The sequence below is a fragment of the Bacteroides sp. D22 genome, assembly GCF_000163675.1.
GTDB lineage: Bacteria > Bacteroidota > Bacteroidia > Bacteroidales > Bacteroidaceae > Bacteroides > Bacteroides xylanisolvens.
This window is the reverse complement of the sequence record NZ_GG774800.1, coordinates 139,919-195,613: the sequence shown is the minus strand read 5'-3', so window position 1 is coordinate 195,613 and position 55,695 is coordinate 139,919. Positions and strand designations below refer to the sequence as shown.

Sequence of the window (55,695 nt, the reverse complement as noted above, 5' to 3'; positions counted from 1 at the left end):
AGTTGTCATTTACAACGGTGGTAGACAGGGATTGCCATTCACCATTAATCTTGATGTCAACCTGGGCACTGATACCTTTATCAGAGGTGTTGTTTCCGAACTTATAGAGTGGAAGGCTGAAACTTTCAGTTGTCGGAGTAAGCAGAGTTTCAGGGGTATAGTTGAGCACCTGCACACAGGTACAGGTAATATCAACAGCTGTTACATTGACATTCTTGGAACCGGTATTGCCGCTTTCGTCAGTGGCTATCAGCTTGAATTTCCGAGTACCGGCAGCCGTAAAGTATGCGGTGAAGTCCAGTTCAAAGGAGAAGTCCTTCATGTCACCGGAAGATGCTTTGTTGACGGTTTCAGTCCAGACGGTAAGCCCGCTTTCACGGTCTACGAGTTCCAGTTTCTCAATCAGGTTGTCAGAGGATTCGACACCGTTCGAGGTCACGGAACGAATGGCGGCAAAGGTTCGTAGCGTGGAGCCGTAAGAGCCATAGACAGGTGTCGACTGGAAAGCAATGGCAACAATGGTACCGCCAGTTTGACCGCCGCCACCCGTGCCGATAGCGAACTGCACTTCATCACCAAGGGTTTCACCAGCAGCGTTCTTCATCTGAAGTTTTACGATGCCTTCTGTTTCCACGTTTACGTCGAGGTTGGCCGGAACATAGGCATAGGCGCCACCAGTTGAAAAGGCATCCTTTCCCCCTTCTGCCGGTTCATCGGAAGTTTCAACAACGGAACCGCCACCACCATTCCCGAAGGGTTTCCAAAGAGAAGGGGTCGCAAAATCGGACACAGCACCCTGGAACTGCCGGGTTTCCATTTCATACTCGCCTGTTTTGTAAGTAATGATGAGACCCGTTCGCTCATATTTGACGCCAGATTCCTGTTGATAGGAGACAATGGCGGCAATAGCGGTTTCAAGGGTATAGTGGCCATCTTTCAGAGGGCGGATCTCATCAACAATGACGATGGGGTGTGTTACATCGTCGGCGGGCGTGCCGCTCTTCATATCCTCAAGGGCTTGCTTATCCTCGGCGGACAAAAGGCCGGCTTGTTCAAGGGTAGCAGAAGGCAGACGGAAGCTGTCGTCCGTTTCTTTACCGGTTGTTTTGGACACTTTCTTAAAATACACATTGAGATAGGAAGCGTCAGACAGGACGGAGAAAGAACCCGGTTTGATTATATCGGAAGGGATATTTTTCATTGTATCTTCCAAAGACTTTCCACGGTTGCCGGGGAAAGCTTCTTCTTCACCTTCCCCAAGAGACAACGGTTCAGGCAGACATTCAGAAGGAACTTTACTTTCTTCGTTCAAAGGAGCGATACCGTTCGCTTTTCCTATCCTTTCCTCAAAGTCATTTATTACAGAGGTCCATTTGCCCCATGTAACACTCTCATTGGAAACAATACCTATTCGTGAGATTGTACAAACTGTACCTAAATATACACCTTCGGCATTGTCTGACATGGTAGCCAGTTGTATACACGAAGTGAATGATTGACAAACCTTATCAAGCTCCAACCGTTCAATTTGTATATTTACAGGAATCTTAGACAAATCAACAGACAAAATACACCGATAATTCCCAATAGAAGAATCCCCGGAATACATCGTTTTTAATTTATCTTTAAAGCTACCAATAGTAGTAAAAGAGCCAATACTTTTAAATGGGTCAGTCAAAGGATTGGATTTATCAGACACTCCTGTTATACGTTTCAATAACTCGGCGTCTCCATCCGATAAATCTTTTGCAATCTTATTGACATTCTCCACTAATGCATCAAAATCCCCATTCACCATTTTAGCAATGGTACTTGAAAGTAAATCAATAGATATTTTCCGACCGCCACTAACTTCAACGTACATATCTTTGGATAGCTCTGTTGTATCAGTCAGTTGCTCTATTGTAAGACTGTTTGTCTTCAACGCTTGTAACACAAGGCTAATAATCTGTTGTTTTTCTGTTTCTGTCATAATTCTCTTTTTTAATCATTTTCATATACCCATACAAGCTCAATGGTCATACCAAGATTATCTATGTCGCAATCATAGACATTATCAAGATAAAGTTGGAACTCCTTCAGAGCACCAATATCTCCACCGTTAATACCTTTCAAGACACATACACCATCCCTACTGATTACACTCCCTTCAATGAGGTTAGTATACGAATCTCCTTTATATAGTACAGCACGCAAATTTATCGAACCGTTGTCCAAATCGTTCTTTAGTCTATCCAGTCCATTAACTGTAAGTTTACCGTAACCTCTTCTACCAATATACTTGTTATCTATGTCAGTCGTCTTGATTGCAATCAAATCCCAATATGAATTTTCATCAACACCTGGGTGATGAATACTGTTGACAGTAACCATAGTATCACTATTAATAGAAACTCCAGTATTAGGAATAGCCTTAGTCATATTGATATATGCTCCGACCTCTGCAACCTCACTTTCTGAACCATACTTGATACTACGTATTCCTTCATCATCTGCTATCCTATAAGCCCCGCTTTGTACACACCTCATAGCAAGCTGGTTATTCCATTCCAAAACTGGATTCATCGTTCTTACCTTCTGTAACATTTGATTGAACACAAAACTCTTCAATCCCTCTATTTGCTGGTTAAGTTCTGGAACATTACTTTCCTTTCTGGTATATCGAACACCATCAAAGTAGACGTAATTACAGCATAAGACACGATTCAATAATTCAGCAAACCACACAGGGCATCCCATCCCATTTCCAAGCGTGAATAATACTGTTGTATATTCGTGGCTGAATAGCTCAACAATATCCTCATCAGAGGTCACGAACTGCTCATTATCCACACCGAACGTCCATCCGTTATCTTTGAAACCACCAGGAACGCGAAAATCAAAAAAGTATTGCATCCCATCTATCCACCAGACAGCATCAAGACGCTGCTTATTATCTTTCATTGAATACTGAATAAGGCTGGTTTCTGATAACTCACATTCATCGTCCGTAACTTTAAAAATCTCACTCGTATTCCCATTAACTGTTACAGTATAGTATCCACATGGAAGCAATGAAATGTTATAGAAATAAAGAATCTTATCATCATTCATCTTCCATGAGCTTAATGATACAGGTGTAGATATATTACTTAAAAGATTATTAATGTAAACTATAGGCTCCTGCTCTTTGGCTGTCAAAATCAATTCAACAAAAATCCTGTCTGTACGTGCGAATAATTGCACATATTTACTCTTCGCTCCAAATTTATCGGTAGACGGAGAAAAAAACAGTGGGGTAAACGGGCTTATAATCATATTTCTAGGCTTTTGTTATTGAACGGACAAATAAATCATACTTCACTCCCTCGTTTCTCTCAACTGTACTACTCACCTCTTTGATGTAGCCCTCGTAAACTAGATCATCTTTTAAGATTTTAATCGTTTCATCATCTGTTGGTGGAATATCTTCATTATAAGTTGTGAATGAAACATCTCCACAAGTTATAATACCACTTTCAACGTTAAAATCATCTTTCATTCCTATACCATTGACAACAACATCACTATTACCGTCAGAAGAAGAATAAGATAGTTTTTTAGTGAACATACCAATATAGCCGGCATTTGCTTGCAATATGCCTCCTTGCCAATACATGGTATTAAACATCGTTTCAGGATCAAGTACACCACTTATTTCCCAACCGCTCCTTATAAGCCTATACTCTTTATATGTTTGTACTCCGCCATTATCATGTAATGTAGTACTGGCACAAACAAAAAACACATCATTGTCACTTTCACTATCCGTTGTATCTTGGCCTCTCTTTTGCGATAAGAATTCAATTCCATAAACATCAGCACGGTAAGGGCTAATCAACTCTAATACATTATCAGTTATATCAATGCCAGTAGTATATTCAGTAGTAAATCGGAATTCGTCACGACCATTCATACTTTCATAGTCCTGTTTATCATATCCTACCCTAACCAAAGAATATATTCTTGATGAATCAACCTTATACTCAAAACTAGAAAAGCTGCTATTTAAATCCTTTACATTGTTATCACTAAACAATTTGTCCCGGTGTTTAAAAAAAACAGTGACACCATTGATCACAGGCACAAAGCCAAAAACTGTTTCCATCCAGTTTTTAAACTTTGTATAAGAAGTATATAGCTTAGCTTGGGGGATTCCACGGATACTTTCAGCAGCTAATATCACGCAATTATCTAACCTTTCATCAACACCTGAAGCTATTTCACCATAGATACCTTCATTTCCACCATTCATGCTTTTAAGCAATCGGTTTAACACATCAATAGGTCTTATTGCATCCACATAGATAGGGTTAGCTCGAGAAGTAAAGCGTGTCTCAAATTTGAAATTACGAAAATAAATATTGCCAGTAGAAGCATTAACTCTGTTAAATGTTACCTTCAAATCAAAAAATAAAGCCTGCCCTTTAGTCAGATGAATCTTGATGGATTCATTCAGATTACTTGGAGTAACATCCCCCTTATTATACCCCCATCTTTTCAACTCGACTAAACGACCATCTTCGTAACGCCCACCTAGAACAATTTCAGCTTTAGTTGTATACGCATCACTATAACTGATATAGTATTCAAAACTAAAATTCAATACTATATCAATGTCGGACAAGGCTTTAACAAATACATTTGGATCATCTTTCGATTCTTGTGGTGCATCATAAAACTCAAGAGGTGAATCCCGTGACGGAAGTTCACCACCAGAAATATATAAGGGAAGCGAATATGTTATAGCTTCTACATATATTCCTTTGTCAATTACAATATATTGCAAAGAAGCATCATTTTCTACAGTATTACCACCTAATGTATGCGGTTGACTATAATTCATACTTACAGAATCATAATAAAGCTGATATACATCTTTTATCTCATCTACCGAATATTCGTACTGCGTTCCTTTGTTAGCCTTTATGATATTAGCGACACTATCATCTATCGAATTAATAGAAACAGCATTTCCATCATAGGTCAATGAACCGAAATCCAGTCGGCAACTGAAGAATTCTTCATAAGTATGAGAATTAGTTATAGTATAAACAGTGATACTAGCATTAGAAGCCAGGTATTTGCTCAAATACTCCTCCAATATGAGATCATAGGCTTCTCCCACAAACTGGAATTTTGAAGTAAAGGTTCTAGTTATTCCTTCAAGTCCGGAGCGTTTACGGGAAAACTTTATTTCATCCCAATTCTGAATACAAGATTTGGGAATATCATAGGAAATACTATCAACTGTAAGTACATATTTACAAAGCATTTTAACTCGTTTTGAACGTTCACGAGCAAATATATAGAAAAAGCCAACCGGTTTCCCGATTGGCTAAATTCTTGAAAATTGCATTTTGCAAAAGCAAGACATAACTATTTATTTTTCAACGCAATAGATAAAACATAAAATAATTATGACTTTCTGCATTCTCAATTTACAAATTAATACTTTCATAAAAAAGCTCCGAACCCATATATAAAGGAACGGAGCCTGCCTTTGTCTTAAAACGGTCTCGCTTCACAGCGGTACACTATCTTTAGAAAGTGGCTGCGGAAAGTTCTTTAGATATACGTTCCACCGCTACCCGTATCTTATCATATTGTTTTTGTCCGGCTACTGTCACACCGGAAGTATATTGTCTCATCAATGAAGCATTGATACCTGCCAACTCTGCAACCTTAGTAACATTCAGGAATGAGAAATAGTTGAAGAAAGACTGCATATCATATTTGTAGATAAACTCCAATTCCGGCATTTCCTTGCCTTCTTCTGCCTGCATCTCCTTTATTTCCTCATATGCTTTCATCATATCCTCTTTCGCGGCTTCCGCCGTATCTCCATACCCTGCCAAACCAAAGCCGGGTAAATCTTCCTCGACAAAGCATGAGTAATACCCATCGCTCGCCTTTTCCATGATTACAGTTACTTTCATATCCATTGCTTTAAAAATAGGAGTACGGCAATATACCGTACCCCATTGTCTCAACATTTACAGTCCTTTAGATAATAAAGCGCAAAAGGTAGGGGGATTACTCCCCCAAAAGAACCTTTCTTGCTTTACGTTCCATTCCGGTAGGCACTTCCTGTTTGCCATGCCTTGACAGGGCAAATTTGTTTCCTGTCTTGGGGCTGTACCAAATATCATGATTAGCCCCATGCCTAAGAACGTAACAACCTGCTGCGGTAAGTTCCGCAAAAAACTGATTGTACTTCATAATGTAAAAGACCGTTTATTTAAGACGATACAAATATAGCGTTTTTGCTATAAACCACCAAATAAAAATATAACTATTTTGCTATATTTATGAAAAAAGTTATTTCCATACACTTTTAATCGATCATCAATATCCAATTTCATGAAGCAGAAACTTCCGACCGGAAGAAATACGACTTCTTACAGTTCCAACAGGAATGTTCAGGATTTCACTTATCTCATCATAAGAATACCCACTAGCATAATACATCACACTATCAATACAACGGGATTTTTTAGCACACCGTTGTATTATGGAAACCAAATCATCAAACAGTATTGAATGAGCTGTACAGTTAGAAATGGCACTTCCGTCTACCATATCAAGCCCTGTAAAATGTATAAGGGAATTTCTATTGTATCTTATTATATAAGTATTCCTCATTATAATAAGGCACCACGGTTGAAGCGGTTTAGAACAATCAAATTTATCACGATTCACAAGTAGCTTATAAACTGTATCACCGGCTAAGTCTTCAGCATCTTGCATGGAACAGCAGAATTTTCTTGCCACCTTTAATATCCAAGGATATATTTCTGATAATTCCTTTTCAAAGTCCATTGTCAGCCCTCCTTATTAGGTGTATCTTCGGTTCGCCATTAATGCACCTTTCCACATATTTCCGGTGCATGATACTTTGTTCGTGCATTTCCTTAGCAGAACGCTCGATTGAACTAATAAGAGTGCCTATATCGGGGGGCAATAAGGCAATCATTTTTTTTACCTCGGACACTTCTGCTGTTATCCGATTACACTTCGTCTCTAATGTACGTAATTCTGACAATAAAACATTGTATAAATGCCTATTTATACAATGGATGCTGTTTTTTTTATTCATAAAAAAGTCGTTTGTGATTCTAAAGGAGATGTACAAACGACTGTATGAAATAATTCGCTTTAATTAAAAATTAATCGAATTACAGCATATATGTAATACCAATATTATCATGTGCTTCTTTTTCTGATCGATATTTCAACATCAGCTTGATGAACGATATTCGCATAGACAGCAGCATTAATTACACGGGAATCAATACTCATTTTAAAGAATGTCATTAGAAAAGCAATCTCTGCATCAAAAGAAGAACGAATTTGTTCAGGAGTAGCCTTACTTCCTTTATGTTCCTCACTGCGTCTCTCCTCATTCCGTTTTTGCTCAAAAATTGCAGAATGAAGTAAATAATCAAGCTTCGATATAACTTGCTCATCACTCATATTTCGGGTATCTACATTTAGTTGACCCAATACCTGACGAACATCATCATAAAAGCCAAGAGAAACAAGAGCCTGACAAATACGAAGACTCAATAGTTTGGCACGTTCTTTCAGCATATCCTCTTTGTCCATTACCATAGCCTTCATATTTGAAGGATTAACAATACTTCTGTATTCAATGAGCAATTTAGATGCTATCTCTTTAAGCGTGCTCTCTGACACAAATTCGCGACCCGAAAGCAAACAAGCATAGTTTCCGCATGAAAGCTCAATGAAATCATTCAATGTTATCTGATTTAATCTTTCAATCATGACTATTTCAGTTTAGATAACTTATACAGTTCAAATTCACGGTTAGAAGCATCCTGACGCTGCATTTTAAGACTCTTCATCAAAAGAAAATTTGTTCTATCAACCCTTTTTTCTAATCGGGAATAATCATTGAAAACAATGGTGTCACCGGAAGAAGATGCAAAATATGTCGGTGAAAATGTAGGAAAGTCCCAATCCGGCATATCAAAATTAGAGATATCTACCTTATCAACATCAGGAAAGACTTGTGCACCTTTAGGAATATCAACTAAAGTTGGAGCATCAGGAGTAATCCATGCTTTTCCGGAATACATGATAACTTCATGTTTACCGGCATCACCAACTAAAGCGGTACCGCCGGGATGCCTATCATTACCTTTAGTACCGTCTGCATAGGAAGGAATAGGAGTTGCAAGAATTGTTGCTACTTGCATAGCCCCCATTGCCCCGATAACAGCAGCCATAACAGCACCGGCAATCGGACCTAACTGGAAAGCCTCCATAATACCACGAGCCGTCGCAATTCCCGTTTCTGCTACTTGTACCCCTTTGTTCCAAACAGCTTGCTTATGCGCAATCTCTTGCTTTTGCCTTTCCAGCTCTTTATTCTTGGCTTCAGTCTGATCCTTTGCTGCACGTTTACGTGCTTCTGCTTCCTCTTCAGATATGGCCCCCGATTCTGCTAAGTTCTCTATTCGTTCAATATCCTCATCATACTTTTCCTCATTGGCTTCCCGTTCTTCCTCTATTTTCTGAATCTGTCCATCATAAATAGAAGAGACTAAGTTTCCAATGGTCCCCACAGCTTGAGATGCAGTTTGAAGCCACTTTTTCAAGTTTTTCTGACGCTCTTTCTGAGCTTTCTCATCCGCTTTAGTAACCTTATTGATAGCCTCAATCTCCGCTTCTGCTTCTTTTTGGGCAAGGTCTGCTTTCAATTTAGCAAGTTTCTCCTCTAGTTTCTCCCTTTTATCCGTACTCAAATTGGCAGTAGCAAGTTCGGACTCCAAAGCATCAATAGCTGCTTCAGCAGTTTTACGTGCATAGTTTAATTTTAGCTGATATTCAAGTTCTGCATACTCCTGCTGGGTTATTTCCTTAGAAGCTAACTGTTTTTTAAGAGCAAGCGTATCCATAACATATGCAGCATCCCGGATTTCCTGCTCATGCGCTGCATTCTCTGCAATTAACTGCACCTGATCGGATGCATGTCTTTCGTTAAGTTCTTGTTTCTTTTTTGCATATTTTTCGTCAATGAGAAAAACATCTTCACCTGTTTTCTCCGCTGCATCAATTTCTGCTTCACGTTGCAACTCCAACTGGTGCAATTTCAAATCAAGTTCTTCTTGGGACCCCTTTTTTACAACAGCAAGAGCGTTCTCAACATCTTTCTTTTCACGGTCAGAATTATACTTAATAGAGAATTCATCTAATTTATCCTGCATTTCTTTCGCCAAATTCTGACGAATAGCAATTTCTTCTTTACTATAACCCTTAACAGCAGCAATCTTCTTTGAGTACGCTAAACCAATTTTAGCAAGTTCCTTTTCTAAGCCTTCATCCATGAGGGCGAGTTCAGATTCTTGATAAGTTTCTTTAATCTTTTGTTTTTCCTTAGCAGCTTTCTCCAGTTCACGTTTTTCTTTATCTGTGAGAGGTTTGTTAAATGTACTTCCCATATTTTCCTCTTGATAATCATTGGTAATACCTTTGATTTGCTCCATTTTTTCTTTCAACCCAGCAACATATGCAGTTTGCTCTTCAACAAGCTTGAAAGACTCATCTATGTCTTTTTTCATCTGATTAGTAGTTTTTTGAAGCCCTAGGCCTTGTTTCAATAAACTACGATTATTATACTCACTCCACTGCTTTTGGTTTCGTTTAGTATAAAGTTGCAATCTAGCTTCTTCTTGTGATAAAGTTCTTTCCAATATTTTAAGTTGTTCTCCTCTAGCTTTCTCAAAAGCTTCTGCACCGTCAACTCCCTCTTTTCTATATTTCAAAGCGACCCTATCAATACTTTCCTCCTTAGATTTAACCCATTCCTTATCCAATTTAGCAGCTTCTTGACCGTTACGAGCTGCATTGGCTAATCTTTCTTCACCAAGCTCTTCAGCAGTAGCAATAACAGCACGCATAGAACGAACAAGTTCAGTAAATTCATTTATAATTCCAGATAAAACGCCAGTATTCTTTCCCAAAGAAATCATGAGAGCTTCCCAAGCAGAACTTAAACTGGCAATTGCTCCCTTTGCATTATCTTCCATAGTATGAGCCATGTTCCCTAATTCACTCTCAACACCTGTAATCTGGTCACGCAAAGGAACTATTTTATCGGCAGCAGTTAAAAAAGCGTTGAAAGCAGCGACACTTCGTTTATCTGTCATTTCAAGAGTACTATTCAAATCTACTCCCTGCTCTTTCAATTTTTGCAATCCAGCGACCAATTCAGGTAATGTTCTCACCGGACCACCTAACGACTTGGCAAGTACCCCGTTTGTATCGGCTAAATTTAGAAGAATATTACGAGTAGCAGTAGCAGACATTGAAGCATCAAATCCTGCATCTGCCAACTTACCAACCAATGCTAAAGTATCTTCAATAGAGAAATTAAACGCTTTAGCTACTGGCCCCACGATTGGAAGTGCAGTAGCAAGATATGAAAAAGACAATGCACTCTTTGTTGTCGCAACAGCCATTGCAGATACATAGCGTTCAGTCTCACGGGTATCAGCATTAAACATTCTTAATGCAGCTCCTGTCAACGAAGCAGCCTCTCCCAACTCTGCACCGGTAGCTTGAGCAAAACGTAAAACAGATTCTGTTGCATCTAATATTTCTTTTCTTGTAAAACCTAATTTCGCTAATTCAATCTGCAATTCGGTAGCTTCAGAAGCTGTATATTTAGTTGTAGCTCCCAACCTTTTAGCATCAAGAGTTAATTCTTTTATTTGGTCTGATGTGGTACCGAGTATTGCAGCAAGCCGGCTATTAGCAAATTCAAATTCAACAACACTACCTACACCCTCACGAAGTTTAGTGAAAAGAGCAACGACACCACTTACAACAGCTTGCGCACCTATATATCCAGCAGCCCATCCTTTCAATCCGGCACTAACTTTACTTAATCCAGGAGCCATCTCCGTTTTAAGCATCCTTCCTGCATTCTGGGCAATAATACCCATATTCTGCATGGACTTATTACCGTTCTGTATTTCAATCCATGCCGCCTTTACTTCTTCCCGATATGCACCGATGGTCATTTTCTGTTGACTATATCGATCGGAATTTCGCTTTATGTAATCGGTATTGATTCCGATTGTAGAATTAAGACGGGCAAGCGTACGAATATAATTCTCATCAGTATCTTTCAGTAAATCAACAGCCTTTTGAAGCTGCTTATTCATTTCCTTTGCCTGGGAACGACTGTGTACTTCCTGATTAGTTAGTATTATTGCCGACCGGATAATCTTTAAACGTTCTTCTTCAGATAGAACAGCTTTCTTACGAGTAGTATTACCGACATTCTGCGCTTTTGTCAAGTTAGCTTCCGCTTTAGCTGCTTTTTCCAAGGACACAGCATTATCTTGATTAGCCTTAGTGAGTTTCTTTAATTCAGCAGAAGACAGTTTTTCTACATTTAACTTTTCCTCTATCCTCTTGCTTACGGCTTGGGTTATTTCAGACTGTTTTCTAAGAGCCTCTGTTAATTCGTTAGATGCAGAACCTGCAACTTTAACTTGAGTTTTATAAATGTTACCTAACTTCTCCAAGTCAGCGATGCCGTCCACATTTATCTTTAGACCTTTTGCAAGCTCAATAGCTGCATTTTTATAAGTTTCCCTTACTTTACCAATAGTATTATCAAGTTCAATCAACTTTTGAATCTCACTATCTTCAACGAAATCTTTTAATTTTAAATCTGCCATAATTACAGGTAATGTCTATATTCAACAATCTTTCCTTTTATCTCAACTCCTAGTTTATCAAAAGCATAGGTACCATCTTCTTTCTGATAAACGACATACATGCAACCATCCAAGACAGCTGCTTTCTTTGCAAGATCACTGATACGTTCCAGTTCACTCTGCATCTTTTTTATTTCGCAACTACAAGCCATTTTCTACCGATATCCACATTCTGAAAAGAAACGTTCCATCCAGGGACGGAGATACATAATATTAAAGTACTCTTTAGCTGTATCACCAATGCCTAAAATCTGCTCACCGTATTTCTTCTCAATAGAACTACCGTCCGTAAATCCTTTCGTTGAGAATCGAAGCCCGGAATCAATTCTATCGGCAGTTATGCTATCATAGAAAGTACCAGTAATAAAGAGGTTAGGTACCTCAACCGGACGCGGTGGCAAATAAAGCATCTCACTTCTAAGAGGTGGAGTTATCCTCTCCTTCCATCGTTTATATTGTTCCGCACGGTTCTGCCAAGGACCGGGCTCGTTAAAATAGGTGTCAGTATCATAATCAGGATTCAATAGATGTTCAGTACCGTCCAGACCGGAATATAATTGTTCCTGAATGCAATCAACGAGTACATTCTTATGTTCTTCCATACACCTAATACATTCCTCTTCAAACCCGGATGCAATGGAATGAATAACTCTATGTAATTCATCAAAATCTGCCATACAGTAAAAATATAACGGGCCGGGCTGTAATCACACCCCAGCCCGTCGGTTACTTAGTTATCGCATCGTACACTTCCGAGAGCTTCTTCTTGCGGTCAGCTTCCTTCAGTTCCTGCCACACGACTTTAATGTGCGCATTAATAAACTCTTCCTTCGTCATGCCCTTCACAGCAACCTCGACGAACGTAACATTATCTACCTTCATGACACCTGCTCGATACCTCTGATTCCTTTTTCATACAATACAGAAGGAGCTTTCAACGAAGGAACCGCCCCGGCTTTAGGAACAATGGTAATGATACCATCCGAATATGTAGCAGAAGTTACGTTATTCATAACTTCAGCAGCACCATCAGCAATAAGACTGCCAAATTCTTCTGTACGGTCATAACCACCAACAACTTCAACTATTTTGTAAGTATTTTCGGCCTCCAACTTTTGAAACACAACATCAACCAAGCCTTTAACGAAATTCTTGGGATTGAAGTCTAACTGCACGTAGTCAAAGTGCAATTGGCTGTCTTCCACATCTTCATGTGAAAAACTAACAGTCATCGCAGACTTAGCACTACTGGTCGGGTACTGTGTCACGGTCGGGTAAACAGTAGACATCGGAATACCGGCAAGGATATCAGTGTCATCATTATAACCGATCAACATATTATCCTGATTCCAAAAGTAAACGTCCCATCCTTTATTGGCACATTTCAGAAGCTGGGCATTCAAAACCTCATCAAATTTCTTCAAAGTGAAGGTGTCTGTTTGAGCGCTAAGCCCGTTGTATTCACTTGCACCGTACCCTACAGGATTAACTTGGGGCTCTCCACCATTCTTGGCATACTCCAGAAATGGCAAAATAGGGTAAATACGCCCGGGACGGTCTGCATGGCACAATTCGAGCAACTTCTCACCTGTTATATCAGCAGGGAGTTTGACACCATGTTCTGTCAAGATAGCACCTTTGACTTTTTTCCAGTCAATGCTACAAGCAGAACTACCAGTGTTCATCCGGGAACCCTTACACGTTCTAATCTTTCTCATTTTCTTCTACAATTAAGATTATTAATTTTTATTTCCATCGAGCGTATATTTATGGCATCAATCGGCTCGCTCACAGCCTCACCGGAATCTGTATAGGCTCCGTATCTGCCATATGAATAGTTTTCTGAATAACTATGTTTCACTTTTTCGTCATAGTCGCAGTCGAACCGAGAATCTTCATATAATACTTCCAATAAACGTTTATAGATTGGCCGAAGGATATTTTTAAAAGATGTGGTTCTGCGCATCTCATTGCTCCACTCTTTACAAGAAGAACATGCTATAATTAACGAAACCTTTGCTTTTGAAAAATAATCCGCGTCACCTCTATCCTCACTAATTGGAGTGAATAGTGCAACCAATGGAAACTTCCTTTCAGACTGGGCAGAAGACTTACTGTATTCATCTAAAATATCTTTGATATATTGACTGCTACCGAAGATGTAATTCAACCTTGGGGATTTCACAACTTTAGTTCCCCCTTTCCCATTTGGATAGAGGATTTCAAGCCCTTCTGGAAGTTCCTTTACAATCTCCTCAAACAGTTCTGTTATATCTAAATCTATCATAAATTGAAAGCATTAATTGGGGTCAAAAGATTCTTGGTTATTTTCACATCGAAAGGACAATCATTCGACATAGCCCATTCAACAAACTGTTTATTCTTCTCTACCATGCTATTCCATGTGCTTACTTGTCTCTTCAAAGGAGCTACATATTCATTAGCACATTTCAAACGAACAAGCCCGGTTATTGTAGCCTGGGTGTTTGCGTCACGAAGAATATGATAAAAGACATAGTCAGCGAACGGTTCACACAGCTTCTCGCATAATACTGCATATCCGGACTGGGGGGCTTCCTTCTCTTCTGAAATATCAACTTCATCTGAAGAATCTTCCTTTTCTCGTTCAATAAGCTCCAAATAATCTGTGATAGCTTGGGAAAGAGTCACACCAACAACATTCCGGAGAAATTCGGGCTGAAATGCCTTAATATACCCATTTATCACCTCATTCACAGCAAGAGATTGGGGCGAAGGCATTTCAGCGACCGAAACATTCTCAATATGCCTGGGACCTGACATAAAATATGAAACATCAATCAACATAGCGATAGTTATTTAGAAGTCTTGCCTTTCCCGGTTTTCTTTTCATCTTCCACGGAAACGGCTTTATCATCTGTAACAATTACCTCCTTGGCATCTTCCTCTTGCAAATCTTTTGAATCGGCAACCGGAAGATTCTTTTCATCAGAAGGCACCTGTACTTCAAGTTCTGCAATGCGAGCTTTCATTGTTTCACGCTCTTCTGTCAGTTCAACAATTGTCTTATCTTTCTCTGCAATGGATGCAGTAAGCCTGCCAATCTCTTCATTTTTCTCTGCAAGCATACATTCCAATGTCTTTCGGGCATCTTCTTCTGTAACAAGACCACATTCGGAAATAGGGATGAGTTGAATCATCCCTCTATTAATCCGAATGCGTTGCTCTTTAAGCACATTGGTTACATCCTTATCGTTACCTCTAAGTATGTAATCCATAATCCTACGCTTTAGTTATTGCAGTCTTCAATGCGGCCAAATCCCCATAAGCGAAAGCCCACGGCATATAAATCGGGAAGATAACTTCTTCTTGTGCCATCAGCACAACCTCATTGCAAAGCTTGGTCTCCACATCTTCAGCCCATTCAAGTGTCAAAGTGGTATAATCAACCAAATTTGCGGCTTGGTTAAAGTCACCCAAAAGATACTTACCTGGAAGAATACCACCATACTCGATAATCGGACGACCGGCAATATATTTCACCCCATCAACCATTTTAACGATACCAAGATTACGTCCTGTCGTATCTTTCTCTGATTCCATACCGTTAACAGTCATTGGATTAAGAATAATAGCATTCGGAAAATACTGGGCATATGTCATTGCGGCGAAAGCTGTTTTCACTACATCTTCAGAGTTGGGTTCCTCAATGTTCTTAAAGCCGGCTTCATGAACACTGAATGTCATTTTATCCGTAGCCGTTTCAGCACCGGAGAACGCGACACCAGGAATAAGGATACGACCATCTTCCATTTTCACAAGAGCGTGTGTTTTGTTCAGTTCTGTAAGAACAGCGGCGCCAGCGAACGTGATACTCATTCCATCAAGAATCAAATCCTGTGGTTCTGCAAACTCTACAATCACATCCTTATCACCGTTATATCCGGTAATAGCTTTTACAGCACCGGCGGCACCTGTAACAATGGCTGTACTAATAATCTTCTCTACAGAAGTCACCCCAGTATTATTAATAATACCAAGCAAATTCTCACCATTACCGTCACCAAACAAAATGTTCCAGTCTTCTGCCATCCAAACAGCTTCAGGAAGCATGTTCAAGATGTAGGAACGAATGTACACTCTTGATTTCAACATACGTTTTGAGATACGGATATGAGTACCAAGGCGCTTAGTTCCTGTCTGTATCTCTTTTACCTTGATACTTGATTCCGGTAAACGACCGTTCTCTGTTACAAAACGGGCATTGCGGTTGAAAGCATATACTTGCGCATAGGCGAGTTGAGGATATGCAGGATCAGCTGTCAGCGTCGTTAATACATCACGCATATGCAACTTTTTGTTGGCAACCTGAGTCACAACACGTTTCTGTTGTTGAGTAATCAACAAATCACCGGTGTAATTGTCAGTCATGGAAACGACATCTTTCAAGGAGAAGCCGTCAAATTCTCCTGATTTGCGTGTTTTTCCTTCTGCGAAATCTCTGAATTTTTCAGAATCAAGCATCTCGTTCAATTTCTCGTCAAACTTGTTGATAGTATCCATAGAAAGACCTTTCTGCTTCATTTTCTCGATACTTTCACCAAGAGTTTTAACTTGTTCTACAAGTTGCTCGTTGTCCTTTACCAATTGCTGGAACTTTTCTCCATCATAGGCTTTCAATAGATTATTGATGTCACCAAACTGTTTCGTTACCTCCTCCGGTGAGGCAAATCCTTCAAGTGACTTGTTAACTACTTCACACATCATGCCGACGATGTTTTCCATGAAAGTTTTCTGTTCTGCCGGCAGACCGTCTGTTTTCAGATTAAAATCTGATACTGTAAATTTTTTAGGCATAAAATTTAAATTTTAAGTTATTTATTCTCGAAACAGCTATTCAAACTCTTGAAATCGAGTAAAGTGCCATTATCAGCGGCTTTAATCGTTACTTCATCGTTCCCATTTTCCCCGTCATTCTTTTCTTGAGTGTCAACAGACGGCTCATTTTTTCCGGTGGTATCTTCAGAAGTGTTTTGCAGAATAGCATTCGAACGATATACTTTTCCCCAACAGTGGGGACATCTTACATAATTCATAAGGTCTTGTAGACCCTTTTGAGTAAATTCTTTCTTTTCTGATTTGACAGAATCAATAAGAGAAATTACTTGGGTTCTAATCTCCGGAGTGAGCTTCTCCATTTCTTCCCTTACAATGTCCTGTGTTATCCATCTCTGATAATCAGCAGCATAGTCCAATACCTGCTGGGCAAAGGTATGCTCCGTTTCTGCATCATAATCAAATTGATGACCACAATGAGGACATGAGACAACGGCACCACCGTTGAGGCTCTTCAGTAATAAACTTAATTCCATATCGTAACCTTTTAAACGCTCATCACTATATCCATGCTGCAAGAACGCTTTACGAACGAAATCAACAGCCTCCTTTACCTGGTCAGCAGTAGCAGACTTAATATTCACAAGGAACGTCTGGGGATTACTCCCCCAACTTGTCAATGTTGAATATTCCATCATACGCCATTCAAGCACTTTACAGGGATCAACAGAATCTCTTTTAATGGCCTTGACCCCAATAGAATGTTCAAGTGTTCTGCCATTCTCTGCAAACAGTTTATAATCAGCTAACGTATCACGGCCAATCTGTTTTTCAAGATTTAACTGACCGACCATAACCAAATTACCTTCTGTTTCCTTACCACTCAACGGAACACCTAACAACTGGTCTGTACGATGATTCAGGAACCAACGCATCCGACCAATATTTTCTTTCAATGTCTTATTGAATGAGCCGGGCATAGATATGTCATTTTGTGAGTCCTTCACACCGATACCGTTCACCGCAACGGTAACGATACCCTTCTCATCAACATCATTTGCCTTTGTCTTGTACTGAAGGCTTTTGATTTTCTCTTCCATCTTTTTCATCTCCACTTTTAGTGTTAAAAACTCGATTTACTTTATCCAGTTCCTCATCTGACATATCAAATTTCAATTTGTCAAACAAGGGATTTTCTATCATACTTTCGCCTATTTGGGCACGCCAGTCATTGAGTGTTATAAGCCCACATGAGAATTGTTCACGACAACGTTTATTTATATTTGTCTTTACGTCCTCGGATTCTTTCAATCCTTCCTGCAAACAATCAACATCAGAGAAATCACAATCCAAATAATATCCCCCTCCTTCAAGACCAAGGAAAGCTGTAAAATCCTTGCAGAATTGTTTGGCCATAGGAATAACAGTTGAACAATATACGCTCTTTTCAGCAGTAGCCTGATTGCTAAATGTGGACTGGTCTTTTCGCGGAACAAGAACGGCAGGGATGCCGTATGCCCCTGCAATATTTATTGCATCAGCCAAAGTCTCTTCAAACGGCTGTAACTCTGCAATAGAAAGATTAGTACGAACAAAGTCAATGTCTGCATCTGAAATACCATAAGGTACCTGGCCCTTCCTTACACCATACTTCTCAAAATTTTGCTTCAAAAGCTGTTCCTTTTCATCGTCAGTCAACGCTATTGAACCGGTAGCATCAGTTTTCTTACTTACAATAAAACCCAATCCACCCCGCTTTACATAAATCACATTTCTAGCTTCATATACAGCTATTAGATTTGACATTGGCTTATTTTGAGAAGCAAGACGACTTTTGGACTTCAAGAACATAGCCCCTGAATAGAACTCTGCATTTCCGTCTCTATCATGCCATATTTGGTATGGAGGAATTTCCAAACTACCATTCCAACCATACTCCAAACGATAGCTACGAATAATATCTTCTGTTTGGGCAATGCCAAACAATGGCATATTCCCGTAAACAGGTTCTACAATAGTCTTATCAGAAGGTAGCACCCAATAATTATCGCAATATCTCCATTTTTCAGCTGTAGAAAAGACATCAGGCATAGCAGCACGAATAAAGCTATTCCCTGTACACAATTTATAAATATGGTGCTGATAAATCAATTCTTTCCAACGCATCAAACAATTAGGACGGCTAAGTATGCCATTCATTCGTCTGTTTGCCCATACTACACTATCATCCTTAGTTTTCTTCAATTGAAAATTAGCACCTGCAATTCGCGATGCAATATAATCGATCGGAAAAAAGACTTCAGGTATCGTACTGAATAGCGTTAGATAGTTACTGCCCGCTACAATAGGACTAGTAAGGTCCTCAATGTATGCAACTGACCATTTTTCAGCCTTGCCACTTTGAGTATCTATATCCTTATTTTCAGATGAAGTAACTATTTCAACTTCACCTTTAGTCTTAGATTTCTTTCCAAATAGATTATCAAAAAAAATATTCATTGGGTTCCTTTTTGAGCAAAACTAAGTAAAAAGGAAAACCGTTTTCCAAAACACTAAAATCTTGAAATTACGAAAGCATAACATCAACAATATAACATTCTTATTTTCAATCACATATAATACAATTCAATTCAAACCTAATTTTACAACGAACTGTACTAGCCCACTCAAAACAGCACTGGCCTCTTTTGTTTCACTATCTTTATTATAGTCCATCAGGTTATTCATGAAGGCAACATATTCCGTATCAGATTCTACTTTTGATGCAGAAAAAAGAATACTATTTTTCACATAATCAGATGTTGCAGCAATACGCTTGTCTACATCCGGAAACTCTTTCATTACACGAATCTCCTTGTTTGTACTAGAACGGAGTTCCCGGATAAAAGGGAAATAAGCATCTGTACATTCAATTACACATGAATCAGATTCATGGGACAAAATAGAAGAACGTATATCTTCTGTTGAAGTAGTATCCATAAATACGACATCAACAACATGCCATTTATTCCCACATCTAAACGCTTGTATAAGAACAAATTTCCCATTAACATTCGGCATCACATATAGAATCTTCTTAGTGTATTTACATTCGGTATCTGGATTGAAGAAATTAACAGTGCCATTACAAGCATACAAGTTTCTTTTTCGCCGGTTACTAAACTCTATATACTGCTCACTACACAAATCCACAACGACATATCGGAACGTATCAGACAGGTGCCCGTGCTCCTCATAAGTCTGCAAGGTAGTTTTATTCTTGACCTTAGTTTTAAGAATGGCACCGTTAGCATCTTTCTGTACGCTCATGTAGTCCTCAATAGATACCGAACATGATTCGTCAATGTATATCTCTATACCGGGAACAGTACAATCAAAGATAGCATTGATAAACTCACCGGTCATTGCGACACTCGGATTCTTGTTGCCTACCTTATCTTCAATCTCGAACCCTTCTTTCTGCAATGTGTCTATGAATAAGTCCATCCAGGAACGCTTCTCATCGTCAATGCTGTTTGCTGCTTTCGTTGATGCATCACCATGTACATATAACCTATCAGAATATTGGATAGATTTCAGATACTTTGCAACAAGTTTGGAAGCTTTCTTTACTGTATTGTTGGGGCTTTCAGCACACGTTTCATGGAATTGCCAAACCTTGGTACCAGTTGTGAAATCGACCTGCCAATATGATACACTGATATACGGAAGCACGTTGTTATCGACAGAGATATGAATAGGTAAGTCCGGAACATACTTATGTTCACCGGAATGTTTGCCACGATTGAAGGAACCGAAGAACTCACTACCGGTACGAATGACACCCCATTCTCCCAATGCGTACACATTATAATAATCCGGGTCGTGAACTCTATCATATTCAAAGTCGGCAACACATTGCTCATCATAAAAACCGTATGTGCCATCAGGACTACCAACTACCCAAAAATTATTCAGATAGGTAGATTGGATAATAACTGTATTAGGTGCCTGTTCCTCGATTTGCTTAGTACGAAGATTAAGTATTTGCCTGGGTGCGTTCTTTTTTACGGATTTGACTTTGGTAAGTTCTTCCGGCAACTCTTTGCCGGCAATGGTAACAGTCATCGGTACATCATGCCATTTATCTTTATCAATAAACTCTTTCTTTATCCAATGGCTTTCACTGATCGGGTTAAAGGTACAAATAATCTGCTGCCCTTTCTTACCACGCAAACGTTTACGTAGCTGCTTGAAATCCGGATGCTCGAACTCTGACCATTCCTCTAACTGAACTCGCTTATAGTTAGAGATACCTTTTATCTTCTCCGGATCGTCAAGACCGGAGAAATCTATCTTCGCACCATTTACCAGACATTTAATAGTATTCTGTTGGAACTTGAACAAATGGGAGATGCCAAGACCGGCCGCAGCGACTTTATAATCTTCATAAATGGTTTTGAGAATAGAAGCTCCTACCTTACGCATGACAAGATTGTTTTCACCATCCTGTAATGTCTGTATCAGTATGGTTTGTGCCACACTATACGATTTACCGGAAGATGAACCTCCATAGAGAATGATAAAACGGATAGTCTCATCATTCAAGTACTTCAATAGATAGAATCCGTTAGGATTTAGCTTCTTATAATTTATAACCATATTGTTCTAAAAGTAAGGTTTCTCCATAGGGTGAATACCGGATTTTGCAGTTCAAATTGTTCTATTCTTCCGGATTCTCATTATCTTCAAAGCCGATACGAAGTTCACCGACTTTATTTCCGTCTCCACCTTTGATATTGACATTCTTATCGGCTTCCCATCCATTCCAGGCACCAAGCAAACGAGCGGCTTCTGTTTTACCGTTGAACTCATAGACAACTTCCCCTCTCTTATTCTGAATCTTCTTCAATGCATTACGGGCGCGCTTTGGAAGTTGGGACGGACTTCTCATCTTTGTTTTCCCGGTAACAGGGTCTACATAATGTAAATCATCGGGATCAGCGAGTACAATATCCATTAATACCTTCTCGACCGTTTTCCTCTCTACTTCAGTCTCTTTCGCCCTCTGTTGCTTAATCTCACTTATCCTTGCACTAACCTTGCTATTGGCTAACAATCTGCTAGCAGCACTCCAAATCGTTTCAGGTTTCATCTTTGACGCATCATAAGACATCCTATATGCTTCACTAGCATTACCTTCTGTATCAACGTAGTATTTACAGAATTTCTCTTGCTTGAATGTTAATGGTTTCTCTTGCTTTCCCATATCATTTGTTATTTATTCCTACGAGAAAAAGAAGCTGCTCTCTATCCTTTAAAAGCTCATAGGTGGCAAGCAGTGTGCTGCCAGTTGTTAATATGTCATCATACACTATTATTTTCTTTTCCTTTATCGGACGAAGAAGAAAGAATTCTGGATTCAATCTATCTTTAGTTAGGCACTGGATTGCATTCTCATAGAATGGTATTTTCACCGCCCCCGCAATTTTCGTACAGATAGAGGTTGAAAAATGAAAGCCCTCGTTGTGTCTCCGTCGCGGTGTGGTGACTATACACCATCCTTCATATCCCCCTACTATGAAGCGGTGGAGAAACTCACACGCTCTCTCTGCAAAGAATGATGCAAGTTCCTCCGACTGTTTAATTTCTGAAAAGCTGGTACCAGTCTTGGAACGGGTGAACTGGGAGATGTAATAGATATCACCCTTTTTATGAAGTGATACCTTTTCTTTCAGATCACATAACCGTTCCTGATGAGACCAGCTCTTATATTTCACCGCTTCCGGCTTATCCCAGTCATCAATACGACATATCTTTCCCTTTCCTTTCATCAAAGATCTTCTTTACTCCGTCCTCGACAGATGTGTAAGACAAAGGTACTAAATAGATATCCCGGTTCACCGACTGCTCTAAATTGTCAAAATCCCGTTTTTCATTAATTAGCTCAATTTCAAACGGTTTGTAGTATTTTACTAAAGAAGCAAAATACATAGTAGTCACAGGTTGGACGTTACAAATATTGATAAGTTGCCGGTTACAACCCACCGAATAGATAAGCCCCTCAATGACATCATCTATGTAAGTGAAGCACCGGATATTCTGACCACAGTTGTATAATGACACGTTTTCCTTTTCCATCAGGAACCAGAGAAGAGTTCTTTTTCGCGGATTAGGTCCATATACATTATGCAGCCGGCACCCGGTCGCAGCCTTACAATAGATAGATGCATACTGTTCATCGAAATACTTGCTTATTCCATACATAGAAGTGGTATTCTCCGGATTCGCTGTTGACGAACTAGCATATACTAACTTCACATGATTTTGATTGCAAGCATTAGCTACTCGCATGAAAGTATCAATGTTATCCTTCCTGATTTGTTCCAGGTTTCCATTAAAAACGCTTGTTTGTGCCGCTAAATGGAACACACAATCAATATCCTCATTCTTTAGATACTCGCATACTTTCGTAGCTTCAGTACCGCACTTTCGGTCAAGTCCTATGACTTCAATACCTCTTTTTACTAATTCTCGGCAAAGGGCTTTTCCTATAAACCCCTCACTGCCGGTTACAATCATTCTTCTCATCATCACAAAAAAATAAAGGATATATCAAACTCTCGTATATCCAAATTCAACATATTGTTAGTAAAAAACTCAAAAAAACATTAACTTCAAAATAGAATACACTACATTTGTAGCTGTATAAAATATAAAATCAAATAAAATGAAAAGACCGCAAATAGATATAATCAAATACGCATTAATTGCAACAGCCATATTTACTCTAATATTAATATTAGTATATGTATATAGATTTCATCACGGACTGTCCTATAATCATAATGATTTTGCTGATTTCGGCAGTTATTTAGGTTCAATTACAGGATTACTTGCTTTCATTGGAGTACTTTATACAATAAAAGACTCACAAATAAATAGACAAATTGATAATGAAAGGTCAACATTTTATAATTTGTTGGGATTATATCAGCATCAAGTCGACACCAACAAATATACTGAACACCAAATTGAGAAAACAGGAATTGAAGCATTCAAAGCATACGCACATGAAGCGCGTTCATTATTCTATGCTTATGTAATATATCATTTTATAAAAGATGGAGAAAAATTTCCATCAGAATTAACACAAGTCAGTAAGTTAGACGAGCAAGCATTTCTGGAGATTTATACTAAGTTTGGAGTTCATTCAACTACAGAATTAAATGTATTATTAAAAAGTAGGGATCCCAAATATTATTACGATACTATATACGAAATAAAAGGCATAATAATGTCAAGCAAAATTCATGAAATGTATCGTATAATTGTTGCATCAATCTGTAATAGGATTTGTATAGAAAAAAGATACCAACAGCTCTATAAGTTCATAAGAAATGTCGGAGATTATTTATATGGGCAATATGGACAATATTTAGGGCAATACCATAGAAACATATATTATCTGTTGGATTCAATCCAAAATTTTAAATACCCCAATGACTATTCTAAAATATTTAGAGCACAATTATCCTCAGATGAGTTAACAGTCATACTATTCAATTCAATGAGCTCGCAATCAACTCTCAAAACAATTTCTTTATTAAAGAAATTTGATATATTCAATAACATTATTGCCCTCGAACTTCCTATATCTGGATATGATACAGAAAAAGAAATCGTAATTCAGACTATTAACTCTCTTTTTCATGAATTTATAGCTGATTCTACAAACAAATGATTATATACCCAATTATTATATTTATTGTAACTGTACAAGAATATAGGGAAAAGAGTGGTTGTATTATTCAACAGTTTTCTCTATACTTCCGCATTCAGAACGTTCAATTTCTACTTATTTGATACCAAGATAATCCCAAAAAGAAAGTCTACCTTTTACATTCTCAATAGGACTTTCAAAAAGTATTGGATTAGCTAATACCCAGTTATAAACTTCTTTTTCAGCCCAGATGGAAGAATGATTCTGTACACAATCCACTATCTCAATGCTACCGATAATGGAGCCTGTACAAAAACTAAAATCTTTCCACTCTTTGTTTTCCGGTAATGCCAATAACTGCTCATTGGTAAGTATTGAATCATAGAAATTATCGTAATTCAAAGGTTTACCGCTTGAATGAATCAGTACCCTCTGTCCTAAGTATTTCTTAGGACACGACCAAGTACGGTTCTCAATGTTTTTAATACCGTGGACTATCAAAGAAGCCCACGGTTGTTTTATTGTTATTGCTTTCATTTCTATTCTTTATTCCTCCAATAGTTTTAGCAGTGATTTTTTATACTCGTCTATTTCCTTAATAGCATCTTCTTGACCTGATTTTGCATCATTTATCATTAAATCTGCTACTCCCTCCATTATTTCATCCTTATGCCTATTCAGATATTTGATAAAGTATTCCTGCATCAAATCAGTATCCATATTTGCTATATCCGAATATGTGTCTCCACTTCCATAACTGCCAGAAAAAGAAGAATAACAAAGATTACTTATATTCATACTCTGAATACTCTCCCTTCTGCCAAATCCATCTGTATGCTTATCTATTCCACTATTGCTATGGCTTTGAAACTCTTCTCTGATTTTAGGGAGAGTTTCTTTAATAAACTTTTTCAGTTTTCTGCCAGTAGTGATTAACTTACTTAATTCTTTTGCTGTCATCATCAGTCTCCTTTCTTTTTAATCCGTTCTAGTACATCTCTGTTGGCTTCCAATATTTCATCGAAAGACAGAATAGGCATCCAACATATAACCTTAATATCATCCTTTTCGACACTTTTTCCTAAATATGATATATCACTATCAGTAGTCCATATACCATTTTCATACGTGAATACATCTATATGCTTACGTGATTCAGCTTCTCTATCATCGTATTTATAGTAATATAAAAATCCGACTAAAACACGCTGCTCTTCATCTGGTAATCGTTCTTCTACTCTTATCCATGGAGATTGCTTTTTCTGCCACTCAACACCAGATGCAAAAACTTTACGCATATATATTTCAATCACATGCGGCTGATTGATGCGATTTGCTAATTGAGCTACCAATGATTTAAAATTCATATCTGTTCTTGTTTTGAATTACTTTTTTATTACAACTGCCATAGTACTAACAGTTGTTCCACTTTCCTTGAATTCACCGGCTCCGATTTCAAAAACTTCTCCATGAACTTCTTCCAACCATTCCCGGAAGTCAACACATTTCTTTTCAGACGCGAATTTCCAATGCTGACTGGTAATAGCTGCAAGAATTCCACCTTCTTCCAAGCGTTCATACATAAGTCTTACATGGTCAATATCCTGATTACCGGAAAATGGAGGATTAGCAATAATCTTAGTGTAATGCCCTACACTGTCTCTCGTAAAATCTTCATCAAGCAATATTACGTTATCAAGTGTATGAAGGAACTCCCTGTTTTCCGGCATCAATTCATAGCATTCAACTGTTACTGACGGGCACGACCGATGAATCGCTTTTATCAGAGCACCGCGTCCGGCACTTGGTTCAAGTACGGTATCTGTTTCGTGAATTCCACCGGCAAGCATTATCAGCCAGTCTGCAATATCAGCAGGTGTTTCAAAGAACTGAAAATCTTTTTGCAAATCGCATCGCTTACCTTCTTTCAAGATGGAGAACACACGTTCCGGATTAAAAGGAAATGTGAATCCCTGTATCTTACCTCCCTGCCATGAGCCGCCAGCTTCTTCTATCCATTTCTTTGCTTCAGCATAGGATTTCTTATTGAATTGTACTTTCGGAAGTTTAAGAACACTATCCTCAAGAGTACAATGCTTCAGTATTTCTTCCACATTCCATTTTTTACCTTCGTCAGCCTGTTTCTTCCTTTCATCAACCGGAGCGTCCGGCGCTAACAGTGAGGATATTTTCGTAATAACCATATTACTCGCATCCATAAAAGTATTAACACAGGAAAGCGCTTCCATAAGAAATTCAGTATCAACATATCCGGCAGCGTCATAAACATCTATGCCTTCAGTCATATCCGACAATTCATTGAGCTGGGCTACACTACCACGTAACGTTTTTATTAAAGTCTCTTTGTTGTTCATCATAACTTTTTTGTAAATAAATTCTTGTTGTATCTACACTACCATGACCAAGAAGGTCTGCTAATTGAATTACATCTTTGGTTTTCTTCAGGAACATTTTAGCAAAGAAGTGCCGGAAGGCATGCGGGTGCATTTTTTTAGAATCAATGCCACAATGGCTCCCCCACACCTTCATAGACTGTGCTAGCCCACGTTGAGTAATTGGACCATATCTACCTACCGCAAACAACCCAGTCTTATTATTCTCCGCCACATAAATCTTCACCTCTCGTTGTAACTGTTTTTGAAAGAAAAAACGCCTGTACTTATTTCCTTTACCTTTCAAAGTCACTTCACCGGCGACTATATCCTCCCAGGTAAATTGCAAAAATTCAGAAAGGCGTGCACCAGTAGTACCTAAAACCTTAATAAAAAAGTAATAGTCTTTATTTGATTTGGTTTTAAGATATTCCAGTAATCTGTTATACTCATCTTCTGTAGGGACATTAGAGACATCTAATTTCCGTTTCATTTTAGGTCTCTTTAATTCGATAGGTTTCTTTATCCATTTTGAGAACTTCTCTAATGCAGTAATTCGTAGACGAATTGTTTGAGGTGAAAAAGAGTTCTCTTCAAGCATTTTTACGAACCTCTTACAATTATCCATGTTTACTTCATTTGCGTACTCAAAATACTTCTTTAGAGAAGTATAATAGATGTCAACTGTATGAGGAGAATAATCATTACTATCTGTCAGATGAACTATAAACTCACTGATTAAGGCCTTATTTTTTTCAGAAATGGCACTTAACTTTTCTAACGGTTTTACAACTTTCTCTTTACGTTTATAGCCAATACCTAAAAATGATAACAAATCAAGTATAGCATTACACATAAGTGGATGGCGAACCATTATTTCCACATTTTTCTGCTTGTATGCAAGATATCCGCGACGGTTTATACAGATAGCATCTTCAAGGAAATCATTAACATACTTGATATATTTCCCTATAAAATCGTAGCTTTTACCTGTTGTATACAAGTATGATATATAATCTACTAATATCTGTTTTCGTTTATCATCCATTTTTTCTGATTTGAGAGTTAATACTTTTTCCCATGCATTTTTTCACGGAGTTCATTATATTTCATTTTCTGTTCGATGTGCCAAAGCAGGTTTATTTCTAAGTGCTTGGCAAGCCCGAAGATTGATAGTATCATATCATTCACGGCTGTAGGAAAATCAAATATTCCGTCATACCTAACAGGAAGTGTAGAGATGGAATAGATTGATTCGGTGAAAGTTTCGTCTTTACAGGCTTCTGCCATATCTTCAATACAGTCCTCAATATCTCCGTTGGCAAGTTCAAGGCTTATTCCTCGAAGCCCTGCCAGGTCAAGCAAGCGGATTACAGCATCGGCTAACTCTTCTTCGATTGAACCTTTAATGGTTTCGTTATATGCGACTTCGTAACCGCGCTCTTTGGGAATGTCAGGGTCTAACCCTTGACAAATACGACTGGTTGAGATTTTCTTCTCGAACCAATCAACATTAGCACGCTTTCCCCTTCTATCTGCTTCCACAGCTTCCATAAGTTCAGATATTACAAGACAAAGAAAATGTTCATTACTCAATTCCTGATCGTGAAACCCGTGCCCGCAGGCAGTTCTATATGCTTTGTCTCTTAATTCATTTAATTTCATTTTACTCATCCTTGTAATGCTTAAATATATCTATCCAATTCCTTTTCTAATAATTCTCCATCTATTTCAGGAAACAGCCTCAGAACTAAATCCAAAGATTTGCAATAATTGTTACTGTATTCTTCAGTATCCATTAATCGAAGTACCATAGAACAAAAGATACTTTTTGTGTCTTTTAATTCGCCTCTCATCAGCAATTTTGATAGTTCGATAATTTGACCAGTAGGATTATGAAAACTTCCGTTTATATATTGAAAAATTAGTCTTCCTTCAAATTGGCATATTTCACAATCTAGTTCACAATCAATGTACTCTATTTTACCATTTATGAATTCACAATAAACACATTCACTATTAGAAGCAAATAAAATTGCAAAATCATAGATATCATCACTATTACCTACAATTATTGAAGTAGATTCAAGAGTTTCCGAAACACCATTATTCCACTTTGCATCTTCAATAAGTTCCCTCACATATTCTTGAACTCTTGTGATGTTCTGCTCTATTAAATCTTTTTTACTCATAATTTCAATTCAATTAAGTTCGATTATTTTTTTGCAATATTCTCCCAAAAAACAGCACCTTCAGGAGTATTATAAAAAGGGAATGAAATAGCTAGAAACCGATGAAAACAGCAATCAACATCTAACAAATTGTTCATCCGTTCTTCATTTGTCATTGAGAAGTCAGGACACTCAATATTAAATGTCTCATTTGCTCTTTCTGTATTATATTTCCATTGATTGAAAATACCCAGTCTTTCTAATTTTTCTATTTTTTCATTCCTCTTCATATTGATTGACTTTTAATGCTTTACGTCTATAAAGGTAATCGTTATTGACAAGTTTAGCAAACAGAAACTTCGCCATTTTAACGCCATTTTAATCAGTTTTTTTCTTCAACAATTCACGTCTAAATCTTTCCTCTAAATCAAAAATGGTTTCTCCACTATTACGACGATAGGGCCTATCGGTATTTAACTGAAGTTCTTTCAGCTTTTTCCAATACCATGGAAGGTACAAATACATATTCTTCAACTCCTTCAAATTCTTATTTCCACAACACCAGCAACTCACACGATCAAGTAGTTCATATAGCCTTACTCCATCCTCACACCAAACAAAGCCTTTTGTATAACAGTACTGGAGTGCATCTGCTTCTGTAACCCCCCAGTCACGAAGTGGTAAAACCCGATTAGCCCGATTTTCTTTTTCAAAGCGATGCATCTCATCGGCAGCAATACCGACATAATCAATTCCATCTTTTGTGTGAGCTTTCAACGCACGAAGTTTTTCACTCGTTCCCCATCGGCATGTTCCCCCACACCAACTATATCCTTTTTTATGGATAATATTGGTCCCTCTTTTCTTAACCGGCCTTTCAAACATTGTCCAAAGAAAAGGTTGCTCCGGATGCAGTTCTGTATATTTAATGCCAAGTTTTTTAAGAATTGGAAGAACAGCATCACGAGTGTTATAGATTGCCTGAAATTCCATACCTGTATCATAGAAAACGACTTCATCCAACTGATATCCTTTATCTATTAGCATGAAAAGCATTGCCAAGGAATCCTTTCCAAAGCTGACTGAAGCATAATATTTCATACAAAAAATTTAATAGACAAGTCACTTTTTCTTCTTTGCCCTCTGATTATTAATCTGTGACATACACATACGGCACCAGGAAGTCAACAAATGATATTCCTTACCTTTTCTCACCACTATACGATTGTAGAACCGGTTCAAGTAGAAGTAATTTCCGCAATGGGTACATCTTTTCATTTCACGTCCTGAATCATCTATAATCCGATTACGCGGCTTACGATGAATTAGAGTACAACTTTTACACTTCTCATCAGTTTCGCGGTGCCGCCGGCAATGTGATAAGGATTTTGCTCCACATTTAGCAAACACTTTACAATCTCTACGAGGTATTGATTGACACACATTCATGGCTTCCTCGCATTCAAGAATTTATTTACTACACGAGAAAGTACATCCTCATTCTCCGGCATCAGCCATTCTTTTGCAACGTTCCAAGCAATACTCATAGCAGGATTGAAGTTATCCTTCCTGACTGTGTGATGAGACAAACGTCCTTCAGTGGGCTTCAAACCCTTATCATGTAAGATACACAGTCCATTCTCGAAAAAAGCACAATACTCCTTACCAGCAACGGGCTGAATCATCGGAATAGCAATATTAATAACCCCTAAGAATATACCAGCAGCCCAGTTCGTCAGCGCTAACCTGTCGGCATAACCTGCATCAATAATTCGTTCAATATCATCAGGAGTACCTAAACATGGCGTATGACATTGTTGTTTACAAACACTGCATGAGCATTGTACAGGTACACGACCTGAAGCCCTCATTACCCTTTGTAATGAGGTTTCTTTTGATAATTCTCTCATAGTAAATTATTTGAGATACTACAAATTATTAAACATCGCCCCACAGCTTTACTGCAAGGTCATAATTTTTTTTAGCCTCTTTTACTGCTTTATTGGCATAAGCCATAGCGTATGTATGCTCGCGTCGGTACTTACCGGACTTCAATCCTTCGTGATATTCTTTTGCTTGTTCCAACTTATGTTCGTAGAAATCTATACTTTCCGGCATGGACAAGTTTATCGTATTAGCCCTTTTTTCCCAATACTTCGCAACTCTTTCATGTTCGGCAGCCTTATCGCTAAACTCAACGCTTTTCCCCATATTGTTCCACGCATCATCTATCGCTTTTCTGTGTCGCTTCTCGCTATGATGTCCCACTTTGATAGGCTCACCTAGAGAAAGAAAATCCTTATCTTTATTGGACTTGTTGTAATATTCACAGCTTTTCTGTACAGCAGATGTAGCCCATTCATGACGACGTTCAGCTCTTTGTTTGGCCCACTCTTGCACATTAAAGCCATCAGCCCGTACGATTGAGTAGTAATAGAATCCATCACGTTCGTAAATGAGGTTGAAAACAATACATTCATTTTCTTTTCCATACTTGGTGGTAACTTCAATAGTTTCACCTTTTTCGTGCTTCTCATCACACTTTGCCAAAAATACATTTGGCGCAAATTTGTAATACGTGTTCATTTTTTTAATTAAATTGGTTTGACTTATATGAAAAATGATGAAACCACAGCTACTTAGCCGTGGTTTCATCATTAAATAACTTTGGTTGACTGGGTTGAACCAAATCATCGAATAAACCAGGAGCACGAGGTTGTAACGCCTTGTATTCTTCCTGAAAGAATTCTTCTTTGGTTCTCCCATGTTTTTTACCCTTTCGTGTATGTACATCGAAAGTGTAATCTGGAATAGGAATAGGGTAACGCCTGACATCATTTATCCACTTTTCTATATCAATATCCTTTCTATCATAGATGAAGTTTTGCAAATGATCCGCATCACGATTCTTTCTACATTCACAAAGGAGAATAACAGCTTTACTGACAAATATCCTCCCTTTGGGTTCAGTAGCAGTCTTGTTTACCAGCTCATGCCCCTGCCACAATGCTTCTATCTCTTTAGTAATGATTCCATAGCAATCTTCAGCACTAATGGTAAACAGACGCTTCCACACATAATCGCGGTACCCACTCGCCCAAAGTTCCAATGCAAAAAAGCCGGCTACCCCGGTGTCGGCTCGCCTAATGGCTTTCTGCATTGCAGAACTCACCTCAAAGAAATCATATCCGCAAACTGTTCTTATAATCATAATTCTAATTTAATGGTTTGACTTTTAGTTTATTACATCTGTAAAATTAGCTAAAAAAGGCGAATATGACAAACAGAATGGACGCCATTTAAACGCCTTTTTTACAGACTATTAGAATTTGAATTTGCATGATATATTATATTGAACGAGCTGCTTTGTTTTGTCTTTCCCATTAGTGGTTGCACTCTTTAGCAAAATACTATCACCAAAATTCTTTTTGATAAAGAGGATAGATTTACGTTCCTCTTCCTGATTCCTTATAGAAGCAAGCCCACCAGCGTTTACAAAAGTGTTCTTTTGCTCAAAATTATACCGCAAATCGGTTAAAACCTTACGTTCTTTGTACTTCATGTAACAAGAAATCCAAAAATCTTCCTTCAAACGTATTTCCTCATTCCACCAAGTGTTTTTGTTATAGATTACTCCATAACTGCAACCGGTTATCATTTTCGAAAGAGAAAGAAAAGCGGATTCATCATACATTACCGGCGATATCCGAGCGGTGAAGCCAAACAGATGTACATCCATCATACTGGCCATCTCAAATAATGACTGAATGATATTGGTTATCTTATCTTTATCCTTTATCCGGCTAGGTTCTCCTTTTTCCACATAAATAGGTTTGCAGGCATGGACATCATCATCAAGCATGAAAAGTTCTCCAAAATGCTTTGCCATCCAGTTACGTTTCGGGATGAGGCCCATAACGTCGTCAGGATGAGTAACAATTTCACATTCCGGGTTAAATTGTTGATATAAGTCAGCTTGACTTTCAGCAACGCAAATGATAGGATCGTTCACCAACTTTTTAGCGAACACCCGGTCATGGCGTTTATGACTTGGTATTACTATCTTGCAGGGCATGGCGAACGTCTTTTATATCAATTACATTGGATTTACTTATTTTCCCGGTTTTGTACGACTTCATGTGCTGCATGTCCAGCCTTTCACGAAGCCAGTTGCTATCTACCTCATTACTTGAGGTGATGATAAACAACTCATGTTTTTCGTCATACTTTGGAATGAGAGGATAAATGGCTGTATCATCCGTGATGGCATCGAAGCGCTCTTTAAATTCATCCTCTTTCTTCTCCGGGGCAAATTCGATGCCCCAATCTTGGAGTTCCGCCTTATTCCACTCGTTTTCCATAACGTCCAAATCATTCTCACCAAAATTGACATTATCTTTAGTGGCATATTCCCTCAACTTCTTAACGGGGGTATCAGGTGCCAGAATTTTACAAGGCAGTTCTTTATAACCTAACTCCTTGCAAGCTCGCAAACGTAAATTACCACAAACAACAATATATCTGCCATCATTGTAGGGAAAAACTATAAGTTCTCGAAGCTCAAGCATCTCTGGCGAATCCTGAATGCTTTTCTTCATCGCTTCAAAGCGGTAATCACGAAAAAAACGTGGATTTTTCGGCAATCCCGTGAGCTGCCCCTTATTAAAATCAAGTAGGCAGACTTGAATAATCTCTGTCATAACTAACTATATTAAAATCAACAACACAAAATCAACAACACAAACAGTCAGTAACAACACCTAATCATTTTTTCTATCATCGAACTCTATCTTATCTTTGATAAGCTGTTCAATGTCCTCACAACCAAATCTTTTTAAATAGGCAACAAGGTAAATTATCATCTCGGCTGCCAATTCTTCATCTTCCGAATATTTAGGAAGATTATCACTCCTATATTTAGAAGCAATATCGAATTTTCTCCAAACGGCTTCAATTCTTATGCTAAACGCTTTTCTTGAGCTATGCTCATTCATCTTAAAGCGCTTCCTCATGATATTCAAGCATCTCTGGGCAAACCTATTCAATGTTATCATATCGATCGGGTTAAATTGTTAGACTATGAATAATCTCACACGATTCTATTAGGTTGGTCTCTGATGCGAAACCAATGAACATATTCTTTATCTATCAGCATACTAATTATTTATTTTGAGGGGTCTGTTGTATCTAAATATTTCCTGTACTCTAATTCTGTCTTAGCAAGATTGATTACGGTATTAACCCCTTGGAAAACTTGTTTTGCTTGGCTCACTTTACTAGGATCTTCTTTCACATCCTTTATTTGTTGAAGAACCAAATTTCTCAAATCTTGTAAAATGGTAGGGTTCACTGTAGACACCTTATTCAACCGTTCATTAGCCAACACGACAACTGTGTTTGTTATTGGCCGAAAACGATTCAATTTGGAAGCCAAATCAAACATACTAAATACCAATACTTTGCCATTATTCAAGTATATCTCAACTTCGGTACCATCATCACCGGTACCGTCACAGTAATTGAGAATTACAACTTCTTCATTCTGATAAAGGAATGGTTTATTAACCATTTCTTTCAATCTATCTATTGCTCCATCAGTCATGATTCATTCTTTTTTGTTGCTTTATTAATTTGTCTATTCAAAGCTCCTTTTAGTTTGATTAGGTACTGAACATCTTCCGGATATCGGGCATACAAAGAATTCTCTTTTTTTAATTGTTCAGAACGACTAATCATGTAAAGGTTCTCAATGGAAACGTTTTGCCTGTTGCCATCTTTAAACTGAATATTATAACCAGGGGGGATTTCTCCATTATGCTCAATCCATACAAGCCGATGTTTAAGTTCAAAGACATTCGGTTCGGCAGTTTTCACTTCAATGTAACCGTCACGAGTTATGCGTTCATAACCGACTGGTTTATGATTTTTGGGGACATGTCCTTTCTTAAATCGGGTAGCTTTCGTTTTTGCTAATTGTTCCTCTGACATATATTCCGTTTGCTTACGTCCCTTGTTCATCGGTTGGTGGCCTTTGGGAAAGAAGCTTTTAGAAGCGCATTGAAATTTAAATTCTTTAGATTTAAAGAGCCGTAATTTAAATGCAACTCCATTTACAGCAGAATAAGTGGTACCTAATATCTGTGCTATTTCCTCATTAGTATGATTGGGATACAACTTTTTCAATTTATCAAGTCTCTCACTATTCCAAAACGAGATTCTCGGAGAGCGCCTAAGTTTTCGAATCAAGGCCTTTGTTTTAACAGCACTAAGTGTTTTATCAAGACGCCTAGCAAGTTCTTTTAAATCAGCAGTCGGGTACTCACTGTCAAGTATAGCAAGTTGTTCGCCAGTCCACGTTTTCATAAGTGCGTCAATAAAGAGAGGAAACCACTAGGCTTCCTCTGTGTTATCGTTATTTAGCTCTTTCAGTCTTTCTTTGAGCTTCTTTTCTTTCTTATCATATGAATCCGCAAGTTTCTTAGAGAGCGCTTTGAAATCATCCGGATATTGTTCTGCAAAAAGGATTTTCTGACACTTTTGCAAATAGGAGTAGAAATTCACATTATTCGATGATAAGCATTCAGCAATAAAGGCTCTATACCATTGGTGTCGGTCAGCTTGGTTGTTTTTGACATAATTTACAAAATCACTCTCACCATTCCATTTTTTCAAATTCAGTTTTTCAAGATAAGTACTGCTACAACCGCTAAGAACCAGCACATCAAAAACAAGTTGTTCATTTTCAGAGAATTCTTTTGTTCTCTGATAATATGTTTTCTCTTGCGCCCACTTACGCATTTCTTCAGCAGACTTCTCCTTGACTATATCCTTCGCTCTTTTTAATTGGGCGTTTATTTTTTCCCTTTCTATCTCTTTTAGATCGGCAACAGCGGCAGTACTAGAAACCAGTTCTTTCTTTGTGTAATAGAATTTTACATTAAATTCTGGATTATAATTACCAAAGAATGAGATACAGCGATAAATTTCACCTTCATCAAGCATTTTTAGTGTCCGTTCATCATCAGCACTATAATAACATAAACTCCTAAACACCTCATCTGGATTAACTACTTCAAATCCAAGTTGCTTTACGGCTTCTAAAGCACTTTCATATTGTGCTTTTCTTTCATCACTCCAATAATATTCTGCTTTTGCTACAATAACAGTTTTTCCGAATGAAAAAGGTTCACCTACTTTAACAAGATTCTCACTCTCAAGCAGAATCTTTCGGATTACATATGCAATCCGCTTTCTATAAAAACAGGCAGCATTGATACAGCGAGCATTCTTATTATTCATCTCATAGAACAAACAACCATGATTACAGGTATTAGATTCACATTGAGAGCACTGCTTAAATTCGCCATTTTCCCAATTGTCTGCGTCTTCTTTAATCCAATCCGCTTTATCCAGTTCTAAAAAGGAATTACTAACATAGTCACGTATCATAGATGTCGTGCATTGTTCATCTTCTTCCTCATTGAACTCCTTTTGAGTTTCTTCGTCAAGTTTTGAAAGAATCATAGCACCGGATAATGGTATGTCTCCATTTCTTACACGTTCTTTCAGTTCCGGGATAAGACCGTTTAGCTTTATACGGTCAAAGACAAAACGAGTAGACTTTCCAAATTTAAGAGCAATATCTTCCAAAGTCCGTCCTTTCTCAGCCAACTGCGCAAAGGCAAAAGCTTCTTCGATGGGATCAACATCTTTTCTTTGAAGATTCTCGGTAATCATCGCTTCAAAAGCCTCATCGTCTGTCATTTCTCTGACAATGCAGGATATTGTCTGAAATTTCTCCGACTTTTTTCGATGGGCTTTGATTTTTGCAACATTCGCTTCATCTTCCTTTGCTTTCAAAAGTGACACAGCCCGAAAACGACGCTCACCGCAAACAATTTCATACGAACAGGGAATTGTCGTAACACCGCCAGTCTCTAAGTCAGTAAAATCTTCGGATTTGGCTACCCTGACGGTGATAGGCTGCAATAAGCCTTGCTTTTCAATGTTGCTTGCGAGCTCTTCAAGAGCTGCTTCATCAAAAGTCTTTCTCGGATTCAAAGGAGAAGGACTAATAAGGTCAATTCTAATGTTTTGTACTTCCATAATTTAATTATATTGGTTTGACTTTTAATTCATTACATCAGTAAAGTTATCGTAAAATGACAAGTTATGCAAACAGAAACTTCGCCATTTTAACGCCATTTTCATGTGGGCTTATTACGTATTTGAATAAATCCTCTTCTTTCAGTTTCCCGAAGAAGTTCCATATCTTCTTCTCGTATTTCAGCAGGCGTTTCACCGTTCACACTTCGATACGTTCCAATACCGAAACGCTCTCTGATACGAGCAATTTTATCCGAATCTTTAGTAACCCAGTAAATTGTAACTTTCATAGTAGCTATATTCTACGACTCTCGCCACACAGGGGGAGAACATTAAACGTTTTAAAACGATCCACTAATCTTGGGCCAAAACGTTTCTTAAATTCGGCTATGCCAAGATTCGATGTTATATGATACTTCTTGCCATATTGCTGAAAAATCTCATACCGGGCATAAAGAAATTCATCAATAACTGAATCGAGACTGGTACCATACGATTTTTGATTTTCCGTTTCCAGACCGATATCATTCAAGCAGATATTAAAGGGATTTGGTTTAAATCCTTTGGATTGATTCTCATTGTAAGTGTACAAGTCAATATGCCCGTGAATTTTATAATAATTCATCATTTGAGTAACAGACAAGTTTTCAAAAGCATTGGGGTTACAAGTGAGTTTCAAATAATCTGCAAAAATCTGCATCAACATTGTTTTTCCGGTACCAGGTTCACCAACAAGCAAAAGATTCTTATGAACCTTGTAATTCTCTTCCGGAAACACATTTTGAGCATACCGACATCCGTTGAAGTAGTACAGAAGAAACTGAATTAGTTTAGAGTTGTTATCATCAACATCAAATTTTCTAAACTCCCGTTCCGTATAATCCGTACCAAGGTTAGAAATTAAATTCCAATGACTGTAATACTCTTGCGTATCAGTTAAGTCATATTCAGAAACGTTCTGAATACTTTCTTTGTGCCTTTGTATCAGATTCTCTATCTGTTGGAGCGTCAGCTTGCGCTTGCCGGCTTCCTTCTCCATCAAATTTTGAAGTTTGCTTGATAAATTCTTTTCCTCTTCCGTCATGGTCTAATTCATTTTTTCGATTTTCACGAATACGATCCAGTATCCAAAGGTTTGCTTTGGAATCCCACCGCTCTATTTTCACTCCATTGGCATTCTTCCACCCTATCGAGTCAAAGTGATTGAAGAATATTTCTGCTTGCTCTTGCCAGTCATCTAACCGTTCCGGAGCATTTTGCTTGATGAAGTGTTGAATAACCTCATCAAGCGTAGGAGCTATAAATTCTTTTGCGACTCTTTTAGGTTTCTCCGGTTTAGAGAGTGGGAAAAGCTCGCCAGAGCTACTTTCTTTCTTACCCCCTTTAGGGGGTTCTTTCTTTGTCTCTGTCTTATATTCTTCTTTAGGGGGTATGGGGGAGCTTTCTTGAAAAGGTGTCCCTAAAGGGTACCCTAAAGGTGTCCCTAAAGGATGCCGTAAAGGTGGTATATTTTGCATACCTTTTTGTACACCTTTTATAGAATACGTTGATTTATTGCCTCTTCCATTGCCTTGTTTACATTCAATAAGACCTGCTTGAACTAATCTATTTCGGGCGGACTTGAATACTTTTACAGACACTCCCACGTCAGATGACACCTTTGTATCACTACGTGTCCAGTTATCCTCCCAGCCTAAACGATTCGCAATTTTTAGCAAGTAAAAATAAAGCCTCGTTTCACAGCAGGAAAATTGCCAGCTTTCGTCAAGTTCCCAAAACCTATTGATAAGTTCAATATAAGTCATATCAATTTATAATAATTCCGTAAGACATTGTTTATATAAGGTTGAGGGTCAGCTTTCAGATAATAGCAAACGCTATTAATGAACTCAATCAACCCATGACAAACGACATATACACTGCCATATTTCTCAACTAATGCCTGCCATTCTTTTTGCTCATCAGACTGCGTTCCGGCACGTTTACCTTTTACATGTGGAGTTTTCATCTCTATGCAAAGACTGCTCTTACCACCGCGAGGAAAAAGCAGAATCAAGTCAGCAACACCAGCGATGGCACCTTCATATTTACGCATAGCACCGCTTTTCTTTGTCCTGACGCCGCCGTTTGGTATAGCAAAGAGTAGAGGGCCGACATTGGGAAACGTTTCTCTGAACCAAGTTACACAAATGTGTTGTATCTTGGTTTCAGAATATTTCACCTCCAATTTACGAATATCTTCTTCAGTCATTTTTCTGCTTGTTTTTTGAAATCGTAGCACATTCATTTAGAAGGTCAACGATTTGTTTACACCTGTTCCTGCAACCGACAAAGGATATTATGGTTTCCCATTCAGGACCGAACAACATTTCTTTCTTGTATTCCTGAATATGAGTTCTCTGCCCAATTATAACTAATCTAAATGGCTTCATAATTTATCCCTAAACAAGTCCATTGCAAGATTCACCATATTCTCTTCTACTTGGTCATCCGTTCCGGTTACACCGTTAGCAATGTTCTTCTTTGTTTGAATCACATCATACATATACTTGTCAATAGTATCCTTACCTAAGAAGTAATAGCAGTTAACGTTGTTCTTTTGACCGTTACGGTGTGCTCTATCTTCTGCCTGTTCGCAATCACTGAAAGTCCAAGGGAACTCTATAAAAGCAACACGACTGGCAGCAGTCAAAGTAAGCCCGGTACCGCCCGATTTGAAATTCAGAATAATCAGTTTACAATCCGGATTATTTTGGAAAGAGTCAACGGCATATTGCTTTTGGTTGACACTATCGGAACCCGTTACAGTAACAGCTTTAGGAAATTCCTTTTTCAGTTCTGCTACAACTTCTTTCAAGTAACCGAAAAGTATCAGCTTCTCACCACCGTCGATAACATCATGGACAAATTCACAAACAGCCTTGATTTTACCTCTGGCAGATATCTGCTTTAAAAGCTGCATCTGCACCATAACGGCACCATTCATTGATTTCTGCACTTGTTCATCCGAAGCGTTCTTGTACTTCTTCAAGTATTTTACCATATCAGCCTCGGCAGCCTTATACTCTTTGGTGGTAGTGATATCAACTGTCAAGTATTGACGAGTCTTGTCCGGAAGTTGTGTAAGCACCTTTGACTTCTCACGACGAAAGAAGCAAGTATTCCATAGTCGCCAATTCAGCTCTTTAACGTTGGATGCCTGTTTGGGACCATCACAATATCTTTCAACATACCGGCTATAACCTCCAAAGTCCTCTAATCGACCTAATATTTTTAGCTGTTGTAGCAAGTCTGTATTATTGTTAACAACAGGAGTACCGGTCAATGCGAATATATAACGTTTACCTTTGCAGATACCTTCAACATATTTGCTCTGTTGAGTTTTACTTGATTTGCATTTATGAGATTCGTCAATGATAACAGACCTAAACAGAGAGACACGCTGATCGAAAGCAATACTTTTCATTGTAAGCTTGGATTCCTTATTTACAGCTTTTACAAAAAATTTATTAAGCGATTCATAATTAGTAATGAACACCTCACAAAGTGGGTTGCCATCAGACTTTTTACACTCATAAAATGATTGCCAGGACTGTCGGTTTCTGTCATCAAGGATAATCGAATTCATACCTGCGAACTTCTTAAACTCACGCTGCCAGTTTACTTTCAACGCAGCAGGGCAAATTACAAGTACTGGAAAAGACTCACCATAAATGGGCGCTTCCTTATGTGCTTTAACAACTGCACATATGGCTTGCAATGTTTTACCTAATCCGGGCTGGTCACCGAAAAAACAGCGTTTGTGCTCTATTGCATACTGTACTCCTTCAAGTTGATACTCGTAAGGTTGAAGTAACATATAGTGTTCACCGACAAAAGGTTTCATCGGAGGAATATCATAATTAATATCTTCAGTTACCTCACGTTCCTTGACAGTAGAACAATAACGCATCTGAACAGCCCATTGCGCAAAAGCTCTCACATACCAATTCGCATCACGTCCAATAGGATAACGCGTATCATTGATACTAACAAGCCACGCCCGGTCTGTTCCGTCATAGCGTGGCTTACTTGGTATCATCTTTATGACCTCGACCAACTTTGGGTGATACTCGAACTGAATCCGGTACAGATTGGGCGTCTTAGTCACATAAATTGGTTTCATGAAGCAGGTTCTAATACTAATTCATGATGTTCAACTGTTGAACATATCCCGTTATCTTCACCATCTTCATTCATTGCATCAGCAGCTTCATCAACCTTGTCAAACGGATCCTCACCATCTTTAAATTCAAATTCCCTTTGAATCTCCGAACATTTATTCTCTGTAACATAAAGCTCTGCTTCATACAAGAAATTATAAACCGCATCACGAAACTCCTCACAATGCACATACGATTCATTGTCCGGATCGAAACCGATACCAGGAGAACAAAGATTAAGGACTTTGCTCGTCATAAGGGTTCGCTTACCTGTCAACACACAAACCTCAAAAGAAGAATCACCACCAATGCTAACGCCGGTTACATTGAACTTTTTGAAGAACTCATCTTCAAGACATGACTCTGGACGTTCCCAATTAATGTACTGGGATTCTTTCTGTTCTGTAATATCGACAATGTAGGGTATGAGCTTGTTTAGCGAATCCTTCAAATCCGGATGAACAGGATTAATCCCCTTGAAAACAATATCGTTTCCTTCCTTGTCTGCATAGACCACTTCAAGACATCCCTTTTTGGTCAATTTTGCTTTTGAAATATTCAAATCCATTTTAATTAAACTTTGAGTTAATACTTACCTATGCAGGTATTCATTAATAAAATCTTTATAGTACTGGTCAACAGGCAATGGCAAATTGATTCCTAATTCGGTGGCAGCATCAGCCTGAACCTTATCCATGAAAGTTTTCATTTGGATCGTATTCAATTTAGAAGTACTTCCAACAACCGAAACAATATTTCCATTCATACATATTTGCCGTGGAAGAAACTTCCGGCAATAGTAATCATGTACATCCAACTTATCCGTGCCTGTCTCCCTCTCAATACAGGCAAACCACAGCCACATGAGCGCGTTCTGCGACAGGGTACGTGGTTCTACCTTTCTCTTGATGCTTACAGTGTAAGTTCCATTCTTGAGCGTGGAACAGAGGTAGTCAAACGACTTATCCATTGTGACTACCCCATTTTGTTTTGTTAGAATAGCTTCTGCCATATTTAGAATGGTAAATCATCAGGCGGTGATACCTGTTGATATGGCTGTTGCTGATATGCAGGCTGCTGTACTTGTTGTTGCTGTCTCTGTGTAGGCTGTTGCGTTGGTAACGGTGGTGGTACAGGAGCAGCCTGTTGTTGAACTTTCGGTGTAAGCATCTCGATACTATCAACAAAGACTTCAGTTATGTAACGTTTAACTCCTTTGCTATCGTCATAGTTACGAGTGCGTAACTTACCTTCTATATACAACTTATCTCCTTTATGGACGTACTTCTCAACTATTTCAGCAGTCTTATTCCAAAAAATAAGATTATGCCATTCTGTACGTTCCGGCACCTGGGTTCCATTTTGTAAGGTGTACGCCTTATCTGTTGTAGCAAAAGATAAAGAAGCTACTTTCGCTCCACCGTCCAATGTTCTCACATCCGGGTCTTTACCGGCACGCCCTATAAGAATTACTTTATTAACACTCATTTTCCTTCCTCCCTTATAGTTACACGAATACTATCCGCTTTAGTTGATGTTTTTAAATATTGAGAATATAGTTCCGGGTGATCTTCCTGAAACTTCTTTGCATCAAAACTCTTACCCGTTGAAGAGGGAGTATAGCTAACACGCAACCGACCGGCGTCCCATGATTTAACACCGTTCTCACGCATGGCACTTTTAAGCTGTTCCTTATAACCTTTCTGCACTTCAGCGATATAACTCGCCTGTTCCTCTATATCAATAATAGTATTTACTAATTGCATAGGAATAAGCTGCTTCTCATCGGCTGGAACAGGAGCATTAGGTAAGAACTGTTCACCTTTAATCTCACACTCCAGTAATCTCTTAACCTCTGCATCCGGCTTACGCTCAATCTCGACTAATTCCGACTTATTTCCACGTAACCAAATGCCAAACAGTTTATCAACTTTAATTAGTGGATTTTGAAGTTCAAACAAATAGGCATAGATTGATAGCTGCCAACTCAAATACTCACGGTCAAGGCTTGCAGTAGTCTTGATGTCGCCAAGACTGATTTTTTCGTCCTTTTCCCAAACACAATCAATATTCGATGCAAAATATTCATTGTCTGAAACAGTGTACTCATTGGCAAAAGCCTTATATCCGGCATTTACTCTTTCCCTGATATAATTAATAGCTTCAATACTCTCGGGTGGTAATCCTGTAACATCAGCAAACTGGCATTGTCCATGAATACGACTGCCTTTTTCAGCAGCTTTTTTCAATATGTATTCTGGAATATCCCTATACTTATTGGGAAATAGTTGCCGGCTTATCATTCCGGTAATACCTTTCAGTTGCTTTTCACCAAGAAAATATGTGTGGTTCTCTTCTGAGAAAACCACACTCGATTTAACCAACTCTATCATGATGCAGGATAAATTTTGCCCATTTCCATACAAGCATTTACAAACTCTTTATCATTTTGCATAGCCGGATTAGCATACCATACTTTTTCAAGTTCAGCTCTGCTTTTGACAGCAAGCATGTCAGCAATAGCCTTTTTCAGTTGGGCACCAGTATAAACTGGATTCTTCATACTAGCCGGTGTTTTTGCAGGCTGTTGTGCGTCTTCTTTATCGTGAGTGTTAGTTGCATCACTGTCTTTTGTATCATCAATGCAAAATAGACCGTTAAGAGCATACTTTCTTGCATAAGAAGATGAGGCTCCGGTAATTTGGCTGCCATCCATTCCCTTCTTTGTTTCCTCTTCTCTCGCAAAAGCAGTCACTATTTCTTTTTCCCCTTTTTCGTTGGTTAAAGTGGCAGTTGCTTTTACATAAATTCTATTGCCTACTGGCACCATCTCATCACTGAGAGTTAACGAACACTTTGTTTCAGTCAGAATAGGTTTCACTGACTCAAGAATATCCTCACAACTACGGTATTTGTAACTACCGAACTTATTAAATTGCCCTTTCGGGGCTTTCAGCTTTTGCTGAATGGTTACTAATTCTTTCATAATTCTGAATTAATGGTTTGACTTTTAGTTTATTACATCAGTAAAGGTAATCGTTATTGACAAGTTTAGCAAACAGAAACTTCGCCATTTTAACGCCATTTTCAGGTAGTTAAAAACTGCCTGTACGGTATTGTACAGGCAGAAAAATAAGAAAATGAATAATCCAATGTACCTTATGGAACGGCTACGCTTGAAGGGTGTACGGCTCCCTGATTTATACATAATGTAAATGCTAGTGGACGGAACCGGAGTCGAACCGGTCTCACGGAATATTGGTGCACATCACCGCAGTTTCAACCAACGATATACATATCCGCCCGATTAATTAAAAAGGTGCACTATCTTCACAGACCATACACCCCAATCACAAACACAAAACAAAACTCATGAACTACTATAATTTAATTAGGATCAGAAGGGTGAATGGCGTGGGGATCGAACCCACATCACGCATATCTGCGTATGCTGCCAATTACACCAGCCATCCGTTTTAAGTGAACTATTCTCACGAACCATTCACCTAGAACACAAACACAAAATAAAACACGACATTAACTATTAAATAGCACTCTCACGAGCTTCTTGCTTCCGGATAGCCGTTCAAAGCACACCGGAATAGTATAGAACAATTAAAACTCAAATAACAGGGGCTTTAACCCTACAGCGTCCTTTTCGCTGGCAACATTAGTTAAACATAAAAAGAAAAATTCTCTGTGAAGGAACCCGGACTCGAACCGGGATGACAGATTACCTATGTATGACTTTCTTCAATCTATCTGCATACTTGCGTCTACCAATTCCGCCATTCCTTCAGGTCGTAGCCAGACGCTTCCGGCTACATTGATTGAATTGTTATTGATACAAACATAATTTTCCCCCTCACGGGTTACTTAACTCTGATTGAGTTGAGCCGGGAAACGGATTCGAACCGCTGACCTCATGTAGAAACATGCGCTCTAACCAACTGAGCTATCCCGGCAGATGCCCGGCGAACCGGGCTAAATAAACATGACAAATACTAAAATTAAGCAATGCAGACCTTCACAGGCTATCTTTATTTTGTTTCCTATCTTCGTAGTATCGAAAACAGATATAATTCACTGATACGACAGTCACCAATACAAAAGCAGCAATAAATTCTTTCTTGCTAACTTCAATGCTATCTACAAGATACAGTGTTGTCCATAAGGCAATGAACATCATGGCATACTGTATCACTTTAATCTTTTTCATTTCTTCCGTTTTTTAGATTTAACTTTCCTTCCCGCACATCGGCAATGAAGTAATACTTGAGCAGCATTACAATGCCACTTGCCGTTTTGGACATTAGTGGGCTTATCACTTTCAATCTTACCCGTTTCTATAAGATTCATCAATTTCTTTTCCCCACCCACATAATACGCAGACTTATCTTTTCCAAACGTTTCTGTAGAAAACAGACGGAGAATATTATCTAGCAATATTTCAGCCATTTCACCTCTAATAGTTTCCATAAGCTTTAATTACTTACTCAACTCGCGTGACCGTGACAATACCGCTGTTCCTATCAGACTTAATACCCCATTTTTTATCAGGCTCCTTCTCCTTTAACCTGTAAGAAGTCAGATTCAAAAGATACGCCCTTTTGGAAATGGGAAAGTCTTTTTTGTCATCAATCTCCATTTCACGGAGAATGCACATAATACTCTTTTCTTTTTCCATACTGATTAATTTTAAAATAAAAGCTCCCCCGAACCAATTCGATCGGCAGCATCACGCTTTATTCGGAGGATTTACTTAACTTTGGGGTGTATAATCAAAAATTAAGTAATATGAGAGCTGAATTTTACAAAAAACATGCAGAAGATATACTTTCTAACCTTGAAAGCATACGAGCAACATTTAAAGAATTGGTTGATTCTAACAAGATAGCGCCCAAAAGCTATAAAGATAGTACTCCAGGAACAAATGATGTATATTCATGCAAATTCAAAGAAGTACAAGATGATTTCATCAATCTTGTACATGCTTTTGACCAAGAAATGCCATTTTACAAAAAAATGATGTCAGAACCTCGACCTCGATTTGATTCAGGTTTTTTAGATCATTATTACAATGATGATTGCAACAAGCTCAAATCACTCATAGAAAAATTCATTCATTATCTCTCTTTTTATCTCGATTAAACCCGACTTTACAATCTGAATAATCCCGAAAAGCTTTCTGTATCATAGCAGGAAGCTTTTCGGCTACTACTTTAGCTGATTTTATCGGCATATTCTCTACACTTAATGAGAATGTGGCATCTTCCAAATTCTCATTCCTATCGTTTTTAATTGTTACTTGAATCATAAATATGTTGATTAATTAATGTGGCTACTCAATGAGTAAGATAGTCCAATAACCGTTCCCAATCAGACTCATCGCCTGACCCACATTCATCTTTGAAATGGGTGACACACCACAATCGGATGCGCCACTCTTTCAAAGGTGCGTTAATTACAAAAGAGACTGCTTTTTGGTAATCTCCATCGGGTTGTATTTTCTTAACAACTCGCATCTTAATCATTCGGATTAAGTATTTACGGATAAACTTGGGTAATTTCATTATTGAGTTATTTTCAGAAAATCAGGAGCAATACCATAGAGCGGTGTTTTTCCATCCCATTTATCAATAAACTGCTTATACAGGATTTCTTTAGTCAACCCTTTCGATGTAATAAGAGCCTGTTCCGTTTTCAATCGTTCCAATTCATTTTGTTTCTTCTGCTCTTCAATTTTCTGATCGAGAACAGATATATTGGTATTTACTTCATTGCGACTATCAATCTTATCACGAACAGCTCTTGAAAACTCCAACTGTGCAGAAAAAGTAAGTAATTGTAATCCTCGTTTATCAAACTCTTTATCTACTATTTGCTCCAGTCTCTTTTCAAAAACTAACGAACCACCATCCGCCATCAGGCTATCAGTCTTATGTTTTCGGCTTTCCTCCTTAATAAGGTCATAAATACGAGGTTCCAAGATATTATCTTCCAACGATTGCATAAAGCCATCCTTTCCTGATGGAGTATCGGCTTTATCAATATGCTTGTTGTCAAATACAATATCAATAGCCCTATTCTTCATCACCTTATAGGAATAAGTCGGACGTGCTGTAAACTCCGTATTGTCAGCAGCCTTTAATGTTACTGGCTCTGCGAATTCTCCACGTTGGTCAAACAAAGGAACTTGAAATAGCTCCGTACCCCATTCCCATGTAGATACTTTGCCCGAAACTACCTTAAAATCATCTTTCCCCTGTTTACCGTAATTCTCCATGAGCACACCGGCATAATTAGGAGCAACTCTTTCACACGATGCAAATAAAATAATGGCAATCAATGCCAAAAACAGACAATCAATCTTTCTTCTCATTTTTCAGTGCTTTTATTAATTTATATGTGACAAAAAATATCGTGAACAAGATTACACCCACACCTATCCACGCATTTACATGATTAAATATTCTATTTCCAACAAATAGACCGATGATGAACATCACAATTAGAGTTATGTAATTCTTCATAATAATACGCTTAATATTAATTGATTAATAAATTTCCCCCGTTCCAAGATTATTCGCTAATAAAAAAGGAACGGGGGATTTTCTTATTTTTGTAGAACCAACTTAAAAAATAAGAAAATGAACAAATTTATTGAGATTACCGAAAACGGTAAACGCATCCTTATCAATCTAGGATGTGTTATTAAAATTGAGGACCATAGAAAACAGTGTATCCTACATTTCAATTATTGCTTTCATATCTCTTCTTTATTGCATCCAACTTATCTGAAAATACTTGTAAGGCATTCATTAATATCCGGAGCATTCCGTATGTAAATAGAGCACTTACCGCACCGAGAACAAATGAAGCTGTTCTTTCTTCAAAATCACTCAACGTAAATGTTGTAATAAAAAAGTAACACGAAGAAACAATAGAAGCGAGTAACATAAGCACCGCTCCTAATATTATCCCAACTATTACAAACTGGAAAAACCTTGTCATAACTCTATATTCTTTAATTAAACATTGAAGCGATGGGCGGATTCGAACCGCCGACCTCTGCTTGTGGTGCTCTTCCGTTAAGCTAAGAGTATTTCTTGAGAGACTCGAACTCTCAACCATCCACCACACACAGCGCTCTAACCTGCCTGAGCTACATCACCTTTATATACATAAAGCAAATACCTCGATTTGCCGACAAACGTCTAACTGATTTAGTTTTACAACGATACGGCTTGACCATTAACCACAGCATTATATCGTTGAGAAGCCCGCCTACGTCAGTAATCCCTTTCGGCACGTGTCGGCTTCCAAAACACCATTTTACCAATATGTCAAAGAACTCTTCTCTGTTGTTCCCAGTCTCCCTTCAAGGGCAGGCTCAAAGACCGGACTGGGTACCGGATAACCGGCGGTTTGGTTTGACTTTAGTGAGGGTTAGAGAATACTTTGGTTGTTCTTCAAAACTATATCCATTAAGTTTCTTTGCGATTCAATAAATTTCTTCAAATCATCACATTGGGAAACTTTCTCTCTATAAAATCCACGTTCTGATTCTAAATCTCGTTTGAGTTTTTCATTTTCACCTCTCAAAGAGTTGATCAACGCGTCTCGTTCTTCAATCACAGCTTCATATTTGTCTCGCTGTATTTCTAGTTCGGTTCTTTTATCCATTGTTGTATAATTTGATTAATCTCCGACGTAATGTGCACCGTAATGAGTACTATTTGGGTTGTAGTAAGCGGAAGCGGGTATATTAAGATTATTGTACCCCTCATGCCTTGTAGCTTTAGCCGCTTTACTCATTACCTCGTTTCTTTCTGATAAGAATTTATCCGTTCTTGCTTTCATGGCTTCCTGTGAGAAATTTTCTTGAAGTTTAGCAAGTCTCCAAGTAGCTTTCAGAACCTCTCCAAAAGTTTTTCCCTGCTTCTTGCCTGAATATTTATAGGTTCTATGAGCATTTCTCATTATTTCGGATAAATCAAATCTTTTCATGTCTGTCACATTTATTGAGTTTCACATTTGTTTTATCAATCATTTTTTATACTTTTGGAGTATTGATTGATTGATGATGCAAATATATTCTCGTTTGAGAGAATATGCAAATTTAAAACTTAAATTATTCTCTCATTTGAGAGAATTTAACTTTTACAAACTGCATATGATTACAAGAATTAAAGACATTATTGCATACTACGGACTTAGTACAAGAGCATTTGCAATGAAATGTGGATTAAAAGACAACACATTCTCCAACCAATTAAATGGAATGAGAGAACTTAGTTTGACTACAGTCAATGCTATATTATTCTCAAATGAAGAAATATCCGCAGAATGGCTGTTAAGAGGAAAAGGCTCCATGCTTCTTCAAAAAGAAGAAACAGAACCAGGAATGGACAAATTGAAAAGTATTGTATATACCATAGCCAATTTGCAGGATGAAATCAATGAGAAGACAGTGCTTACCCAACGGCTTTTGGAAGAAAACCAAAAATTAAAGGGTGAACTGGCTATGTTGAAGAATGAAAGAAATATCGGATAAGCTATGAAAAGGACATATTATACTATAGTACTCAAAATAGCATTTGTAATCACTTACTTTATAGTACTGTTTAACTATCCAATAACAACAGTTATTATAAGCTTGATTCTTATTGCACTATACTATAACATAATGTCTGATTCAAGCCAAACTGACAGACCGGATAAGTGGGTAGATGGATATACAAAAAAGGATGGAACCTATGTAAACGGTCACTGGAAAAGAAAAAGAAATAAATACTAAATGAAGAAAATCACATTAGTTTCATTTGCATTGTAAATTAATAAAATAAACCTCATCATTATCAAAAACAGCAGTTCTTAGCATACCTTTAGAACTCTAAAAACACTGAATAATCACATATAAATAATCAATATTATGGAGCAGACAAAAGAAAGTAAAAGAATCATTGGCGGAAAAATGTATGTTATAAACATCAAGTCTAGATACGAACAAACGCCACAAAAATATGTTAAATTATTTGAGCAACTATATGCTAAAGATCCCCTCATATTATTACATAGTAATAGATATATCAGTATAAAACAGCTTCTTAAAAGCGAATATTTAGAGGATGACGGTACCCCAAGAATGCTATTAATCAAATTAATTTCATATGATATTCTTAATCCAGATGCTTTTTATGATAAAAAAACGAAAACACAGGTAAAGATTGACATTAATCCTGATATTGTTGCTAACCTAAAAGAGGTAGAGCTATATTTTATCCCTAAAGTGCACCGATTAATAGTCAGCATAAGCTCTAAAATCGGTATAAATCAAGTGATGAAATATCTTACCCATAGTTTTGCAGAAACAGCTAGTAATGGAGCTGTTGATATTAATATAGAGAAAAGTAGAGATATCATCACAAGAGTTTTAAACGCACATAAAATATTTTTAATTGATGCAGATATAACTTTTTCAAATAAAGATTTTACAGAAGGATTTATTGCAAAGTTTGACAAAAAAATAAAAGATGCAAGACCAAGAAATGTTAAATTCAAAATGGAAGGAACAGACGAAGAACCTCTTAAAAAAGAAGAAGATGGAATAATCGAAGCAATAGTCAACATGTCACGTAGTAACGGTACAATGATAGCTAGAGTACAAGAAAAAGAAAATGGAAAACCGATCAAGATTGATACAAAAGATTATCCTATGAGAATAGAAATTAAAGATACAGAAAAAAATTATTTTAATAAGATATACACAGAATTATGTAGTATATTTGGGCATAATCAATAACTAGAATCATGAATGCTAAAGATGAATTTGGATGGAGAAGTATTTTTAAAGTATATACTAGTAAAGATATTTTAAAAGATTCTTTAGTACCAATACTTCTCTCTATTTCGATGATTATTATAGGAAACTTTAGTGATATCCCATCATATCAGTCATTAAGTACAATCATAGACTTATGTATTGGAATTATCCCTACCATTGTCTCACTCGTATTAGCTGCATATGCCATTTTATTATCTATATATTGCTCTAATCTACTAAATGATTTAAAAGATGATGAAGGAATAAAACTACTCTCTGGACTAAATTCCTCATTTGTAGTATGTATGATTATTATGTTTATTGGTATTTTTTTTAGTATTATATTTAAATATATACATAGTCTAAACATCCAATTTTTATATAGCGATTATGTTAATAATACAGCATCATTCTTGTTACTTTACCTTCTATTATATTCTATATGGTCCATGAAGGATATAGTTATAAACATATATAATTTAAGCAAGGCTGCATTACTTTCTTAAAATACAGTTCTGTTCAAAGAAAATGTGGAAAAAAGTAATCATATTCTCTTCTTCCATTCCCATGGTTTGGGAGAAGAAATATAGTCGACAGGAATTCCTTTTTCGGATAAGATCCTTTGCAAATGCCAAACAAGTGCTTCATCAGTAACATTTTTTTTCGCCTGTAAGGTATCTTATTTGATAAACGATTCCTTCCAAGGAGGCTTTTGAAATAGGCTTTATTCTCTTGAACATACGATAATCAATTTTAGTGATGCGCAAATATAATATTTAAAGTAATATAAAATATGAAACTCAAAAATCTTGATAGTACATAAAACATCAAATGGTCGAATTATGGTCGAACCATAAAAAAAAGCAGGACTATATAATTGATATACAGAATATACAACTAGATTTCCAAAAATGTGTCTAGTTTAGTTTTTGTGTTGATAGCTCCCTCGTCGGCGGACGAACTAGGGAGCTATTTTTATATATTACAGGAATATTATTGCACAAAATATACATATTTTCCATAACTTTGCAGCGATAAAGTCTCACACAAATGGAATATAGCGTAGAAGAACTAAAAAATGCATTAATTGAGAGATGCGAAAAAGAGGGTATTCTATATGCAACGGTGGCAATGGATAGACGTACCAAAGAGATGATTCTTCCTGATACTTTAGAAGGAGCCCTGAAACATCCGGAATACTTTGTATGTACCTGCAGGAGAGTGAAAGATCAATATATAGTGGAGGAGATTACCAAAGTGTAATCCTCCTCCAATCTTTTATTCTTATTTTTCTTTTTTTATTCGCCCAATTCTCCCAGCAAATCGTAGGAAGGAGCAAAGAAAAGCGTTCCTGTTACAGCTGTGCTGAAGTCAAGCAAACGATCGGTATTCCCTACCGGATTGCCGATGAACATACTTTCCAACATCTGCCGGGTCGTACTGAACGTACTTGCATAACCGATGAAGTATGTGCCATATTCTCCCTTAGACGTATTGGCAAACGGCATGTTGGCACGTACAATTTTCAGGTCATCACCAATATTAGTGACGGCATTATGCGCATTTTGAGGTTTCTCCTCGTCAGACAGCTCGACATCGTTAAACTTACGACGACCGATCACTTTCTCCTGTTCTTCCACAGGCAGAGCGTTCCATGCAACCATATCGTGAATGTACTTCTGTACAAAAACATAACTTCCTCCTGCAAAATCAGCATCCTCCTCTCCTACCACCGCAAAATGATAAGGATTCTCATCAACTGCCGGATTCTCTGTTCCGTCTACAAAGCCGATAATAGCCTTGCCGTCCATATATCTGAAACCGTGAGTTTCATCGACAGGTTCAACTACGCCCTGGAGCTTCTCGTCAATGATGGAAGCAAACTCAAAACACAACCCCATCTGTTTTGCACGGATATGAAACAAGATGTCGCCCGGAGTAGAGACTGCCGTGTGCTTTCCGCCTTTGATCTCTTCAAAAGTGTTCAGTTCTTTCGGCTTTCCCTTTTCCGGGAAAAGACGGCTCCAGGCATCGGCGCCAAAGCCCATCGTACAACTGAACATCAGTTCGGGGAAACGATTACGCATGCTGCGAATCATGCCCGAGAAATTAGCGCATACATCTTTTACTTTATCAAGAGTTTCGGGAGTATCTTTTAGAGTATAAACAATAAAAATGACATTTTCACCTTGTTTCCCGGCTACGTCCTGCGGGATATTACCTCCAAATGAATTTTGATAAGGATTCATATTTTTCTTTTTTTCTGTTAGTTTCGTCAACGAAACAGTTCTAATTCATTTTTTTATTACTATCGTCAATATATGCGGCAGCCGCTTTATCCACAAATAGCTCTACATTCTGCGCGTGATGAGCTATATAGGCTGCGGGACCAGTGTCTCCCGAATTACAGATTTCTTCTACTACGTCAACTTTATTTTTTCCGGTAATCAGGAAAATGACATAGCGGGCATTCTGAATGGGGTATCCCGTCATTGCGATGCGCTTCTGCCCGTTACGGGGATGGGCGCTGACTACATAAATAGAGTTTGAAGTCAGCAAATCTTCTTGTCCGGGAAAGATGGAAGACGTGTGTCCGTCGTCTCCGGCCCCCAACAGTACAATATCAAATTCGGGCCAGCCACGCTTCAACGGTACTTGCTGCCGGACTAACTCCGAATAACGGACCGCTTCTTTCGCAGGCTTCGCCTCTCCACGAATACGGAATACATTTTCATACAAAATAGGAGTCAAACCCAAAAGAAGGTTGCGCATCATTCCGTAATTACTGTCCGAATCATCGGGAGGCACACAACGTTCATCCACCCAATAAATCCGCATACGATCCCACGGGGTAATTTCCATGTATTCATTCGCCCATAAATCGAACATCAGAGCAGGTGTGTTGCCACCGCTGACTGCGATATTGAACACTCTGTCCGGCTCTTCATTCATGATTTCCACCAAGCGGAGTATCAATGCTCGTGAAGTTTCAATAGATGAGGGAAAAACTGATAGTTTCATAATTCACAATATTGATCTGTATTCGTCAAATTCTTACAAGGATTCGTCCAGTCGGCCCCATGTTCGTGCATCATCGCTTCGCTTTCCAGAGGTCCCCACGTACCTGCGGGATAACCGTAGAGAGGTGCGTCGGGGTTGTCTTTCCAATAACGGAGTACCGGATCGAAAAATTTCCATGAGGCTTCTACTGCATCACTTCGAGTAAATAAAGTCGGATCACCCTGGATGCAGTCGTCTATCAGACGGGCATAAGCGTCTCCACTGGGTACGCCGCCCAACTGCGCGTAACTGAAATCCATCGTCACCTGGCGCACTTCAAAACCTGCACCGGGGACTTTCATTCCGATTTTGAGCACTATTCCTTCATTCGGTTGCAAACGAAGAATCAATTTATTAGCCCGCGGACAGTTGCCACCGGCACAATGAAACATCTGATGAGGTGTCTCACGGAAATGAACGACGATTTCCGTTACTTTCGTCGGCATTTGTTTACCTGTACGAATGTAGAACGGAACGCCACTCCAGCGCCAGTTGCTAATGCCCAGTTTCATGGCAATATAAGTATCCGTGCGCGAATCGGGAGCCACTCCTTTTTCTTCACGGTAGCCTTTCTTATTGCCGGAGGCTGTATATTGTCCACGAACGATATGTTCGTTCAAATCCACTTCATTCAACGGGGTGAGAGATTCGTAGACCTTCACCACTTCGTTGCGGAAATTGTCCGCGTTGAAAACAGCGGGCGGTTCCATAGCCGTAAGGGCTACGAGCTGTATCAGGTGATTCTGCACCATATCGCGCAGCGCACCTGCCGTTTCATAGAATCCGCCGCGTTGTTCGATACCCAGATTTTCTACGGCTGTGATTTCTACGTAGTCGATATAGTTACGGTTCCAGAGAGGTTCGAAGATGCCGTTGGCAAAACGGAAAGCCAGTACATTCTGGGCTGTTTCCTTACCGAGAAAATGGTCGATACGGTAAATCTGATGCTCATTGAATACAGAGGCATACGTTTTATTCAGTTCACGTGCCGATTCGAGATCATAACCGAAAGGTTTCTCGACGATGATACGTGAATGGGGGGTGTTGAGTCCGGCAGCTTTCAGGTACAAGGGCACTACTCCGTACAATGACGGCGGAGTGGCTAGGTAGAACAGCAGGTTGTCCGGGTCTACCTCACCGGTCAAGTCGACCAGACGTTGACGGAGTTGCGGGTAACCTTCTTCTTTTGCCGGGTCCATCGGTAAATAGTAGAGATGGGAGACAAACGAAGCCATCAGAGCTGTGTCCTGTTCTTCGGACTTTACGAACTGTTGCAGTTCTTCTAAGATATAGGAACGGTAGTTATCGTCAGAGTAGACCGTACGCCCGATACCCAATATAGAATACTCTCCGGTCAACCGCTTTTCACGGTAGAGGGAGTAAAGGGCGGGCATCAGCTTACGCTTGGTCAGATCACCCGACGCACCGAAAATTATCATTGCAAATTTATCCATTTTTCAAGAGTTGTTTTAATTTCTGTTTTGAGATGGTAAATGATAATTTTGCGGAGTGCCCTGAAAGGGCTTAATTATATAGCGTAGGGCAACGCCCTACGTAAAAACGACAATCTGAATTTGCGCCCTGAAAGGGCATAATTGTATACAGTTCCGCCCTTTCAGGGCTTGTGGCTGGTGTGTTTTTTTCGT

69 protein-coding genes and 5 tRNA genes (1 of these 74 running past the window's edge) are annotated in these 55,695 nt (G+C 38.3%); 6 read left to right on the top strand and 68 right to left on the bottom strand.

Annotated features, from left to right (window positions below; all coding sequences use genetic code 11):
* From HMPREF0106_RS17405 to HMPREF0106_RS17505, 22 genes are all read right to left on the bottom strand, one after another.
* Positions 1-1,972 carry part of the coding region annotated (locus HMPREF0106_RS17405; protein WP_009039433.1) for a hypothetical protein on the bottom strand (this coding region is incomplete at its 3' end). 3,871 nt of the annotated region lie to the left of the window's left edge, so 1,972 of the 5,843 annotated nt are shown.
* A gap of 11 nt (positions 1,973-1,983) precedes the next feature.
* Entirely contained in the window at positions 1,984-3,297 is a 1,314-nt protein-coding gene (locus tag HMPREF0106_RS17410) for a hypothetical protein (RefSeq protein ID WP_009039432.1), read from the bottom strand.
* A 4-nt stretch (positions 3,298-3,301) separates the two neighbouring features.
* Positions 3,302-5,293, bottom strand: a complete 1,992-nt coding sequence (locus HMPREF0106_RS17415) for a hypothetical protein (protein WP_009039431.1) — start codon at positions 5,291-5,293, stop codon at positions 3,302-3,304.
* A 268-nt stretch (positions 5,294-5,561) separates the two neighbouring features.
* Positions 5,562-6,014 (bottom strand): type II toxin-antitoxin system HicB family antitoxin, encoded by a 453-nt coding sequence (locus HMPREF0106_RS17420; protein WP_009039430.1) that lies wholly within the window; start codon positions 6,012-6,014, stop codon positions 5,562-5,564.
* A gap of 40 nt (positions 6,015-6,054) precedes the next feature.
* On the bottom strand, positions 6,055-6,240 hold the full coding sequence (locus HMPREF0106_RS17425) for a type II toxin-antitoxin system HicA family toxin (RefSeq protein WP_005652458.1): 186 nt from the start codon (positions 6,238-6,240) through the stop codon (positions 6,055-6,057).
* A gap of 126 nt (positions 6,241-6,366) precedes the next feature.
* On the bottom strand, positions 6,367-6,840 hold the full coding sequence (locus tag HMPREF0106_RS17430) for an RNA polymerase sigma factor (protein ID WP_032851143.1): 474 nt from the start codon (positions 6,838-6,840) through the stop codon (positions 6,367-6,369).
* Between the two features lie 384 nt (positions 6,841-7,224).
* Positions 7,225-7,806, bottom strand: a complete 582-nt coding sequence (locus tag HMPREF0106_RS17440; RefSeq protein WP_009039427.1) for a hypothetical protein — start codon at positions 7,804-7,806, stop codon at positions 7,225-7,227.
* A 2-nt stretch (positions 7,807-7,808) separates the two neighbouring features.
* Positions 7,809-11,735, bottom strand: coding sequence for a phage tail tape measure protein (locus HMPREF0106_RS17445; protein WP_009039426.1), 3,927 nt, complete (start codon positions 11,733-11,735; stop codon positions 7,809-7,811).
* Positions 11,736-11,737: 2 nt separating this feature from the next.
* On the bottom strand, positions 11,738-11,899 hold the full coding sequence (locus HMPREF0106_RS27410; RefSeq protein WP_004311558.1) for a hypothetical protein: 162 nt from the start codon (positions 11,897-11,899) through the stop codon (positions 11,738-11,740).
* Positions 11,900-11,929: 30 nt separating this feature from the next.
* Entirely contained in the window at positions 11,930-12,451 is a 522-nt protein-coding gene (locus tag HMPREF0106_RS17450) for a hypothetical protein (protein WP_004300282.1), read from the bottom strand.
* Between the two features lie 49 nt (positions 12,452-12,500).
* Positions 12,501-12,656, bottom strand: a complete 156-nt coding sequence (locus tag HMPREF0106_RS27405) for a hypothetical protein (RefSeq protein WP_004300280.1) — start codon at positions 12,654-12,656, stop codon at positions 12,501-12,503.
* The gene (locus tag HMPREF0106_RS17455) at positions 12,653-13,492 is read right to left on the bottom strand and encodes a hypothetical protein (protein WP_004300278.1); all 840 of its coding nucleotides are present in this window, start codon (positions 13,490-13,492) and stop codon (positions 12,653-12,655) included. The genes HMPREF0106_RS27405 and HMPREF0106_RS17455 overlap by 4 nt, the downstream gene beginning before the upstream one ends.
* Complete coding sequence (locus tag HMPREF0106_RS17460; protein ID WP_004315583.1) at positions 13,489-14,061, bottom strand: hypothetical protein; 573 nt, start codon at positions 14,059-14,061, stop codon at positions 13,489-13,491. The genes HMPREF0106_RS17455 and HMPREF0106_RS17460 overlap by 4 nt, the downstream gene beginning before the upstream one ends.
* Positions 14,058-14,600 carry a hypothetical protein gene (locus tag HMPREF0106_RS17465; RefSeq protein WP_009039425.1) on the bottom strand — a complete coding sequence of 181 codons (543 nt, stop codon included), beginning with the start codon at positions 14,598-14,600 and terminating at the stop codon, positions 14,058-14,060. The genes HMPREF0106_RS17460 and HMPREF0106_RS17465 overlap by 4 nt, the downstream gene beginning before the upstream one ends.
* Positions 14,601-14,608: 8 nt before the next feature.
* On the bottom strand, positions 14,609-15,031 hold the full coding sequence (locus HMPREF0106_RS17470) for a hypothetical protein (protein WP_009039424.1): 423 nt from the start codon (positions 15,029-15,031) through the stop codon (positions 14,609-14,611).
* A 4-nt stretch (positions 15,032-15,035) separates the two neighbouring features.
* Entirely contained in the window at positions 15,036-16,610 is a 1,575-nt protein-coding gene (locus HMPREF0106_RS17475; protein WP_004311554.1) for a phage major capsid protein, read from the bottom strand.
* A 17-nt stretch (positions 16,611-16,627) separates the two neighbouring features.
* On the bottom strand, positions 16,628-17,689 hold the full coding sequence (locus HMPREF0106_RS17480; RefSeq protein ID WP_009039423.1) for an HK97 family phage prohead protease: 1,062 nt from the start codon (positions 17,687-17,689) through the stop codon (positions 16,628-16,630).
* Positions 17,643-19,088 (bottom strand): phage portal protein, encoded by a 1,446-nt coding sequence (locus HMPREF0106_RS17485; protein WP_009039422.1) that lies wholly within the window; start codon positions 19,086-19,088, stop codon positions 17,643-17,645. Before HMPREF0106_RS17485 ends, HMPREF0106_RS17480 begins: the two co-directional genes overlap by 47 nt.
* Before the next feature lie 126 nt (positions 19,089-19,214).
* On the bottom strand, positions 19,215-21,230 hold the full coding sequence (locus tag HMPREF0106_RS17490) for a PBSX family phage terminase large subunit (RefSeq protein WP_009039421.1): 2,016 nt from the start codon (positions 21,228-21,230) through the stop codon (positions 19,215-19,217).
* Positions 21,231-21,291: 61 nt separating this feature from the next.
* Positions 21,292-21,837, bottom strand: coding sequence for a terminase small subunit (locus HMPREF0106_RS17495; protein WP_009039420.1), 546 nt, complete (start codon positions 21,835-21,837; stop codon positions 21,292-21,294).
* Between the two features lies 1 nt (position 21,838).
* Complete coding sequence (locus tag HMPREF0106_RS17500) at positions 21,839-22,402, bottom strand: phosphoribosyltransferase (protein WP_004318800.1); 564 nt, start codon at positions 22,400-22,402, stop codon at positions 21,839-21,841.
* Positions 22,371-23,162, bottom strand: coding sequence for an NAD-dependent epimerase/dehydratase family protein (locus HMPREF0106_RS17505; RefSeq protein WP_032851140.1), 792 nt, complete (start codon positions 23,160-23,162; stop codon positions 22,371-22,373). The genes HMPREF0106_RS17500 and HMPREF0106_RS17505 overlap by 32 nt, the downstream gene beginning before the upstream one ends.
* A gap of 136 nt (positions 23,163-23,298) precedes the next feature.
* On the opposite strand from HMPREF0106_RS17505, the gene HMPREF0106_RS17510 reads away from it, so the two are divergent.
* Positions 23,299-24,312, top strand: a complete 1,014-nt coding sequence (locus HMPREF0106_RS17510) for a putative phage abortive infection protein (protein WP_004311547.1) — start codon at positions 23,299-23,301, stop codon at positions 24,310-24,312.
* 114 nt (positions 24,313-24,426) lie between these two features.
* Here the strand turns inward: HMPREF0106_RS17510 and HMPREF0106_RS17515 are convergent, their stop codons facing one another.
* The 36 genes from HMPREF0106_RS17515 to HMPREF0106_RS17660 form a co-directional block, all read right to left on the bottom strand.
* Complete coding sequence (locus tag HMPREF0106_RS17515; protein ID WP_004311546.1) at positions 24,427-24,828, bottom strand: ASCH domain-containing protein; 402 nt, start codon at positions 24,826-24,828, stop codon at positions 24,427-24,429.
* 9 nt (positions 24,829-24,837) lie between these two features.
* Complete coding sequence (locus tag HMPREF0106_RS17520; protein WP_004311545.1) at positions 24,838-25,254, bottom strand: hypothetical protein; 417 nt, start codon at positions 25,252-25,254, stop codon at positions 24,838-24,840.
* Complete coding sequence (locus HMPREF0106_RS17525) at positions 25,254-25,658, bottom strand: DUF551 domain-containing protein (RefSeq protein ID WP_004311544.1); 405 nt, start codon at positions 25,656-25,658, stop codon at positions 25,254-25,256. Before HMPREF0106_RS17525 ends, HMPREF0106_RS17520 begins: the two co-directional genes overlap by 1 nt.
* An 18-nt stretch (positions 25,659-25,676) precedes the next feature.
* Positions 25,677-26,669, bottom strand: a complete 993-nt coding sequence (locus tag HMPREF0106_RS17530; RefSeq protein ID WP_009039418.1) for a restriction endonuclease subunit M — start codon at positions 26,667-26,669, stop codon at positions 25,677-25,679.
* A complete protein-coding gene (locus tag HMPREF0106_RS17535) occupies positions 26,626-27,732 on the bottom strand; it encodes a tyrosine-type recombinase/integrase (protein ID WP_009039417.1) in 1,107 nt (368 codons plus the stop codon). The genes HMPREF0106_RS17530 and HMPREF0106_RS17535 overlap by 44 nt, the downstream gene beginning before the upstream one ends.
* Positions 27,733-27,749: 17 nt before the next feature.
* The gene (locus HMPREF0106_RS17540) at positions 27,750-28,358 is read right to left on the bottom strand and encodes a hypothetical protein (RefSeq protein ID WP_009039416.1); all 609 of its coding nucleotides are present in this window, start codon (positions 28,356-28,358) and stop codon (positions 27,750-27,752) included.
* 11 nt (positions 28,359-28,369) lie between these two features.
* Positions 28,370-28,876, bottom strand: a complete 507-nt coding sequence (locus HMPREF0106_RS25405; protein WP_009039415.1) for a hypothetical protein — start codon at positions 28,874-28,876, stop codon at positions 28,370-28,372.
* A gap of 23 nt (positions 28,877-28,899) precedes the next feature.
* Positions 28,900-29,145, bottom strand: a complete 246-nt coding sequence (locus HMPREF0106_RS17545) for a hypothetical protein (protein ID WP_008765965.1) — start codon at positions 29,143-29,145, stop codon at positions 28,900-28,902.
* Between the two features lie 88 nt (positions 29,146-29,233).
* Positions 29,234-29,956 (bottom strand): phosphoadenosine phosphosulfate reductase family protein, encoded by a 723-nt coding sequence (locus tag HMPREF0106_RS17550; RefSeq protein WP_009039414.1) that lies wholly within the window; start codon positions 29,954-29,956, stop codon positions 29,234-29,236.
* 21 nt (positions 29,957-29,977) lie between these two features.
* Positions 29,978-30,304, bottom strand: a complete 327-nt coding sequence (locus HMPREF0106_RS28405) for a hypothetical protein (protein WP_009039413.1) — start codon at positions 30,302-30,304, stop codon at positions 29,978-29,980.
* Positions 30,301-30,765: a hypothetical protein gene (locus HMPREF0106_RS17555; protein WP_004300224.1), complete on the bottom strand. Its 465-nt coding sequence runs from the start codon at positions 30,763-30,765 to the stop codon at positions 30,301-30,303. The genes HMPREF0106_RS28405 and HMPREF0106_RS17555 overlap by 4 nt, the downstream gene beginning before the upstream one ends.
* A 28-nt stretch (positions 30,766-30,793) precedes the next feature.
* Positions 30,794-31,441 carry a DUF3560 domain-containing protein gene (locus HMPREF0106_RS17560; protein ID WP_004318814.1) on the bottom strand — a complete coding sequence of 216 codons (648 nt, stop codon included), beginning with the start codon at positions 31,439-31,441 and terminating at the stop codon, positions 30,794-30,796.
* Positions 31,442-31,490: 49 nt separating this feature from the next.
* A complete protein-coding gene (locus HMPREF0106_RS17565) occupies positions 31,491-32,066 on the bottom strand; it encodes a hypothetical protein (RefSeq protein WP_009039412.1) in 576 nt (191 codons plus the stop codon).
* A gap of 111 nt (positions 32,067-32,177) precedes the next feature.
* Positions 32,178-32,930: a hypothetical protein gene (locus HMPREF0106_RS17570; RefSeq protein WP_004300221.1), complete on the bottom strand. Its 753-nt coding sequence runs from the start codon at positions 32,928-32,930 to the stop codon at positions 32,178-32,180.
* Complete coding sequence (locus tag HMPREF0106_RS17575) at positions 32,899-33,555, bottom strand: ParB N-terminal domain-containing protein (protein ID WP_004311535.1); 657 nt, start codon at positions 33,553-33,555, stop codon at positions 32,899-32,901. Before HMPREF0106_RS17575 ends, HMPREF0106_RS17570 begins: the two co-directional genes overlap by 32 nt.
* A gap of 60 nt (positions 33,556-33,615) precedes the next feature.
* Positions 33,616-33,909, bottom strand: a complete 294-nt coding sequence (locus tag HMPREF0106_RS17580) for a hypothetical protein (protein ID WP_004318818.1) — start codon at positions 33,907-33,909, stop codon at positions 33,616-33,618.
* A 110-nt stretch (positions 33,910-34,019) separates the two neighbouring features.
* A complete protein-coding gene (locus HMPREF0106_RS17585; RefSeq protein ID WP_004300218.1) occupies positions 34,020-34,457 on the bottom strand; it encodes a hypothetical protein in 438 nt (145 codons plus the stop codon).
* Entirely contained in the window at positions 34,454-35,218 is a 765-nt protein-coding gene (locus HMPREF0106_RS17590; RefSeq protein WP_009039411.1) for an HNH endonuclease signature motif containing protein, read from the bottom strand. The genes HMPREF0106_RS17585 and HMPREF0106_RS17590 overlap by 4 nt, the downstream gene beginning before the upstream one ends.
* Before the next feature lie 27 nt (positions 35,219-35,245).
* Complete coding sequence (locus HMPREF0106_RS17595; protein ID WP_009039410.1) at positions 35,246-36,961, bottom strand: ParB/RepB/Spo0J family partition protein; 1,716 nt, start codon at positions 36,959-36,961, stop codon at positions 35,246-35,248.
* A 101-nt stretch (positions 36,962-37,062) separates the two neighbouring features.
* On the bottom strand, positions 37,063-37,251 hold the full coding sequence (locus HMPREF0106_RS17600; protein WP_008775937.1) for a hypothetical protein: 189 nt from the start codon (positions 37,249-37,251) through the stop codon (positions 37,063-37,065).
* Positions 37,252-37,256: 5 nt separating this feature from the next.
* On the bottom strand, positions 37,257-38,000 hold the full coding sequence (locus HMPREF0106_RS17605; protein WP_009039409.1) for an AAA family ATPase: 744 nt from the start codon (positions 37,998-38,000) through the stop codon (positions 37,257-37,259).
* A complete protein-coding gene (locus HMPREF0106_RS17610; protein WP_009039408.1) occupies positions 37,909-38,766 on the bottom strand; it encodes a hypothetical protein in 858 nt (285 codons plus the stop codon). The genes HMPREF0106_RS17605 and HMPREF0106_RS17610 overlap by 92 nt, the downstream gene beginning before the upstream one ends.
* Complete coding sequence (locus HMPREF0106_RS17615; RefSeq protein ID WP_008775940.1) at positions 38,763-39,212, bottom strand: VRR-NUC domain-containing protein; 450 nt, start codon at positions 39,210-39,212, stop codon at positions 38,763-38,765. The genes HMPREF0106_RS17610 and HMPREF0106_RS17615 overlap by 4 nt, the downstream gene beginning before the upstream one ends.
* A 177-nt stretch (positions 39,213-39,389) precedes the next feature.
* Positions 39,390-41,126 carry a DEAD/DEAH box helicase gene (locus tag HMPREF0106_RS17620; RefSeq protein WP_004311530.1) on the bottom strand — a complete coding sequence of 579 codons (1,737 nt, stop codon included), beginning with the start codon at positions 41,124-41,126 and terminating at the stop codon, positions 39,390-39,392.
* Positions 41,123-41,731 (bottom strand): hypothetical protein, encoded by a 609-nt coding sequence (locus HMPREF0106_RS17625; protein WP_004311529.1) that lies wholly within the window; start codon positions 41,729-41,731, stop codon positions 41,123-41,125. The genes HMPREF0106_RS17620 and HMPREF0106_RS17625 overlap by 4 nt, the downstream gene beginning before the upstream one ends.
* 24 nt (positions 41,732-41,755) lie before the next feature.
* Positions 41,756-42,175: a hypothetical protein gene (locus HMPREF0106_RS17630; protein WP_004311528.1), complete on the bottom strand. Its 420-nt coding sequence runs from the start codon at positions 42,173-42,175 to the stop codon at positions 41,756-41,758.
* A gap of 2 nt (positions 42,176-42,177) precedes the next feature.
* Positions 42,178-42,651 (bottom strand): single-stranded DNA-binding protein, encoded by a 474-nt coding sequence (locus HMPREF0106_RS17635; RefSeq protein WP_008775943.1) that lies wholly within the window; start codon positions 42,649-42,651, stop codon positions 42,178-42,180.
* Positions 42,648-43,556: a hypothetical protein gene (locus HMPREF0106_RS17640; RefSeq protein ID WP_032851137.1), complete on the bottom strand. Its 909-nt coding sequence runs from the start codon at positions 43,554-43,556 to the stop codon at positions 42,648-42,650. The genes HMPREF0106_RS17635 and HMPREF0106_RS17640 overlap by 4 nt, the downstream gene beginning before the upstream one ends.
* Positions 43,553-44,149 carry an ERF family protein gene (locus tag HMPREF0106_RS17645; protein ID WP_009039406.1) on the bottom strand — a complete coding sequence of 199 codons (597 nt, stop codon included), beginning with the start codon at positions 44,147-44,149 and terminating at the stop codon, positions 43,553-43,555. The genes HMPREF0106_RS17640 and HMPREF0106_RS17645 overlap by 4 nt, the downstream gene beginning before the upstream one ends.
* Before the next feature lie 236 nt (positions 44,150-44,385).
* Positions 44,386-44,468 (bottom strand) — tRNA-OTHER (locus HMPREF0106_RS27005).
* 101 nt (positions 44,469-44,569) lie between these two features.
* Positions 44,570-44,636 (bottom strand) — tRNA-OTHER (locus HMPREF0106_RS27000).
* Positions 44,637-44,863: 227 nt separating this feature from the next.
* Positions 44,864-44,961: transfer RNA gene (locus HMPREF0106_RS26995), tRNA-OTHER, on the bottom strand.
* Between the two features lie 96 nt (positions 44,962-45,057).
* Positions 45,058-45,128, bottom strand: a tRNA-OTHER gene (locus tag HMPREF0106_RS0124470).
* A gap of 62 nt (positions 45,129-45,190) precedes the next feature.
* Complete coding sequence (locus tag HMPREF0106_RS17650) at positions 45,191-45,382, bottom strand: hypothetical protein (protein ID WP_004310922.1); 192 nt, start codon at positions 45,380-45,382, stop codon at positions 45,191-45,193.
* The gene (locus tag HMPREF0106_RS17655) at positions 45,379-45,642 is read right to left on the bottom strand and encodes a hypothetical protein (protein ID WP_009039405.1); all 264 of its coding nucleotides are present in this window, start codon (positions 45,640-45,642) and stop codon (positions 45,379-45,381) included. The genes HMPREF0106_RS17650 and HMPREF0106_RS17655 overlap by 4 nt, the downstream gene beginning before the upstream one ends.
* Before the next feature lie 13 nt (positions 45,643-45,655).
* Positions 45,656-45,850 carry a hypothetical protein gene (locus HMPREF0106_RS17660; protein ID WP_008775948.1) on the bottom strand — a complete coding sequence of 65 codons (195 nt, stop codon included), beginning with the start codon at positions 45,848-45,850 and terminating at the stop codon, positions 45,656-45,658.
* A 110-nt stretch (positions 45,851-45,960) separates the two neighbouring features.
* Between HMPREF0106_RS17660 and HMPREF0106_RS17665 the strand changes: the two genes are divergently transcribed.
* The gene (locus tag HMPREF0106_RS17665) at positions 45,961-46,314 is read left to right on the top strand and encodes a hypothetical protein (protein WP_032851135.1); all 354 of its coding nucleotides are present in this window, start codon (positions 45,961-45,963) and stop codon (positions 46,312-46,314) included.
* Here the strand turns inward: HMPREF0106_RS17665 and HMPREF0106_RS17670 are convergent.
* The 7 genes from HMPREF0106_RS17670 to HMPREF0106_RS17690 form a co-directional block, all read right to left on the bottom strand.
* A complete protein-coding gene (locus tag HMPREF0106_RS17670; RefSeq protein WP_009039403.1) occupies positions 46,283-46,480 on the bottom strand; it encodes a hypothetical protein in 198 nt (65 codons plus the stop codon). The two genes, HMPREF0106_RS17665 and HMPREF0106_RS17670, sit on opposite strands and share 32 nt — an antisense overlap.
* Positions 46,481-46,508: 28 nt before the next feature.
* Positions 46,509-46,736 (bottom strand): hypothetical protein, encoded by a 228-nt coding sequence (locus tag HMPREF0106_RS17675; protein WP_009039402.1) that lies wholly within the window; start codon positions 46,734-46,736, stop codon positions 46,509-46,511.
* Positions 46,736-47,545 (bottom strand): SPFH domain-containing protein, encoded by an 810-nt coding sequence (locus HMPREF0106_RS17680; RefSeq protein WP_009039401.1) that lies wholly within the window; start codon positions 47,543-47,545, stop codon positions 46,736-46,738. Before HMPREF0106_RS17680 ends, HMPREF0106_RS17675 begins: the two co-directional genes overlap by 1 nt.
* Positions 47,546-47,916: 371 nt before the next feature.
* Positions 47,917-48,177: a hypothetical protein gene (locus tag HMPREF0106_RS0124465; protein WP_032851133.1), complete on the bottom strand. Its 261-nt coding sequence runs from the start codon at positions 48,175-48,177 to the stop codon at positions 47,917-47,919.
* A gap of 27 nt (positions 48,178-48,204) precedes the next feature.
* Positions 48,205-48,338 (bottom strand) — tRNA-OTHER (locus HMPREF0106_RS26990).
* A 274-nt stretch (positions 48,339-48,612) separates the two neighbouring features.
* Positions 48,613-48,849 carry a hypothetical protein gene (locus HMPREF0106_RS17685; protein WP_008775951.1) on the bottom strand — a complete coding sequence of 79 codons (237 nt, stop codon included), beginning with the start codon at positions 48,847-48,849 and terminating at the stop codon, positions 48,613-48,615.
* A gap of 15 nt (positions 48,850-48,864) precedes the next feature.
* Positions 48,865-49,173, bottom strand: coding sequence for a hypothetical protein (locus HMPREF0106_RS17690; protein ID WP_009039399.1), 309 nt, complete (start codon positions 49,171-49,173; stop codon positions 48,865-48,867).
* Between the two features lie 166 nt (positions 49,174-49,339).
* Here HMPREF0106_RS17690 and HMPREF0106_RS27400 point away from each other — a divergent pair, with 166 nt between their 5' ends.
* From HMPREF0106_RS27400 to HMPREF0106_RS17710, 4 genes are all read left to right on the top strand, one after another.
* Positions 49,340-49,720 carry a hypothetical protein gene (locus tag HMPREF0106_RS27400; protein WP_032851164.1) on the top strand — a complete coding sequence of 127 codons (381 nt, stop codon included), beginning with the start codon at positions 49,340-49,342 and terminating at the stop codon, positions 49,718-49,720.
* A gap of 378 nt (positions 49,721-50,098) precedes the next feature.
* Positions 50,099-50,968 (top strand): DUF4747 family protein, encoded by an 870-nt coding sequence (locus HMPREF0106_RS17700; RefSeq protein ID WP_008775954.1) that lies wholly within the window; start codon positions 50,099-50,101, stop codon positions 50,966-50,968.
* Positions 50,969-50,976: 8 nt separating this feature from the next.
* On the top strand, positions 50,977-51,495 hold the full coding sequence (locus tag HMPREF0106_RS17705) for a hypothetical protein (RefSeq protein ID WP_008775955.1): 519 nt from the start codon (positions 50,977-50,979) through the stop codon (positions 51,493-51,495).
* Between the two features lie 544 nt (positions 51,496-52,039).
* The gene (locus HMPREF0106_RS17710; protein WP_004314093.1) at positions 52,040-52,252 is read left to right on the top strand and encodes a hypothetical protein; all 213 of its coding nucleotides are present in this window, start codon (positions 52,040-52,042) and stop codon (positions 52,250-52,252) included.
* A 35-nt stretch (positions 52,253-52,287) separates the two neighbouring features.
* Here HMPREF0106_RS17710 and HMPREF0106_RS17715 read toward each other — a convergent pair whose 3' ends face one another.
* From HMPREF0106_RS17715 to zwf, 3 genes are read right to left on the bottom strand one after another with little or no spacing between them, the layout of a single operon-like run.
* On the bottom strand, positions 52,288-53,238 hold the full coding sequence (locus HMPREF0106_RS17715; protein ID WP_008022078.1) for a Dyp-type peroxidase: 951 nt from the start codon (positions 53,236-53,238) through the stop codon (positions 52,288-52,290).
* Positions 53,239-53,278: 40 nt separating this feature from the next.
* A complete protein-coding gene (pgl, locus tag HMPREF0106_RS17720) occupies positions 53,279-54,010 on the bottom strand; it encodes a 6-phosphogluconolactonase (protein ID WP_004314091.1) in 732 nt (243 codons plus the stop codon).
* The gene (gene zwf, locus HMPREF0106_RS17725; protein WP_004314090.1) at positions 54,007-55,503 is read right to left on the bottom strand and encodes a glucose-6-phosphate dehydrogenase; all 1,497 of its coding nucleotides are present in this window, start codon (positions 55,501-55,503) and stop codon (positions 54,007-54,009) included. Before zwf ends, pgl begins: the two co-directional genes overlap by 4 nt.
* Positions 55,504-55,695: the final 192 nt, after the last annotated feature.

Bases quoted from the DNA above. Each gene is read 5' to 3' on its own strand.
- HMPREF0106_RS17410 (WP_009039432.1), bottom strand. From the start codon at position 3,297: ATGATTATAAGCCCGTTTACCCCACTGTTTTTTTCTCCGTCTACCGAT.
- HMPREF0106_RS17415 (WP_009039431.1), bottom strand. From the start codon at position 5,293: ATGCTTTGTAAATATGTACTTACAGTTGATAGTATTTCCTATGATATT.
- HMPREF0106_RS17420 (WP_009039430.1), bottom strand. From the start codon at position 6,014: ATGTTGAGACAATGGGGTACGGTATATTGCCGTACTCCTATTTTTAAA.
- HMPREF0106_RS17425 (WP_005652458.1), bottom strand. From the start codon at position 6,240: ATGAAGTACAATCAGTTTTTTGCGGAACTTACCGCAGCAGGTTGTTAC.
- HMPREF0106_RS17430 (WP_032851143.1), bottom strand. From the start codon at position 6,840: ATGGACTTTGAAAAGGAATTATCAGAAATATATCCTTGGATATTAAAG.
- HMPREF0106_RS17440 (WP_009039427.1), bottom strand. From the start codon at position 7,806: ATGATTGAAAGATTAAATCAGATAACATTGAATGATTTCATTGAGCTT.
- HMPREF0106_RS17445 (WP_009039426.1), bottom strand. From the start codon at position 11,735: ATGGCAGATTTAAAATTAAAAGATTTCGTTGAAGATAGTGAGATTCAA.
- HMPREF0106_RS27410 (WP_004311558.1), bottom strand. From the start codon at position 11,899: ATGCAGAGTGAACTGGAACGTATCAGTGATCTTGCAAAGAAAGCAGCT.
- HMPREF0106_RS17450 (WP_004300282.1), bottom strand. From the start codon at position 12,451: ATGGCAGATTTTGATGAATTACATAGAGTTATTCATTCCATTGCATCC.
- HMPREF0106_RS27405 (WP_004300280.1), bottom strand. From the start codon at position 12,656: ATGAAGGTAGATAATGTTACGTTCGTCGAGGTTGCTGTGAAGGGCATG.
- HMPREF0106_RS17455 (WP_004300278.1), bottom strand. From the start codon at position 13,492: ATGAGAAAGATTAGAACGTGTAAGGGTTCCCGGATGAACACTGGTAGT.
- HMPREF0106_RS17460 (WP_004315583.1), bottom strand. From the start codon at position 14,061: ATGATAGATTTAGATATAACAGAACTGTTTGAGGAGATTGTAAAGGAA.
- HMPREF0106_RS17465 (WP_009039425.1), bottom strand. From the start codon at position 14,600: ATGTTGATTGATGTTTCATATTTTATGTCAGGTCCCAGGCATATTGAG.
- HMPREF0106_RS17470 (WP_009039424.1), bottom strand. From the start codon at position 15,031: ATGGATTACATACTTAGAGGTAACGATAAGGATGTAACCAATGTGCTT.
- HMPREF0106_RS17475 (WP_004311554.1), bottom strand. From the start codon at position 16,610: ATGCCTAAAAAATTTACAGTATCAGATTTTAATCTGAAAACAGACGGT.
- HMPREF0106_RS17480 (WP_009039423.1), bottom strand. From the start codon at position 17,689: ATGGAAGAGAAAATCAAAAGCCTTCAGTACAAGACAAAGGCAAATGAT.
- HMPREF0106_RS17485 (WP_009039422.1), bottom strand. From the start codon at position 19,088: ATGAATATTTTTTTTGATAATCTATTTGGAAAGAAATCTAAGACTAAA.
- HMPREF0106_RS17490 (WP_009039421.1), bottom strand. From the start codon at position 21,230: ATGGTTATAAATTATAAGAAGCTAAATCCTAACGGATTCTATCTATTG.
- HMPREF0106_RS17495 (WP_009039420.1), bottom strand. From the start codon at position 21,837: ATGGGAAAGCAAGAGAAACCATTAACATTCAAGCAAGAGAAATTCTGT.
- HMPREF0106_RS17500 (WP_004318800.1), bottom strand. From the start codon at position 22,402: ATGAAAGGAAAGGGAAAGATATGTCGTATTGATGACTGGGATAAGCCG.
- HMPREF0106_RS17505 (WP_032851140.1), bottom strand. From the start codon at position 23,162: ATGATGAGAAGAATGATTGTAACCGGCAGTGAGGGGTTTATAGGAAAA.
- HMPREF0106_RS17510 (WP_004311547.1), top strand. From the start codon at position 23,299: ATGAAAAGACCGCAAATAGATATAATCAAATACGCATTAATTGCAACA.
- HMPREF0106_RS17515 (WP_004311546.1), bottom strand. From the start codon at position 24,828: ATGAAAGCAATAACAATAAAACAACCGTGGGCTTCTTTGATAGTCCAC.
- HMPREF0106_RS17520 (WP_004311545.1), bottom strand. From the start codon at position 25,254: ATGATGACAGCAAAAGAATTAAGTAAGTTAATCACTACTGGCAGAAAA.
- HMPREF0106_RS17525 (WP_004311544.1), bottom strand. From the start codon at position 25,658: ATGAATTTTAAATCATTGGTAGCTCAATTAGCAAATCGCATCAATCAG.
- HMPREF0106_RS17530 (WP_009039418.1), bottom strand. From the start codon at position 26,669: ATGATGAACAACAAAGAGACTTTAATAAAAACGTTACGTGGTAGTGTA.
- HMPREF0106_RS17535 (WP_009039417.1), bottom strand. From the start codon at position 27,732: ATGGATGATAAACGAAAACAGATATTAGTAGATTATATATCATACTTG.
- HMPREF0106_RS17540 (WP_009039416.1), bottom strand. From the start codon at position 28,358: ATGAGTAAAATGAAATTAAATGAATTAAGAGACAAAGCATATAGAACT.
- HMPREF0106_RS25405 (WP_009039415.1), bottom strand. From the start codon at position 28,876: ATGAGTAAAAAAGATTTAATAGAGCAGAACATCACAAGAGTTCAAGAA.
- HMPREF0106_RS17545 (WP_008765965.1), bottom strand. From the start codon at position 29,145: ATGAAGAGGAATGAAAAAATAGAAAAATTAGAAAGACTGGGTATTTTC.
- HMPREF0106_RS17550 (WP_009039414.1), bottom strand. From the start codon at position 29,956: ATGAAATATTATGCTTCAGTCAGCTTTGGAAAGGATTCCTTGGCAATG.
- HMPREF0106_RS28405 (WP_009039413.1), bottom strand. From the start codon at position 30,304: ATGAATGTGTGTCAATCAATACCTCGTAGAGATTGTAAAGTGTTTGCT.
- HMPREF0106_RS17555 (WP_004300224.1), bottom strand. From the start codon at position 30,765: ATGAGAGAATTATCAAAAGAAACCTCATTACAAAGGGTAATGAGGGCT.
- HMPREF0106_RS17560 (WP_004318814.1), bottom strand. From the start codon at position 31,441: ATGAACACGTATTACAAATTTGCGCCAAATGTATTTTTGGCAAAGTGT.
- HMPREF0106_RS17565 (WP_009039412.1), bottom strand. From the start codon at position 32,066: ATGATTATAAGAACAGTTTGCGGATATGATTTCTTTGAGGTGAGTTCT.
- HMPREF0106_RS17570 (WP_004300221.1), bottom strand. From the start codon at position 32,930: ATGCCCTGCAAGATAGTAATACCAAGTCATAAACGCCATGACCGGGTG.
- HMPREF0106_RS17575 (WP_004311535.1), bottom strand. From the start codon at position 33,555: ATGACAGAGATTATTCAAGTCTGCCTACTTGATTTTAATAAGGGGCAG.
- HMPREF0106_RS17580 (WP_004318818.1), bottom strand. From the start codon at position 33,909: ATGATAACATTGAATAGGTTTGCCCAGAGATGCTTGAATATCATGAGG.
- HMPREF0106_RS17585 (WP_004300218.1), bottom strand. From the start codon at position 34,457: ATGACTGATGGAGCAATAGATAGATTGAAAGAAATGGTTAATAAACCA.
- HMPREF0106_RS17590 (WP_009039411.1), bottom strand. From the start codon at position 35,218: ATGAAAACGTGGACTGGCGAACAACTTGCTATACTTGACAGTGAGTAC.
- HMPREF0106_RS17595 (WP_009039410.1), bottom strand. From the start codon at position 36,961: ATGGAAGTACAAAACATTAGAATTGACCTTATTAGTCCTTCTCCTTTG.
- HMPREF0106_RS17600 (WP_008775937.1), bottom strand. From the start codon at position 37,251: ATGAAAGTTACAATTTACTGGGTTACTAAAGATTCGGATAAAATTGCT.
- HMPREF0106_RS17605 (WP_009039409.1), bottom strand. From the start codon at position 38,000: ATGGAGAAGGAAGCCGGCAAGCGCAAGCTGACGCTCCAACAGATAGAG.
- HMPREF0106_RS17610 (WP_009039408.1), bottom strand. From the start codon at position 38,766: ATGACTTATATTGAACTTATCAATAGGTTTTGGGAACTTGACGAAAGC.
- HMPREF0106_RS17615 (WP_008775940.1), bottom strand. From the start codon at position 39,212: ATGACTGAAGAAGATATTCGTAAATTGGAGGTGAAATATTCTGAAACC.
- HMPREF0106_RS17620 (WP_004311530.1), bottom strand. From the start codon at position 41,126: ATGAAACCAATTTATGTGACTAAGACGCCCAATCTGTACCGGATTCAG.
- HMPREF0106_RS17625 (WP_004311529.1), bottom strand. From the start codon at position 41,731: ATGGATTTGAATATTTCAAAAGCAAAATTGACCAAAAAGGGATGTCTT.
- HMPREF0106_RS17630 (WP_004311528.1), bottom strand. From the start codon at position 42,175: ATGGCAGAAGCTATTCTAACAAAACAAAATGGGGTAGTCACAATGGAT.
- HMPREF0106_RS17635 (WP_008775943.1), bottom strand. From the start codon at position 42,651: ATGAGTGTTAATAAAGTAATTCTTATAGGGCGTGCCGGTAAAGACCCG.
- HMPREF0106_RS17640 (WP_032851137.1), bottom strand. From the start codon at position 43,556: ATGATAGAGTTGGTTAAATCGAGTGTGGTTTTCTCAGAAGAGAACCAC.
- HMPREF0106_RS17645 (WP_009039406.1), bottom strand. From the start codon at position 44,149: ATGAAAGAATTAGTAACCATTCAGCAAAAGCTGAAAGCCCCGAAAGGG.
- HMPREF0106_RS17650 (WP_004310922.1), bottom strand. From the start codon at position 45,382: ATGAAAAAGATTAAAGTGATACAGTATGCCATGATGTTCATTGCCTTA.
- HMPREF0106_RS17655 (WP_009039405.1), bottom strand. From the start codon at position 45,642: ATGGAAACTATTAGAGGTGAAATGGCTGAAATATTGCTAGATAATATT.
- HMPREF0106_RS17660 (WP_008775948.1), bottom strand. From the start codon at position 45,850: ATGGAAAAAGAAAAGAGTATTATGTGCATTCTCCGTGAAATGGAGATT.
- HMPREF0106_RS17665 (WP_032851135.1), top strand. From the start codon at position 45,961: ATGAGAGCTGAATTTTACAAAAAACATGCAGAAGATATACTTTCTAAC.
- HMPREF0106_RS17670 (WP_009039403.1), bottom strand. From the start codon at position 46,480: ATGATTCAAGTAACAATTAAAAACGATAGGAATGAGAATTTGGAAGAT.
- HMPREF0106_RS17675 (WP_009039402.1), bottom strand. From the start codon at position 46,736: ATGAAATTACCCAAGTTTATCCGTAAATACTTAATCCGAATGATTAAG.
- HMPREF0106_RS17680 (WP_009039401.1), bottom strand. From the start codon at position 47,545: ATGAGAAGAAAGATTGATTGTCTGTTTTTGGCATTGATTGCCATTATT.
- HMPREF0106_RS0124465 (WP_032851133.1), bottom strand. From the start codon at position 48,177: ATGACAAGGTTTTTCCAGTTTGTAATAGTTGGGATAATATTAGGAGCG.
- HMPREF0106_RS17685 (WP_008775951.1), bottom strand. From the start codon at position 48,849: ATGGATAAAAGAACCGAACTAGAAATACAGCGAGACAAATATGAAGCT.
- HMPREF0106_RS17690 (WP_009039399.1), bottom strand. From the start codon at position 49,173: ATGAAAAGATTTGATTTATCCGAAATAATGAGAAATGCTCATAGAACC.
- HMPREF0106_RS27400 (WP_032851164.1), top strand. From the start codon at position 49,340: ATGATTACAAGAATTAAAGACATTATTGCATACTACGGACTTAGTACA.
- HMPREF0106_RS17700 (WP_008775954.1), top strand. From the start codon at position 50,099: ATGGAGCAGACAAAAGAAAGTAAAAGAATCATTGGCGGAAAAATGTAT.
- HMPREF0106_RS17705 (WP_008775955.1), top strand. From the start codon at position 50,977: ATGAATGCTAAAGATGAATTTGGATGGAGAAGTATTTTTAAAGTATAT.
- HMPREF0106_RS17710 (WP_004314093.1), top strand. From the start codon at position 52,040: ATGGAATATAGCGTAGAAGAACTAAAAAATGCATTAATTGAGAGATGC.
- HMPREF0106_RS17715 (WP_008022078.1), bottom strand. From the start codon at position 53,238: ATGAATCCTTATCAAAATTCATTTGGAGGTAATATCCCGCAGGACGTA.
- pgl (WP_004314091.1), bottom strand. From the start codon at position 54,010: ATGAAACTATCAGTTTTTCCCTCATCTATTGAAACTTCACGAGCATTG.
- zwf (WP_004314090.1), bottom strand. From the start codon at position 55,503: ATGGATAAATTTGCAATGATAATTTTCGGTGCGTCGGGTGATCTGACC.